Origin of the sequence: Comamonas sp. 17RB, from assembly GCF_030056555.1 — a bacterium.
GTDB classification, from domain to species: domain Bacteria; phylum Pseudomonadota; class Gammaproteobacteria; order Burkholderiales; family Burkholderiaceae_C; genus Comamonas; species Comamonas terrigena.
In genome coordinates this window covers 55,714-112,076 of the sequence record NZ_JASHHY010000008.1, presented here as the reverse complement: position 1 = coordinate 112,076, position 56,363 = coordinate 55,714, and the positions used below count along the sequence as shown (strand labels likewise).

Below are 56,363 nucleotides of genomic sequence, written 5' to 3'. Positions count from 1 at the left end.
CTGCGGGGCACAGGGACACAGCTGCCGGTGCCGCAGCAAGCACCGGCTGGGGCGATCCCGTGTCGCCCCGCCGGGGGGCTTGCCTACAATGTCGCCATGCGCCCTCTTGCCCCTCATGCACTGCACCGCTGGACCCGTTGGGTGCTGGCGGCATGGCTGTGTGTGGCCTTGGGCGCTGCGCTGTCGCCGCTGGCCCGGGCGCAGGCCGGGGCGGGCGCGCTGGAGCCGCTGTGCGGCCTGGACGGTGCACGGCACTGGGTGGCCAGCCCGGCAGCGCAGCTGCTGGGTGACGATGCCGCGGCCACCGGGCACGGCCTGGATTGCCCGCTGTGTCTGCCGCTGCTGGCGCCACCACCGCCCGTTACCGGCCAGCCCGCCGCGCTGGCGCCGGGCATGGCCCCGCCAGCGGGCCTGCGCTCCATTCCCTGGGTCTACCGCGTCGCAGCCGCGCTGCCGGCCAGAGGGCCGCCGCATTCTTGAGCCATTACCGCAACCCGCGCTGCCGCCATCCGCCAGGGTGGCGTGCACTGCCACTCACTCTGAAAGGCAGGCCGCGGCGCAGTGACTTTTGTCTGCAGGCGCGCGCGCACCACGCTGCCGCAGCGTACCCTGCATTCCCTGTTTGGAGCTTTTGAATGTTTGCAACCTCTTTGACCCGCCGCGTGGCCCTGGCCGCCGGCCTGCTGGCCACCACCTCCTTGGCCTGGAGCCACGCCGATGCCGCCCATGTGACGGCGGAAAATGCCTGGGCCCGCGCCAGCGTGCCGGGGCAGCAGGCCACGGGCGCTTTTGTGCGCCTGACCGCCAAGGAGCCGCTGCGCCTGGTCGGCGTGGAAACCCCGGCCGCCGCCGTGGCCGAAGTGCACGAGATGAAGATGGAGGGCGATGTGATGCGCATGCGCGCCATCGACAGCCTGGACCTGCCCCAGGGTGTGGCTGTGGAGCTCAAGCCCGGCGGCTACCACATCATGCTGCAGCAGCTCAAAGCCCCGCTGCTCAAGGACACGCAAGTGCCCATCACCCTGGTGTTCAAGGACGGCAAGGACGCCGTCTCGCGCCTGAGCCTGCAGGTGCCGGTGCAGGCCATGGCACCCAAGGGCGCCGCGGCAGCGCCGGCGGGCCATGCCGGCCACGGCGGGCACCAGCATTGAACGGGAGCCCCCTTGGCAGCGCGGATTGCTGCAGCCAGGGTGGGGGTACACAAAAAAAAAGGGGCTGAGGCCCCTTTTTCTTTGTGCGCAGTTTCAGTGGTCCTGCTGTTCGGCAGGATTGGCCAGCACCGGCTGGTTGGCCGTAGGGCGCTGCATGGCCAGCAGCTCGCGCTTGGTGGACTGGATGTGTTCTTCCAGGTACTGGACCACGGTCGCGGTGTCATGGCGGCGGCAGGCGGCCACGATCTTGTAGTGGTCTGACTGCGGGCCTTCCTTGCCCGTGGCCTGGGAGATCAGCACATGGGTGTAGCGGTCGGTGTTCAGGCAGAACTCTTCGATCAGCTGGTGCAGCCGACGGTTGTTGGAGGCTGCCGACAGGGCCAGGTGAAAGCGTCTGTTGTATTCACCCCACTCCTGCGCCGTGGTGGCCGCGTCATAGGCCGCCAGGATCTGCTCCATGGCCTGGAAGTCGCGTTCCACCATGTTCGGCACGCCCAGCTTGGCGGCGTGGCATTCCAGCGCAATGCGGATGTCCAGCATGTCGCAGATCTGCAGCAGGCTCATGCCGGCCACCACGGCCCCCCGGTTCAGCTGGTGAGTGACCAGTCCCTCCGCCTCCAGCTGGCGCAGGGCCTCGCGCACGGGAATGCGGCTGGCGTGGAAGCGGGTGGCAAGAGCATCCTGCTTCAAAGGCTGACCAACAGGCAATGCGCCGCTCAGGATTTCGTAGCGGAGCTGATCGCGGATGGTCTGGTGCAGGGCTTTGGCGTTGCGTGTCATGGGAATTTTTGGCTTTTTCGGGTTCAACCCTATCAGATGCGTATTGTGCCAATGGATACTTGTTTGCATAATTGGATCCAATCTTGTTTTGTTTGGATCACTTTTTCTATGTCTTGTATCAACTCCAGCCATATCGCCGTCAATGAACCGGTGTTGTCGTACCTGCCGGGATCGGCCGAGCGCACGCAGCTGCAGGCCGCGCTGGAACAGCAGCACGCCCAGTGCGTGGACCTTCCGCTGGTGATCGCCGGCCGCCACCAGCAGCGCAGCGACACCGTGGAGGTCGTCAGCCCCCATGCCCACCAGCACCGGCTGGCCCGCCTGAGCCAGGCCACCCCCGCCGATGTGGAGCAGGCGGTGCAGGCCGCGTGCGCGGCACAGCGGGACTGGTCGCAGTGGAGCCTGGATGCACGCTGCGAAGTGTTTCTGAAGGCTGCCGACCTGCTGGCCGGCCCCTGGCGCCAGAAGCTCAATGCCGCCACCATGCTGGGCCAGAGCAAGACGGTGCAGCAGGCCGAAATCGATGCCGCCTGCGAGCTGATCGACTTCCTGCGCTTCAACGTGCAGTTCGCCCAGGAACTGGCCGCGCAGCAGCCTCTGTCCAGCCCCGGCGTGCGCAACCGCATGGACTGCCGCCCGCTGGAAGGCTTTGTCTATGCCATCACCCCGTTCAACTTCACGGCCATCGGCGGCAATCTGGCGACGGCCCCGGTGCTGATGGGCAATACCGTGGTGTGGAAGCCGTCGGCCACGGCATCGCTGAGCAATTACCTGTTCATGGAGCTGCTGGAAGAAGCCGGTCTGCCGCCGGGCGTGATCAACTTCGTGCCCGGCGATCCCCAGGTGGTGAGCGGCGCCGTGCTGTCCAGCCCGCATCTGGCAGGCATCCACTTCACTGGCTCCACGGCGGTGTTCGACAGCCTGTGGCAGCAGACGGCGCAGCATCTGCCGCATTACCGTGCCTATCCGCGTCTGGTGGGCGAGACCGGCGGCAAGGACTTTGTGCTGGCCCACCCCTCGGCCGACGCCGCGGCACTGGCCGCCGCCCTGGTGCGCGGTGCGTTCGAGTTCCAGGGGCAGAAGTGCAGCGCCGCCTCGCGCGCCTACATCCCGTCCTCGCTGTGGCCCCAGGTCAAGGAGCGCATGCTGGCCATGCTGTCCGAGATCCGCATGGGCGATGTGCGCGACTTCAGCAACTTCATGGGCGCGGTGATCGACCGCAAGGCATTCCAGCGCATCAAGGGCTACATCGACGCCGCACGGACCGACAGCCGCTGCCAGCTGGTGGCCGGCGGCACGGCGGATGACAGCGAAGGCTTCTTTGTGGCACCCACGGTGATCCAGGTCAGCGATCCGCAGCATGCGCTGATGCGCGAGGAAATCTTCGGCCCGGTGCTGGCGGTCTATGTCTTCGACGACGGGCAGTGGGATGCCGTGGTGCAGCTGGTGGACCAGACCAGCCCCTACGCGCTGACGGGCGCCGTGTTTGCACGCGACCGCCAGGTGCTGGCGCAGCTGGGCCAGGTCTTGCGTTTTGCCGCCGGCAACTTCTACATCAACGACAAGCCCACGGGCGCCGTGGTGGGGCAGCAGCCCTTCGGCGGTGCGCGCCGCAGCGGCACGAACGACAAGGCTGGATCGGCCTGGAACCTGCTGCGCTGGGTGTCACCACGCACGGTCAAGGAGACGCATCTGCCCCCCACGGGCCATGCCTATCCGCACATGCAGCGCTGAGCGCAGATTGCTGAGGTGGCATGTGTCTTGCGGGGTACATGCCATGCGAACCAGGTCGGGCATATTCGCCTGCCATTTATCTGAAGGAGGAGTAAACATGACGTTCAAAATGCGCAGTTTTTACGCAGCCACGGCCCTGCTGGGCACGCTGTCGGTCACCCCTGTGGTGCAAGCCCAGGAAACAGTCAACATGGGGGCCGTGCTGTCGCTGACCGGCGCCAACGCCACCGTGGGCGAAGACGTGCGTCGTGCAGTGATGCTGGCGGTGGACAAGGTCAACGCCGACGGTGGTGTGCTGGGCAAGAAGTTCGGCGTGATCGTGGAAGACTCGGGCGGCAACCCGACCACGGCGTTGAACGCCGCACGCAAGCTGGCCAGCGTGGACAAGGTGCCGGTGGTGATCGGCGAATACTCTTCCGGCATCACGCTGCCCATGGCGCAGTACCTGGTCAAGGAAGGCGTGGGCCACATCAATGTGGCCAGCACCAGCACCAAGGTGCGCGAGCTGGGTGCTTCCTCCTTCAACCTGATCGGTCTGGAAAACCTGGGCAACCAGTTCTCGGCCGCCGACACCTGGGCGCTGGGCTACCGCAAGGTCGCGATGATCGCCCCCAACAATGCCTACGGCCAGGGCGTGGCCCACGGCTTCAAGCAGGAATTCGAAAAGCTGGGCGGCAAGGTGGTGACCGAGCTGCTGTACACCGCCGGCCAGTCCACCTACCGCCGCGAACTGCAGCAGGTGTCGCGCTCCGCGCCGGATGCCTATATCTACACGGCCTACGGCCAGGAATCGGCGGTGCTCAACCGCGAAGCCTACGAGCTGGGCCTGCGCAAGAGCCCCTGGTACGCCATCCTGCTGTCCATGAGCCTGTCCGACACGCCGGCCAACATCGCCAACGGCCAGCTGGGCATGGAAGTGGGCAATGTCTACGGCGATGCCGGCAAGGCCTACCAGGCCGCTTTCAACGCCAAGTACAAGGAAGGCACCAAGACCTCCTACACCGGCTACGCCTATGACGCGGTGCTGATGACGGCCGCCGCCATGAACAAGGCCAAGTCCACCGACACCGACAAGGTGCAGGCCGCGCTGAAGGACCTGGGCAAGGGCGGTTATGTGGGTGTGACCGGTCCCATCGCGTTCGATGCCGAGCGCCAGCGCATCGACCCTCCCTACGCCAAGCTCAAGTACGACGGCAAGGTAGTGCCGCGCTGATCCGCTGATGGTCTGAACCCTCTGCCGGCTCTGATGCGTCGGAGCCGGCGGACTGTTTCTCTCTGGATTCTCAAGATGCTTCAATTTCTGGTGGACACGCTGCTGCGTGCTTCGGACCTGGCGCTGATCGCCCTGGGCCTGAGCATGGTGTACGGGCTTGTCAAATTTCCCAACATCGCCCATGTGCAGTACGCCATGTTCGGTGCGTACGTAACCTATGCCATGCATGCCAGCGGCGTGCCCCTGGTGCTGGCGATTGCCATTTCCTGTGCCGTGACCGGGGCCCTGACCCTGGGTCTGCACCTGCTGGTGTTCCGCCGCCTGCTGCGCGCCGGACCCGCGATTGCCATGATCGGCTCGCTGGCCGTGGCCATGCTGGTGGTGGCGTTCATGCAAGGTTTTGCGGGCTCGTTTCCGCGCATGTTCAACCTGCCGCTGACGGAGCCCATCCTGATCGGTGAGGCCCGCGTGACCGCCACGCAGCTGTACTTTGTCGGCACCACCGTGGTGTTGCTGCTGCTGTTTGCGATGCTGCTGTTCTTCACCCGCACCGGACGCGCCATGCGGGCACTGGCCAGCAACCCGGCACTGGCCGCGGCCTCCGGCCTGAATGCCGAGGGCATCACCCGCGGCGTGGCGTTTGCCAGCGGGGCGATTGCCGGTCTGGGCGGCAGCATGCTGGCCCTGTCCACCGGTGCCCACATCAACCTGGGCTACGACCTGCTGCTGCCGGTGTTTGCCGCCGCCATCCTGGGCGGGCTGGGCAACCCCCTGGGGGCCGTGGCCGGCGCACTGCTGATTGCCGCAACGGAAACCGCGGTGACGAATATCGATTTTGGCGGCCTGGTGGGCGGGGATCCGCTGTTCATGCCGGTGGCCTACATCAGCGCAGCCTCGTTCCTGATTCTGCTGCTGGCGCTGCTGTTCAAGCCCTATGGCCTGTTCGACCGGGAGGTGCGTCGTGTTTGATTTTCTGATTTCTTCGGTCACGGTGGCCGGTATCTATGCGCTGATGGCGCTGGGCCTGAACCTGCAGGCCGGCTATTCGGGCCTGCTGAACTTCGGCCACATCGCCTTTGCCGGCATTGGCGCCTATGCCACGGGCATCGCCATCCAGTCGGGCTGGGGCGGCTTCTCGGGGGCCGCCATCGGGGTGTGCGTGGCCATGGCGCTGGGCTGGTGCATTGCCCGCCTGGGGCGCAACCTGGCATCGGACTACTGGGGCATCGCCACGCTGGCGATTGCGGAAATCCTGCGCACCGCTGCCACCAACGAGGTGTGGCTGACGGGGGGCGCGCAGGGCATCAGCGCCATTCCTTCGCTGTTCGATGGCCTGGGCCGTCCCTGGAACGCCATCGCCTTCCTGGCGCTGGTGCTGCTGGCGGTGCTGGTGTTTGCACTGGCCTGCCGCCGTGTCGGCAACGGCCGCTTCGGCCGCGCACTGCGTCTGATGCGGGAAGAGCCGCAGCTGGCGGCCTGCATGGGCTATGACCTGCGCTCGCTCAAGTCGCGCGCCATCATGTCCGGTGCGGCACTGACGGCCCTGGCCGGCTCGCTGTATGCGCACTACATGAGCTTTGTCGGTCCCGACTACATGCTGGCATCGGAAACGTTCTGGCTGTGGACCATGCTGATGATCGGCGGTCTGGGCAACACCGCCGGGGTGCTGGTGGGTGTGGTGGTGGTGCAAGGCGCCTATGCGCTGGTGCCGTTCGCCAAGGACTATTTCGGCTTCAGCTCCGACATCTCGGGCGCGCTGCGTCTGGGTCTGATTGGTTTTATCTTGCTGGCCAGCCTGATGTGGCGCAGCCAGGGCCTGGTGCCCGAGAAGGTGCGAAAGATCGCATGAGTTCCCTGCTACAAGTTCAATCGCTGGCCAAGGCCTTTGGCGGCAACAAGGTGCTGGAGGATGTCAGTTTCGACATCGCTGCCGGTGAAATCGTCGGCCTGCTGGGCCCCAATGGTTCGGGCAAGAGCACCTTGCTCAACACCGTGACGGGTTTCGAGCGCATCGACCGCGGCAGCATCACGCTGGAAGGCCGGCGCATCGATGCGCTGTCGGCCTACCGCATCGTCGAGTCGGGCCTGGGCCGCACCTTCCAGCTGCCTTCCATGCCCACCAAGATGTCGGTGATGGAGGTGGCCATGGCTGCGGCCACCCAGCACCATGGGTTCTGGGAGACGCTGCTGAACACCGTGGGTGCCCGGGCGGCCGAAAAGGCCGCACGCGACAAGGCGGCTGCGCTGCTCGACGAGCTGCTGCTCAGCCATGTCAAGGACCTGCCGGCGTCGGGCCTGTCCGGCGGGCAGAAAAAGCTGCTGGGCATTGTCTGCGCACTCATGGGCGACCCGCGCCTGCTGATGCTGGACGAGCCCACGGCAGGGGTGCACCCCAATCTGCGCAACGACATCGTGCAGGTGCTGCGTCGCCTGAACCACAAAGGCATGACGGTGGTGATCGTGGAGCACGACATGCACTTCATCCGCGAAGTCTGCACCCGCTGCATCGTGCTGGACCGTGGCCATATCGTGGCCAGCTGTCGCCCGGACGAGCTGTCGTCCAACGAGCGCGTGCTGCAGGCCTATCTGGGTGGCGGCCATGCGCCCAAGACCGAACCCCGTGCGGAAGTGGAGGGCGCATGATCGAGATCGACAATGTGGTGGCGGGCTACACCGCCGAAGTGGACATCCTCAAGGGCATGACGCTGCAGGTGCAGCGCGGCGAGATCGTCACGCTGCTGGGGCCCAACGGCTGCGGCAAGTCCACGCTGCTGAAATCCATCGCCGGCTTTCTGCGTCCGCGCTCGGGCTCCATCGTGCTGGAGAGCCAGGATGTGTCCCAGATGCCGGTGCACCAGAAGATCCAGAAGCTGGGTCTGGGCTTTGTGCCGCAGACGGAGAACGTGTTCAGTTCGCTGACCATCCGCGAAAACATGCAGGTGGGCGGGCATTTCATGTCGGACGCCGACTGCAAGCAGCGCATGCAGGAGCTGTGCACGTTGTACCCGGTGCTGGAGCGCAAGTTCAACGCACCGGCGTCCTCGATGTCGGGCGGTGAGCGGCAGATCCTGGCGCTGGCGCGTGCGCTGATGCCGCGGCCCCGCCTGCTGCTGCTGGACGAGCCCTCGGCCGGCCTCTCTCCGAAGATGCTGCAGGAGGTGTTCAAGGCCATCGTGCAGGTGCGCGACAAGGAAGGCGTGACCATTCTGATGGTGGAGCAGAACGCCATGGAGGCCTTGCGCATGTCCGACCGGGCCTATGTGCTGTCCATGGGCACGGTGGCACTGACCGGGGCCGCCAACTCGCTGATGAGCGACCCGCAGGTGCGCGAGCTGTACCTGGGAGGCCGCGCCGCCTGATCCGGCGGTGTGACCGTGGCCCGTCCGGAGGGCGGGGTGTCTATCTTTTCGATGGGTGACATGCATGTTCCAACACCTCTCTCTCCGGTCCCGCCTGGCCGCCGCCATGGGCTTTCTGGCGCTGCTGCTGGCCGTGCTCGGGGCCCTGGGCCTGTACAGCCTGCGTGACAGCAAACTGGCCCTGCAGTCGCTGGTGGAGCAGCAGCTGCAGCCCATGCAGCAGCTGGCCCAGGTGACCAAATCACTGGACATGGGCAAGTTCGGGGTGGTCTCGGCCATCGCCGATCCGATCCAGATCGACAGCGACATGGATGCGCTGGAGGCGCAGCTCAAGGACAGCGCCTCCACCTGGGAGGCGTTTGCCTCGGCCCTGCGCGATGGGCGGGAGCAGGAACTGGCCCAGCAGTTTGCCGCAGCGCAGCAGGAATTTCTGCAGCAGGGGGTGCGCCCGGCGGTGGCCGCGCTGCGCAGCATGAATCTGCCGGGAGCGACCGAGCTGTACACCCAGTCCCTGGCCCCGCGCTACCTGCCGGCACGGACGGCGCTCGATGCGCTGATGGCGCTGCAGCGCCAGCGGGGCGAAGCCCTCTACCGTGCCACGCAGCAGCGCTACCAGCAGGTGTTCTGGCTGTCGGTGGCTGCCATGTGCCTGGGCCTGCTGGTGGCCGGCGTGGCGGGCGTGACCCTGGTGCGTGCCATTGCGCGGCCCTTGGCCCAGGCCGTGCAGGCGGCTCAGCATGTGGCGGCCGGCGATCTGAGCCAGGACATCCCTACCAGCCCGGCGCGGCATGAGACCGGACAGCTGCTGCAGGCCCTGCAGCAAATGAACCTGCGGCTGCGCCACATCGTGGGCGAGGTGCGGCAGGGGACCGATGCCATGGCACTGGCGTCCCAGGAAATCAGCAGTGGCAACCGGGATCTGTCGCAGCGCACCGAATGCCAGGCGGCCGCCTTGCAGCAGACCACGGCCTCCATGCACGATCTGAACGAAGCCGTGCAGCGCAATGCCGAGCATGCCCAGCAGGCGAGTGCGCTGGCCGCATCGGCCACCCAGATCGCCCAGCAGGGGCGCAGCGAGGTGGACGCCGTGGCCCAGGCCATGGGCCATATCCAGGGGGCCTCGCAGCGCATCGTGGACATCACCGCGGTGATCGACGGCATCGCCTTCCAGACCAATCTGCTGGCGCTCAATGCGGCGGTGGAGGCTGCGCGCGCCGGCGCACAGGGCCGGGGCTTTGCCGTGGTGGCGGCGGAAGTGCGGGAGCTGGCCCAGCGCAGCGCCGTGGCCGCCAAGGAAATCAAGGGACTGATCCAGCACTCCGTCCACGAGGTGGAGCAGGGCCGGGCCCGGGTGGCGCAGGCGGGCGGCACCATGGCCACGATCGAGGGCCGCGTGCAGCACATGGCGGCCCTGGTCCAGGACATTGCCCAGTCCAGCCAGGCGCAGAGCGCTGGCCTGGGACAGCTGCACCAGGCGATCGCACAGATGGACGACACCACCCAGAAGAACGCCGCGCTGGTGGAGCAGGCGTCTGCCGCCGCCCTGGCGTTGCAGCAGCAGGCCAGCGCGCTGGTGGACACGGTGCGGGTCTTCCGGCTGGACGGTGTGGCCGTCCCCGCTACCCGGGTCCTGCCTGCCGCCGAGCGGACTTTGCTGCTGGCCTGAGCACCGTTGGGCGTGCAGCGGTGGGTCCTGTGCAACGCTGCGCGGCAGTTGCTATCCGAGTGCTGGGAGCTGGAGTAAGCTGTACCGGACAAGACGGTGTGCCGCGCGGCGGCGCTCCGTGCTCCACGACCAGCATTTCTGAGGACGGCCATGAGCGACCACACTCCCTTCGGTTTCGGCAAATTCATCCCCGGTTTCGACTTTCTGCAAAACCTGAGCAAGGCCGGGCAATCTTCGGCCGGCATGCCGCCGCTGTCGCACTGGGTGGCGCCCACGGTCAGCATCGAGGAAATCAGCAAGCGCATTGAAGAGCTCAAGGCCGTGCAGTTCTGGCTGGAGCAGAACAGCCGCGCGCTGGCGGCCACGGTGCAGGCGCTGGAAGTGCAGAAGATGACGCTCAGCACCCTGCAGGGCATGAATGTCAGCATGGCCGATCTGGCCAAGACCTTCACCGGCAAGGCGGCGGACAAGGCGGAAAAGGCAGCCACGGCACCGTCCAATGGCAATGCCGACTGGCCCATGTCGTCGGCGGCGGCCAAGGCCGCCAAAAGCGACGCCCCCGAGGCCGACACACCGAACCCGGCCGCCGCCTCCGAGGCCCAGGCTGCGGCGCAGCCCGGCGCGGCGCAGGCCGATGCCTCCGCGCCACCGCCCGGCGCCGGACCTGCCGGCCTGGGGGACCCCATGCTGTGGTGGGGTGCGCTGTCGCAGCAGTTCCAGCAGATCGCCGCCACGGCGCTGCAGGACCCGGCACAGCAGCAGGCCATGGCCCAGGCCACCCACATGGCCACCGATTTCACCAAGGCGGCCATGAACGCCGCCAGCAGCATGGTGCGCCAGGCCAGCGAAGGGGTGAAGGCCGCTTCCAGCGCCGCCGCCCAGGCCACGGCGAAGGCCGCCAAGCCGGCGGCCACCCCGCGCAACGCCGCTGCGCAGAAGGCGCCTGTGGCCAAGAAGGCCCCCGCAGCCAAGAAAGCGCCTGCGGCCAAAAAGGCCGCACCCAAAGCGGCACGTACCGCGGCGCCCCAACCCGCGGCCAAGCCCGCCGCACCCGCGCGCAAGCGCAGCCGCTAAGGACAGGGACGGACTCCATGGCGTTTTTTCCCTGTGCCCATGCCAGCCACGCCCAATGGCAGCAAGCGCTGTCCCAGGTGGTGGCACAACTGCGGGCGCAAATGGCCATGCAATCGGGCCAAGCCTGGCCCGCCCTGGGCCTGATGTATCTGACCACGCCCTATGCCGCACATGCGGCAGACATCCTGGCCGCCGTCGCCAAGGAGCTGCCCGAAGTCAGCCACTGGAGCGGCATGGCGGCCCCGGCCATTCTGGGCGGCGACATGCGCTACGCCGGCGAGCAGGGGGCCCTGGCCGTGATGCTGCCGCTGCTGGGCACGGCGGACTTCCGCCAGTTTTCCGGCCTGCAGCCGATTGCCCGGGTCGAGGTGGAAGGTTTCGAGGTGCACAGCGTGCTGGTGCACGGCGACGGGCGCATGCCCGAGCTGGAAGAGCTGCTGCTGGAGCTGGCATCGCACACCGCCAGTGGCGAGATGATGGGGGGCTTCGGCTCCGACCGGCGCTGCGGCATCCAGCTGGCCTGGAGCCGCAAGCTGCCGGTGGCCCATGACACCGGTCTGCTGTCCGGCGGGTTGTCGGGCGTGGCGTTTTCCGACCAGGTGCACACCCTTTCGCGCGTGGTGCAGGGCTGCAAGCCCATTGCCCCGCCGATGGAGATCACCGAGGCGCGCGACCATGTGATCCTGGGGCTGAACGGCCGCCCAGCGCTGGACGTGCTGATGCAGACCCTGGATGTGCAGCTGGAAGTGGATGCCCAGGCCGCCATCAGCCGCGTGCGCAACACGCTGCTGGCGCTGTCGCTGGACACCTACACGCCGCATGGCAGCAGCATCGATGTGCGTTCGCGCGTGCGCCCGATCGTGGGCCTGGACCCGCTGCGCCGCGGCATCGTGCTGGACGAGACGGTGGACAAGGGCATGCATGTGGCGTTCTGCGAACGCAGCAGTGCGGCGGCCTGGTCCGAGCTGCGCCGCGCCTGTGCCGAAATCCAGGAAGAGCTGGCGCCGGACATCCCCTGGCCCCAGGCCGGTGTGCCCGCGCCGGCGCGCATGGTGCGCGGCGCCATCTATGTGCGCAGCCACCTGCGCGGAGGCACGGCGGCCACCAACGAAGCCGATGCCGAGCTGCAGCTGATCCGCCATGCGCTGGGCCCGATCCCGCTGGTGGGCTTTGTGACCGCCGGGGAAATCTCCGGCCGGGAAGTCCATGGCATGAGCGGCCAGCTGACGGTGTTCACCCAGCCGCTGGTGTAAGCAGCTTCCCCCACGACACAACGCCCCTTCACGGGGCGTTGTGCTGTCAGGGTGGGATATCCGCGCGGGAATCAGCGCGGGATGTCAGCGGTGGCCGTAGTACGGGCGGTGGTGGCGCGGGGCCTTGACCCAGTGACCGGGAATCCAGACATAGCGGTGCCCCTGCCAGCGCCAGTGGCCGCCCACCCAGGCATGGCCGGCGCGGGGGCGATGGCGTTCATAACGGGGCGGCGGAGGGGGCGGACGGTGCATGTGGCGGCCGTCATGGCGCACTTCCACGACCAGTGGGGCGCCAGGGGCTGCGCGGTACACCGGCTGGGCCGAGGCGAGTGCCGCCGTCAGCGCCAGGGCGGCGCCCAGCAGCAGGCGGGTGGTCAGGGCAGGGGTGTGGGACATGAGCGACTCCTCTTGCGCGTGGTTTGCAGTGCCTCCAGCATCGGCGGGCTGCGTCAAGCGGGGATCGCTGCTGTGCAAAGCTGTGTGAAGCTGCGTAGGCAAATGCACGGACAGTGCGGTTACGTGTCCGCCTTGCAGAGGCCCCTTCAGCGGCGCAGGGCCGTGAAGGCCGTGAACTCCCAGCTGCGCATGCCCAGCACCAGGGTGTAGCCCTCGCGCTGTTCGGGCAGCAGGCGCTGGTCCTGCAGATGCTGCTGCGAAAAATCGTGCGCCAGGCGCTGGATGCGGTCCACAAAGCTGGGTGCCAGCGCGCGCGAGATGTTGCCATGCACCATGAGCATGGTCTCCCCCGGCTGGTCGAAGCTGCCGCCAAAGTAGTCCAGCACCGCATGCTCGCGGAAATACTCCATCACCGGCCCGCGTGCCCGCCAGCGGAAGGTCTTGGCCAGGCGCAGGCGGTAGCGGTTGCCGGGGCGCAGCTCGATGATGCCGATGCGGTCCAGCTGCGCCAGGTAGCGTATGCCTTCGGCCTCCGTCATGCGGTAGGTGGCGGTGATCTGCTCCAGCGTCCACTGGCTGAGCACGCAGATGGCCATCAGCAGCAACTTGCGGTCGGCCACCACGGCGGTTTCCTGCTCGGGCGTCATCTCCTGCAGCAGCGGCTGGCTGTCGGCCACGCGCCGTGCCAGGTCGGCAAAGTCGACCCCCAGCGCGCGGCAGATGGCATCGATGCGGGACAGGGGCATATCGCCCTTGGAGAGCATGCGCTTGACGCTGGATTCGGCCATGTCGAGGTGGCGCGCCAGGTCGGCATAGGTCATGTGCGCGGCCTTCAGCTCTTTCTTCAGCGCGTGGATCAGGTCGATGGTGGTGCTCATTGGTATCGATTATGGATACCGCCGGTGTGACGGTCCGGTGCCGCTGCCGAAATGCGGCGCCCTGCGGCGGCGTGGCGCTGACACTGGCGTGGCTGCAGCACCATGATTTTTATCGTAAATAATGCAGCGCAGAGGGGCCCGGAGGGGCCCCATGAACTTGAATCCATGTACCAACCGGACCTGTGAACAGGTGCCAAAGAGGGTGAGATGCAACAGCCGGACCATGACCACCACGCGCCATCGGAACCCCATCCCAACCAGTTTGCCTTGCTGGGCCAGCGGCGCTTTGCGCCCTTCTTCTGGACGCAGTTCTGTGGTGCGGCCAACGACAACCTGTTCAAGTTCGCCTTCACGGTGATGGTGACCTACCAGCTCAGCGTGGGCTGGCTGCCGCCCGCCATGGCGGGGCTGGTGATTGGGGCGCTGTTCATCCTGCCGTTCCTGCTGTTTTCGGCGACCTCGGGCCAGCTGACCGACAAGTGGGACAAGACGCGCATGTTCCGCCTGGTGAAGAACCTGGAGATCGCCATCATGGCCATCGCCGCCTGGGGCTTCATCACGGCCAATGTGCCGGTGCTGCTGGGCTGCGTGTTTCTGATGGGCCTGCACTCCACGCTGTTCGGTCCCGTCAAGTTTGCCTACCTGCCCCAGGTGCTGAACGACCGCGAGCTGACCGGCGGCAATGGCATGGTGGAAATGGGCACCTTTGTCGCCATCCTGCTGGGTAATGTGGCCGGCGGCTTGCTGGTGGCCGTGCCGGAGGTGGGCCATACCCAGGTGGCGGTGGTCTGCGTGGCCCTGGCGCTGGTCGGGCGGCTGTGCGCCCAGTTCATTCCGCATGCGCCGGCCACCGATCCGGGCCTGGTCATCAACTGGAACCCGTTCACCGAAACCTGGCGCAATCTGCAGCTGGCACGCCAGCAGCCGGTGGTGTTCCGTTCGCTGCTGGGCATCAGCTGGATGTGGTTCTTCGGCGCCGTGTTCCTGGCCCAGTTCCCCAGTTTTGCCAAGGAAGTGCTGCACGGTGACGAACATGTGGCTTCGCTGCTGCTGGTGATCTTCTCCATCGGCATCGGCGTCGGTGCGCTGCTGTGCGAGGTGTTCAGCCGCCGCCAGGTAGAAATCGGCCTGGTGCCGCTGGGCGCCATCGGCATGAGCGTGTTCGCCATCGATCTGTACTTTGCCGCACACGCACTGCCGCCGTCCGATCTGATGGGCGTGGGCACCTTCTTTGCGCAGAGCGTGCACTGGCGCGTGATGTGGGATCTGGGCATGCTGGCGCTGTCGGCCGGCATCTACAGCGTGCCCATGTACGCGCTGATCCAGATGCGCAGCCAGCCCACGCACCGCGCCCGCATCATCGCGGCCAACAACATCCTCAACGCGCTGTTCATGATTGCCTCCAGCGTGCTGGCCGGGGCCTTGCTGGCAGCCGGGGCCAGCATTCCCCAGGTGTTCCTGCTCACCGGCATTGCGAACGCGCTGGTGGCGTTCTACGTGTTCCTGCTGGTGCCGGAGTACCTGCTGCGCTTTGTGGCCTGGGTCATCACGCACTTTGTCTACCGCTTCCGGGTACGCGGCGCGGAACATATTCCGGCGCACGGCGCGGCGGTGCTGGTGTGCAACCACGTGAGCTTTGTCGACGCGATTTTGATGATGGCGGCCAGCCCCCGCCCCATCCACTTTGTGATGGACCACCGCATCTTCCAGACGCCGGTGCTGGGCTGGCTGTTCAAGCTGGCCAAGACCATTCCGATTGCGCCGCAAAAGGAGGATGCGGCCACCTACGAGGCCGCGTTCGCCCGCGCGGCCCAGGTGCTGCGCGAAGGCGATCTGCTGGCCATCTTCCCGGAAGGCTCCATCACTGCCGATGGCCAGCTGCAGCCCTTCAAGCCCGGCATCCTGAAAATCCTGGAACAGGCCCGGGCCGATGGCCTGGAGGTGTCCGTGGTGCCCATGGCGCTGACCAATCTGTGGGGCTCCTACTTCAGCCGCATCGAAGTACGTGGCGGCAGGAACGTGGCCATGGTGCAGCCGCTGCGCCGGGGGCTGTTCAATGCGGTGGGCCTGGAGGTGGGGGACGCCGTGCCGGCCGCGCAGGTCACGCCCGAAGGCCTGCGCACCCGGGTGGCAGCGCTGCTGGCGCGCTGAGGGCAGCGGCTGCGCGGCGGCGGCGCTTACGGCAGCAAATGGATGTCGCCCAGGTAGGCCAGTCCTTCGCCGTGGGTGTTGTCGGCGTCGGCGGAGACGGTGATCGCCGTCAGCGCCGGCATGCCCTGGGGCGATTCGTCCCCGAAGGCGCGGGCGTAATCGGCCGCCAGGTCCCGCTTTTCTTCCTGCCAGCGTCCCAGCGGGGCATTGCTGCCATGCAGCACCAGGTAGCGCAAACGGTGGGTGAAAGGGCTGTGCAGCACGCTGCCCGCGGGCGATGTCCCATCCCAGACGTAGCACAGGGTCTCGGTCGGAATGGCCTCGCCAGTGGCGATCTGGCCCAGGTGCAGCTTGGTGCGCTCGCTCCAGCTGAGCTGCCGCGCATCGAAATCAAAAGACACGCACAGCTTGAGTGCCGCATCGTCACCGGCGCGCTGGCGCAGGTCGGCGCCCTGCACCGGCTGGTCCACGCGCCAGCGCCAGTGCAACTGGCGGGCGGAGCTGCCCGGGCTGCCGATCGCCAGCACCAGATTGCCATAGGCATCCTGGGTGTGCACCCGCAGCACCTGCTGGCCGTCCAGCGGCGCCACGCTGAATTCCGTGGGCTTCTTGCGCGGCAGGCTGGCGAAATGCCAGGGTGCCGGCACCGCGCCGGCGGCCATGGCCGAGAACGCGGGCACCACCGGTGGTGCGGTTTGCGCCCGGCTGTGGGCGGCCATCCCCAGGCCCAGTGCCAGTACCATCGGCGCCCAGGACGGCATGCGCCGGCTGCCATGCAGCCAGCGCAGTCGCACAGACAAGGAAATGCAGGGGCCTGACGGAGACATGGCAGACAGCTTAAGCGATGCAAAAGCGGATTTTAGGTATTCCGAAGCGGCGCTGTGCCGCAGAATCGTTGCTGAAAGTATCGCCAAAAAGTACCCAAAGAAGCGTGCCGTGTGCTGGTGGCACAAATACGGCGTGCCGCAGGCGCGGCCTGGCGATGATTCGCCGCACTGCAGCAGCCTTTGCATGCAGACCACTTTCAAGGAGACTTTCGTGCACATCCCTACCGCTTTCACCCGCCGTATCACTGCCGCCTGGGGCCGCAGCCTGCGCCACAGCCTGTGTGCACTGGGCATGGCCGGCGCACTGTGGGGTGGCGCCGGTGCCGTCCATGCCCAAAGCGATACCTCGCTGGTGCTGTCGGCCCTGCCGCTGGCGTCGATGGTGGCCGTGGCGTCCCAAGGCGGCGCGTCCGAAGACGTGCTGGCTGCGCCGCTGCTGGTGTCCGGCGTCGGTGCTTCGCTGCTGGTGGAAGGGGTGGAGGCATCGGCCCATGGCGTGGTCTACGTGGTCAAGAACGTGGCCACCGGCGCCTCGGCGGTGCTGGAGGTGTCGGGCAATGCGGTGGGGGCTGCCTCGGTGGGCGTGGGCACGGTGATCCAGAGCAGCGCCATTGGCGCGGGTGTGGTGCTGTCGGCCGCCGGCAAGGTGCTGGCCTTCATCCCCAACGCGGTGGGCAAGGCGCTGCTGCACAACGAGCGTCTGTAAGCCAGCCACCGACCGAGCCGGAGTTTCTGCCATGCATTCATTGCACTTTTCCCTTCCCCGCCTGACCAGCCTGCTGTGCCTGGCGCTGGCCACCCTGGCGGGCAACGTCCATGCCGGGCGCAACTGCGACGCCAAGCCGCTGAACGTGGAGACCCTGACGCAGGGCCTGAATCTGGCGCAGCGCACGGCGCAGGTGCTGGAAGCGGAGTACCAGAAGAACGGCAGCAAGGTGCTGCTGCTGGCCCGGGCGGGCCAGGACCTGTCCAGCTACCAGCTGCAGTACTCCCACTTCGGCTGGGCCTACCGCACGCAGGAAGGGCCGTGGCGGGTGGCGCACAAGCTCAATATCTGCGGCACGGCCGATGGCTGGGTCTACCGCCAGGGTCTGGGCGAGTTCTTTCTGGACGATCTGTGGCGCTATGTGGCCGCCGTGCAGGTGCCCACGCCGGCCGTCCAGCAGGCGCTGTGGAGCTACCTGACCGCGCCGCAGACCGTGCTGCGCATGCAGCACCAGCCTTACAGCATGGTCAGCTACGCCTGGGGGCAGAAGTACCAGCAGTCCAACCAGTGGGCCATCGAAAGCCTGGCGGCCGCGATGGAGCCGGCCACCGTGCAGCAGCGCAGCCAGGCCCAGGCCTGGATGAAGTTCAAGGGCTACGAGCCCAGCACGCTGACCATCCGCTCCTGGACGCGCCTGGGAGGGCGCATGTCGGCGGCGAACATTGCCTTTGATGACCACCCGAACGACCAGCGCTTCACCAGCCGCATCCAGACCGTGACGGTGGATTCCGTCACCCAGTGGCTGCAGCGTGCCCAGCTGGCAGGTGCCCCGCGTGTGGTGCAGTAGATTGGTGATTAAACTGGTACTTCGCACCGCTGCAGCGCGCACAAGCAGCTATTGAATCAGGAGTTTCTATGAGCAAGTCTTTGCGGTTGCCCGAGAAATGGTTCCGCCGCGGCCTGTGGCTGGTGGCGGTGGTGTTTGCCTCTTTTCTGATCGGGCTGGGCGGGCTGGTGGTGGGCAACCTGCCGCAGGCGGAGCGTGTGCAGGAGGTGGAAGACTTCATTCCCCAGGCCGATGCCCAGCGGGTGCGGGCTGCATTGCGCCAGGCCCAGACGGTGGAGCGGCAGGCGGACAAGGCGCGCGACACGGCGCGGCTGAAGTACGAGGCCGAGAAGGCCCGCTACCAGTCGGCCCGCGAGTCCTTCGACAACTGGGTGGCCACGCGCCGGGCGACCGAACGCCCTGAGCAGGACAGCGAGCTGATTGCCCGCACCCAGGCGCTCGACAAGATCAAGCAGACGGAAAACCAGGCCCGCCAGCTGCTGGAACAGGTGGAGCAGACCAGCCTGGCGGCTTCGCAGAACGTGTCCGCCGCGGAAAGCGAGTGGCGGGATCTGCACGATGCCGCCTACCCGCTCTGGCAGGCCCGGCAGCGGGAGGTGGAGCTGCGCGTGTTCCTGTACCGCCTGGCCATCACCTTGCCCTTGCTGGTGGCGGCCGGCTGGTTGTTCGCCAGGCAGCGCAAGAGCACCTGGTGGCCCTTTGTCTGGGGCTTCATCTTCTTTGCGCTGTTTGCCTTCTTTGTGGAGCTGGTGCCCTACCTGCCCGACTACGGCGGCTATGTGCGCTACATCGTGGGCATTGTGGTCACGGTGCTGCTGGGGCGCTATGCCATCCTGGCGTTGAACCGCTACCTGGAAAAGCAGAAGCTGCAAGAGGCCCTGCCCGAAGTGCAGCGCCGCGTGGAGCTGGGCTATGACGTGGCGCTGGGCCGACTGGCCAAAAGCGTGTGCCCGGGCTGCGAGCGGCCGGTGGACCTGAAGAACACCGAGATCGACTTCTGCCCCCACTGCGGCATCGGCCTGTTTGACCACTGCGGTCACTGCAATACCCGCAAGAGTGCTTTCAGCCGCTACTGCCATGCCTGTGGCACGCCAGCGAAAGAAACGCCTGCGGCGCTGGGCGTACCACCCGGGGTGGCGGAGCCGGACCGCAGCGCACCGCCGTCCAGCCCCTGATCACCGACCGCCTGGTTGGCGGCCCGCCGGTCCGGTTGCCCGGATGCGGCTGTGGCATGGCGCGTGTGGCGCGCACCATGCTTTTTCCACTGGGACAGAGTCCCCTGGGTCAGACCCCGCGGCTGCGGTCCTGGGCGAACTTCTGGCGGAAGGCGGCGAAGGTGCCGGCGTCCAGCGCATCGCGCACTTCCTGCATCAGGTTCAGGTAGTAGTGCAGGTTGTGGATGGTGGTCAGCATCGGACCGAGCATTTCGCCGCAACGGTCCAGGTGGTGCAGATAGGCGCGGCTGAAGCCATCGCGGCCGCCGTCATCCCAGCTCACGCCGCTGGTGCCTGCACAGGCGTGGCAGGTGCAGGTGGTGTCGATGGGCTGGTGGTCCACCTTGTGGCGGGCGTTGCGCAGCTTCAGGTCGCCATAGCGCGTGAAGATGGTGCCGTTGCGCGCATTGCGCGTGGGCATCACGCAGTCGAACATGTCCACGCCATCGGCCACGCCCTGTACCAGGTCTTCCGGCGTGCCCACGCCCATCAGGTAGCGCGGCTTGTGGGCTGGCAGCAGATGGGGGGTGTGGGCCATGATCTCCAGCATCTCGTCCTTGGGCTCGCCCACGGAGACACCGCCCACGGCGTAACCGGGGAAATCCATCTCGACCAGCGCCTGCAGCGACTCCTCGCGCAGATTGGTGTACATGCCGCCCTGCACGATGCCGAACAGGGCGTTGGGGTTGCCCAGGCGCTCGAACTCCTGCTTGGAGCGCAGGGCCCAGCGGCGGCTCATCTCCATGGACTTGCGCGCTTCGGCCTCGGTGGTCTTCTTGCCGTTGGTCTCATACGGCGTGCATTCGTCCAGCTGCATGACGATGTCCGAATTCAGGATCGTCTGGATCTGCATGCTGACTTCGGGCGACATGAAGAGCTTGTCGCCGTTGACGGGGCTCTGGAAGTGCACGCCTTCCTCGGTGATCTTGCGCATGGAGCCCAGCGACCAGACCTGGAAACCGCCCGAGTCGGTCAGGATGGGCTTGTCCCACTTCTCGAAGCCGTGCAGACCACCGAAGGACTTCATGATGTCCAGGCCCGGGCGCATCCACAGGTGGAAGGTGTTGCCCAGGATGATCTGCGCGCCCATTTCTTCCAGGCTGCGCGGCATCACGCCCTTGACGGTGCCATAGGTGCCCACGGGCATGAAGATGGGGGTCTGGACCTTGCCGTGGTTCAGGGTCACGGTGCCACGGCGCGCGTGGCTGGTCGGATCGGTCTTGAGAAGGTCAAACTGCAGCATGATGGCGCGCATTGTCCCAGATGGATGACACCGGTGTTTGCTCTGGCATGGGTTGTGCCGGAATCTGCAGGGTGTCTATAGTGGGGACAAGTGGTCAATCGATCGACAAGGAGGTAGTGCAATGACAAGAATATTGGTGGCTGTGGATGGCTCCCCTTATGCGCTGGAAGCCGTGCGCCATACGGTCGCGCTGGTGCGCAGCGGTTTGCGCGCCACGGTGGTGCTGGCCCAGGTGCAGGAGGAGGCTTCGTTCCTGGAGCTGGCCACTCAGGACGGGGATGCGATTGCCAATGCGGCCATGGAAGCCGGTGCCCATCTGGCCGCGCCGGCGGTGGTGGAGCTGCAGCTGGCGGATGTGCCCCACGAAGTGGAAGTGGCGCTGGGCGAACCCGCTCCCACCCTGGTGGACATGGCCGAACGCCTGCAGTGCGACCAGATCGTGATCGGTGCGCGGGGCATGGGGGCTTTGCGCGGGGCGCTGATGGGCTCGGTGTCGCAGTATGTGCTCAAGCATAGCCCGATGCCGGTCACCGTGGTGAAGCCGCGCGTGGATGAGGCGCGGGACGTGCTGGGTGAAGAAGGTGCCCAGGTCATGGCCGACGGCGTGACGCCGCTGTCCATCCAGGCCGGCCTGTAGGCGGCCAAACCGGGCAGCCGCCCGGCCAGAAAAAACGGGACCACGGTCCCGTTTTGTTTTTCAGGGGTGTATCAGGCCGCCTGGCGCCGGAAGGGGTTGGCACCCTGGCAGCGGGATTGCAGCTTGCCATGGGGCAGGGTGGCCAGGCGCTGGAACATGCGGCGGCAGTAGCCGCGTATCCACAGGCATTTGTTGATCTCGTCCACCGGCAGGGGGCCGGAGATCACGATGATGTCGTCGGCTTCGTCCCAGAGACCTGCCGAGCGCAGGCGCCGCCGCATCGTCAGGGCCCAGGAATGGATGCGCAGCGGGTTGCCGTGCTGGTGCACCTCGCCGGTGTGCATGTCAAAGGCAATGGCCACATCTGCGGTTTTCAGCTTGAAGCGGCGCTCACCTGTGACTGCGCTGGGTTTTTCGCGCATGTCATACAGGTAGTAGTTGCCTGCCTTGAGCTGATATTGCAGATCCATGGTGGTCCTCTGGGAAGCGCATTGTCAGCGAAACACCGGCAGCAGAACCTGCGATGAAACAGGGATTGATGCCTTTAATCGAATATGCCCAGTGCATTGCACTTGTGCATGTGGCGCATTCTGAGGGGCAGATACGCTGCCGTGCAAGAACGTTCGCCCAGAGAAGTCGGAAACAGTCTGTGTCCCGGTGGGGATCAGGATCAGCGGCATCCGGTGCCCTGGTCCCGCAGGGTGCTCAGAAATCCAGCAGGCTCAGGCCCACGCTGAACATGGTGCGCTTGTAGTTGTAGTCGATCAGGCTGTCGCCATAGCCGCTGAACAGCTGCACATGCAGGCGCAGATTGCTCTTGCCGCCATTCCAGCCTTCGCCCAGGGTCCGCAGCCATTCGATGCGGCCGGATCCCTTGCCCTTGCCCAGCGAGCCGCGCGCGGTCACGCCCAGGTAGTTCTGGTCGTTGACATTCCAGCCCAGCTTGACTTCGCCACGGCCGATGTAATTCTGGATGCCAGGGTTGTCGTCGTCGCCCGAGCCTTCGGGGATGCGTTTCCACAGGCGGGCATGCACTTGCCAGCGTTTGCCCAGCTCGGCACCGGTCATCAGGTACCAGCGGTTCCAGCTGCGCGACAGCGGTTCGCTCTGGCCGTTGGACTGGTGTACCAGGCCCACGCCGCTGTAGCGCCAGCGCCAGCCGAACGGCAGCTGGGCGTCGGTGGGGTAGACGTAGAAGATTTCCGGCTCGTGGTCGGTGGTGCGGAACGGGCGGGAAATGTCGCCGTTGAACACCTGCCAGTAGGACTGCTGGGTGTAGCCCACCCACAGCGAGTCCTTGCGGCCCGTGCTGGAGTCGGTCAGCAGGCCCGAGGCGATCTTGGTGCGGGCCGACAGCTGGATGCGCATTTCCTGGGTCTTGTACGGCTGCTCGGTCGACGCGGCCTTGCCGGGCGAACTGGGCTGCTCGTTCACATGGTCGGCCGTGGTCAGCGACACCGACATGGGCCGGTAGCCGCGGAAGCTGAAGGTGCCGCAGTCCGAGCCGGGTTCCAGCTCGAAGAAACGCGACATTTCGCTGTAGCGGGGATCGCGGCAGCCGCCGTTGGTGGGCTGCAGCCCCTGGCCGGAGACATCGGCTACCACCATCGGTTCCTGGGCGGCCTGCTGCACGGTCTGCTGGACGCCCTGCTGTGGCGCAGCCGCCTGCTCCTGGGCACTGGCCGCCGGGGCATGGAACATGGTGGCGGGGGGCGGGGTCAGCGGTTGCTGCTGCTGCGCCCAGCCGTCAAAGCAGGCCAGACGGGCCTGGTTGTCGGTGGTGGCAGCGCATTGGCGCCAGGCATCGCCGGTCAACGGCTCTGCGGCCTGGGCCGGAGCGGGCAGGCCCCAGGCCCCGCAGATGGCCAGCGTGGCCAGGGCCGTGGCGCCTGGCAGCGCGCGGGAGAGAGTGTGTGGGGTTGCCTGCATGGTCAGAAAATTCCAGGGTTCAGGGCGAGCGCTTGCGCAGCACAAAAGGCTGGGTCGGGGCGTCATCGCCGGCTTGGTAATCACCGCGGATTTCGCGGGCACAGCTGTCGTCACTCACCTCGCCCAGCCAGGTGCCGCTGATGTTGATGCCGTTGGCCGATTCTTCCAGCGTCACGGCACCACGGTTCACATCACCCACCATGGCATGGCGGGTGCCGGCGCGCTCGACCGTGCCTTTGACCGTGCCTTTCCACTCGGGGTGGGGGCCCAGTTGCAGCAGGGCGGCATCGGGCTGGCCGGCCACGGTGGCCGTCCATTCGCCTTGCAGCTGCGCCGCACCCATGTCCCAGGCATCCGGGCAGCCGGCTGCATCGGGGGCACTGTTCTGGGCCTGTGCGACGGAGGCCAGCGCACCGGCAGCGATGAGGGCAAGGGCGCGCAGGCGCAGGGTCACAAGCGGAATCAGGGGCATGGGTCCACAGGGCGGCTTCATTCCGCCGGTTGCTGCACGGTGGAGCGTGCGGCAAATTCCGCACGCAGCTTGCGCAGTTTTTCGCGCGGGTCTTCCTTGGCGGTGGCCGCGTCCAGGTTCATTTCCTTGATGAAGCGGCTGGGCTGGCACTGCACCATGTCGCGGCCCTTCTTGCGGCGCTTGGTCCAGCTGACGGCCAGCGTGCGCTGGGCGCGGGTGATGCCCACGTACATCAGGCGGCGCTCTTCCTGCAGGCGGGCGGCAATGTCGTCGCTCACCTTTTCCTGCTTGCCGTTGTCGTCGTCCAGCTTGAAGGGCAGCATGCCTTCGGTCACGCCGACCAGCACCACATGCGGCCATTCCAGGCCCTTGGAGGCGTGCAGCGTCGACAGGACCACCATGTCCTGTTCCTTCTCGCGCTCGCTGATGGTGGAGAGCAGGGCAATGTTCTGGGCCACTTCCAGCAGGCTCTTGACTTCGGTCTGGGTGGTAGTGCCGGCCGCGTCTTCGATCTGGCCGCCGGCGCGCTGGCTCATCCAGTCACAGAACTCCAGCACATTGCTCCAGCGGGCAGCGGCCACGGATTCGCTGTCCTCGCTGTCGTACAGGTGCTGCTCGTAGCCGATCTCCTTGAGCCAGTCGAGCATGAAGGTCCGGCTGGCCTCGGCGCCCAGCGTGTGGCGGGCCCGGTATTCCAGGTCGTTGAGGTAGCGGCCGAACTCCAGCAGGCTTTCGTGTGCCTTCTTCGGCACCACGGCTTCGAGCATGTGGCTGAACAGTGCGCCGAACATCGACAGCTTGTGCTGGCCGGAGAATTCGCCCAGCTTGCCCAGCGTGGTGTGGCCGATGCCGCGGCGCGGGGTGGTGATGGCGCGCAGGAAGGCCGGATCGTCGTCGTTGTTGATCCACAGCCGGAACCAGGCGCACAGGTCCTTGATTTCGGCCCGGTCGAAGAAGCTGGTGCCGCCCGAGACCTTGTACGGGATGTTGGCCTTGCGCAGCGCCTTTTCAAACGGCTTGGCCTGGTGGTTGGCACGGTAGAGGATGGCGAAATCCTTCCACGCCGGCTGCGGGTTGGCACCCGCGCGCAGGCCCTGGATGCGGGCCACGGCGCGTTCGGCCTCATGTTCTTCGGTGTCGCAGTCGACCACGCGCACCGGCTCGCCCTCGCCCAGTTCCGAGAACAGGGTCTTGGGAAACAGCTTGGGGTTGGGGCCGATCACATTGTTGGCGGCACGCAGAATGGCCGAGGTGGAGCGGTAGTTCTGCTCCAGCTTGATGAGCTTGAGGTGGGGATAGTCGATGGGCAGCTTCTTCAAGTTGTCCAGCGTGGCGCCGCGCCAGCCGTAGATGGACTGGTCGTCGTCCCCCACAGCCGTGAAGTGCGCGCGCTCGCCCACCAGCATCTTCAGCAGCTCGTACTGCGTGGCATTGGTGTCCTGGTACTCGTCGACCAGCACATGGCCCAGGATGCGCTGCCATTTCTCGCGCACCTCGGGGTGGCCGCGCAGCAGGCGCATCGGCATGCCGATCAGGTCGTCAAAGTCCACGCTCTGGTAGGCGGTCAGGCGCTCTTCATAGCGCTGCATGATCAGCGCGATGCTGCGCTGGTGGTCGTCCTGGGCCAGGGCCAGGGCCTTGCGGCTGTCCCAGCCGGCGTTCTTCCAGTTGCTGATGGTCCATTGCCACTGGCGGGCGGTGGCCACATCGGTGGTGCCGCCGGCGCAGTCCTTGAGGATGCCGGTCACATCGTCGGCATCCAGGATGCTGAAGCTGGGCTTGAGCCCCAGTGCATGGCCGTCTTCGCGCACCATGCGCACGCCCAGGGCGTGGAAGGTGCAGACCAGCACATCCTTGGCCTGGCGGCCGATCAGTCCGGCCGCGCGCTCGCGCATTTCGGCCGCAGCCTTGTTGGTGAAGGTGATGGCAGCAATGCGCCGCGGGGCCATGCCGTTCTCGATCAGCTTGGCAATCTTGTGCGTGATCACCCGTGTTTTGCCCGAGCCGGCACCAGCCAGCACAAGGCAGGGCCCTTCGGTGTAATGGACGGCTTGGAGTTGGGCCAGGTTCAGACCAGCGGACATGAATGCAGAACGACGTCGCCCCGGCGGGCGCAATCATTAAAGGTGGTTGGACGCAAATGATACGGAGTTGGGTGCGAGAGCATGGCGCGGCTTTCCGGATTTCTTCTGCAGATCAGTGTTAATCAAGGTATTCGTCTGTAAATGCATGCTGTGCCGGGGAAGGCGCTAGCCGCGGGGCCGGCGTCCCTGGGGCCACGGCATGCAGGGCCTGCTGCGGACGCTGCGCCTGCTGTGCCAACAGATATCTTGTGCAAGGTTTTCACCATGGCGGGCGATCGGTGGACGATATGCGGGCAGGGCGCTTGCCGCCCGTCGGGTGGCTGGTGCGGACACCGCCGCAGCGCCTTCGGCACGCCGCCACGGCCTTGTGCTTTGCGGGACACCGGATTTTTCCGGGGCTGCATCGTGCTGCGCTGCAGCGACAATCCCCGTCTGTGCTGTCCGTTCTGATCGTTACCTTTCCCTTCTTCGCGCTGGTGCTGTGTGGCTATGTCGCCACGCGGGGCGGCGTGCTGCCGCTGTCGGCCATTTCGGGCCTGAACACCTTTGTGCTGTTCTTTGCGCTGCCGTGCATGCTCTACCGCTTCGGGGCGCAAACCCCGATTGCCCAGTTGCTGGATCCGGTGGTGGCCGGGGTGTACCTGCTGTGCGGGCTGGCGCTGGTGGCCGCCACGCTGGCGCTGACGCTGCGGCGCTGGGGCTGGAACGATGCCGCCTTTGGTGCGCTGGTGGCCGCTTTCCCCAATTCCGGCTTCATGGGCGTGCCGCTGCTGGTGGCGCTGCTGGGCGAGGGCAGCGCCGGTCCGGTGATCCTGACCATGGCGCTGGACATGGTGATCACCACCTCGCTGTGCATTGCCCTGTCGCGACTGGGCGAGGGGGAGGGCGGGGCCGTGCAGGCGCTGCGCAAGGCGCTCAGGGGCATGCTGTCCAACCCCATGCCCTGGTCGATTGCACTGGGGGCCGTGGCATCGGCCCTGGCGTTCGAGCTGCCTGGACCCATAGACAAAACCGTGGCCATGCTGGCGGGCGCCGCCTCGCCGGTGGCGCTGTTCACCATAGGGGCGGTCCTGGCGCGTTCGCAGATGAACCTGCACGAACAGCTGGCCCCGCGCGACTATGTGCCGATTGCGCTGGTCAAGCTGCTGGTGCACCCGCTGCTGGTGTGGTCCGCCTGCCAGGCGGCCGTGGCGCTGGGCCTGCCGCTGTCGAACGAGGCCATGGTGGCGCTGGTGCTGGTGTCGGCCCTGCCCAGTGCCAGCAATGTGTCGCTGCTGACCGAGCGTTTTGGTGCGCATGGCGGGCGCGTGGCGCGCATCATCCTGGTCAGCACCGCGCTGGCGTTTGTCACGTTCTCGGCGGCCGTGACCTGGCTGGCGCCGGCCGCGTAAGCGCGCAGCCCAGGCAGCCGCCGCATCGTCCTTCTCTCCGCGATTGGGGTGCAAGGGGCCTGTTTTGTAGGGCCCAGGACCCGGTGGAGCGCGGTGAAAAAACAGCGGCCGGAGCAGACACTGCCTGCACCGGCCGATGGGGGCGTCCCCGCTGGCAGGGCCGGAAGCCCGTACCTGCTCTGCGGCAGTGCCGAAGAGCAGTCCGGTCTGCGGGCCGTGGCGCCGCTCAATATTCCCAGAACATCCGTTGCAGCGTCTTGGTGTCGGCGCCGCGGGTCAGGGCCAGCATGGTCAGGATGCGGGCCTTTTCAGGGCGCATGTCGTGGGCGACCACCCAGTCGTACTTGTCGTCGGGCTGCTCGGCGTTGCGCAGCACAAAGCCGTAGGGCACGCGGGAGGAGCGCACGATGATGGTGCCCTTGGCGCGGGCATCCTGCAGCGGCTTGACCATGCGGTCGGCCACCGAGCCATTGCCGGTGCCGGCATGGATGATGGCCTTGGCGCCACCGGCCACCAGCGCATTCACGGCCGTGGGCTGGACGCTGCCGTAGGCATAGACGATGTCCACCTGGGGCAGCTGCGTGATGTTGTCGATGTTGAACTCGGACTGGTTGGTGTGGCGCTTCACGGGGGCGCGGAACCAGTAGTTCTTGCCTTCCACCACCATGCCCAGCGGGCCCCACTGGCTCTTGAAGGCGCCGGTCTGGATGTTGATGTCCTTGTTCACATCGCGGGCGGTGTTCAGCTCGTCATTCATGGTGACAAGCACGCCCTTGCCGCGCGCATCCTTGGACGCTGCCACGCTGACGGCATTGACCAGGTTCAACGCGCCATCGGCGGACAGGGCCGTGCCGGGGCGCATGCTGCCGACCACGGCGATGGGCTTGTCGGTGTGCACCACCAGGCTCAGGAAATAGGCGGTCTCGGCCAGGGTGTCGGTGCCGTGGGTGACCACGATGCCGTCCACATCGCCCTGCTTGGACAGGGCGGATACGCGCTTGGCCAGGGCCAGCAGGTTGTCGTTGGTGAAGCTTTCGGAGGCGATCTGGAAGACCTGCTCACCGCGCACATTGGCCACCTGAGCCAGTTCGGGCAGGCCGGCCAGCAGCTTGTCCACCGGCACCTTGGCCGCAGTGTAGGTGGCGCTGTTGACGGTGGAGGCGCCGGCGCCGGCGATGGTGCCGCCGGTGGCCAGCACCACGACATTGGCCTTGGGACCGGCCGCAACGGGCTGGGTCGCAGGTGCCGCCGGGGCGGCAGGGGCGGGTGCGGCAGCCGGGGCCGCGGCCATGGGGGCTGCGGTGGAGCTGGATTGGGTGGCGCATCCGGCCAGCAGCAGTGAAGCCGTGACCACAGAAGCTGCAGCCAGACGGTGCAGGGTGAAGCGGGCAGTACGGGGAGCAAGGCGCATGGACAATCCCTGGGTTGTGGTGAGTGGTTGCACACCTTGCGCGCGCGGCCGCCGGGCAGCAATGGGGCTAATCCGGGCTTGCCAGCGGCGCCGCACAGCCATGGTGCGGCGCGCGCACGGTGCACGGGCCTCTCTGCACGTTCTGTGCCGGAATGTGGGGCTGGGCGTGAAATCTGCCTTGGGGAATTGCCAGGTTTGCGTTGGCTGCTCTCAATATGGGAGTGACTGGCGCGCCGCCTCGCACGCTGCGCTGACGCAGTCCGGGGCCCCGGAGGCAGGGGGACGGTGCCTGAGAGGGGCGTTACAGGCTTTGCGGGTCCACATCCACCAGCCAGCGCACCAGGCTTTTGTGCTGGGGCTGGCCGCGCACCCAGTGCAGCCAGGGCTGCCATGCATGCAGGAAGCGCTGCAGCGCGCGGCGGTCGGTGGCTTCGATCAGCATCTGCGCCCGTTCGACATCGGCCACGCGCTGCATGGCCATGGGGATGGGCGGGTACAGAAACACATCGTCCAGATGGGGCAGCTCGCCCTGGCGTGCCGCATCGCTGGCGGCGCGCAGAAAGTCCTGGGCGGCCTCCTGGGTCCGGGCATCGGCGCGCACCAGGGCCTGGAAGGCGAAGGGCGGCATGCCGGCATCCTCGCGCTCGCGCAGCTGGCGCTGGGCAAAGCGCGGGTAGTCGTGCTGGCGCAGCGCCTGGAACACCATGTGCTCCGGATCCTGGGTCTGCACCCACATCTCGGGCCGGCTGTCCTGGGCGGCGACATACGAGCCGTCGCGCCCCGCGCGGCCGGCGGCCTGCATCAGCAGGCAGAACAGGCGCTCCGGCGCACGGAAGTCACTGCTGAACAAGGCCCCATCGGGCTGCACGGCGGCCACCAGCGTGATGCGGCGGAAGTCGTGGCCCTTGGCGACCATCTGCGTGCCCACCAGCACATCGATCTCGCCGCTGTGCACCTGGTCCAGCTGCTGCTCCAGCGCGCCCTTGAGCCGGGTGGTGTCGGCGTCGATGCGGCCCACGCGGGCCGGGTTGCCATCGGGGCGCTGCACATTGCGCAGCAGCCGCTCCAGCTCTTCTTCCAGCTGCTCCGTGCCCTTGCCCAGCGGCAGGATGTCGGGGTTTCCGCATTCCGGGCAGGCATGCGGCACGCGCTGGGTAGAGCCGCAGTGGTGGCAGCGCAGCGTGCGGTCGCCCTTGTGGAACACCTGGTGGGCGCTGCAATGGGGACAGTCGCTCTTCCAGTTGCAGTCGGCGCAGAACAGCACCGGTGCAAAGCCCCGGCGGTTGAGCAGCACCAGCGCCTGCTCGCCGCGCTGCACGCGTTCGGTGATGGCCGCGATCAGCGGCGGGGAGAACACCGCTTTGCGGGGCTGTTGGCGCATGTCCACCAGGCGCACGCGCGGCAGCTCGGCCGCGCCAATGCGGCTGGGCATGTGCAGCCGCAGGTAGCGGCCCGGTCCGCCGCTGTCGGCGGGCTCGCTGGCGTGCCAGCTCTCCAGCGATGGGGTGGCACTGCCCAGGATCACCTGGGCGCCCTGGGAACGGGCCCGCCACACGGCCAGGTCGCGGGCGGAATAGCGTGCCCCTTCCTGCTGCTTGTAGCTGGGGTCGTGCTCTTCGTCGACCACGATGACCTGCAGCCCCGGCAGGCTGGCGAACACCGCCATGCGCGTGCCCAGCAACACGCGGGCCTGGCCGGTGTGGGCCGCCAGCCAGCTCTTCAGGCGCTGCGGGTTGGTCATGCCGCTGTGCATGCTGACCACGGCCTGCGGGCCGAACTGCGGGGCAAAGCGGGCGGTGAAGCGTTCCAGCAGCTGGGGCGTGAGGTTGATTTCCGGCACCATCACCAGTGCCTGGGTCGGAAAGCCGGCGTCGGTGCCGGCCTGCAACGCCTGTTGCACGCGCTGCATATAGACCTCGGTCTTGCCACTGCCGGTGGCGCCGTACAGCAGAAAGGGGCCGGGGTGCTGGTCCATCTGGGCGCACACGCCCTGCTGCTCGGCGCTGAGTGCAATCGTGGGGAGCAAGGCGGGCGCCATGGCTGGTGCCGGCGCTGCGGCGTCGGCCACGGCCTGGGCATCCAGCGCCGCCTGGGCCTTCTTGCTGAGCTTCTTGGACTTGGGTGCCAGCCGGCGGGCCAACTGTTCGGCCGTCATGTCCTTGAGGGCCGGGGGCAGGCCGGTCAGCGCAATCTCGCCCAGGCTGCGCTGGTAGTACTGGGCGGCAAAAGCCACCAGACGGCGCCAGCGGGCGTCCAGCGGGGGCAGGCCATCGAGCACGCTGCGCACGGGCTTGAGCTGGGCCTGTGGCACCGGCTCGGCATCGGCCGGGCCGTCCCAGACCACGCCCAGCAGCTCCCGGTTGCCCAGCGGCACCCGCACCAGCGTGCCGGGGGGCAGGGCAGTGGTGTGCGTGTAGGTCAACAGCCCGCCCACACCGCTGTGTACCGGCGTGTGCACGGCCACCTGGACCCGGAACACGGGGGCGGAATCAGGGGATGGAGAGGCGGAATCGGGCGGAAGCGGCATGCAGCAAGGATTTCCACAGGGCACTCCCGGTGCGATGCGGGTTTCTGTGGATAACTTTGTGGGGATTATCTGCTGGAACGCAGTAGCCGCCCGCCGGTGTGGCGCAGGTTGCGGTTACCACGTAAGCATAGAAAAAATTTATATTTAAACAAAAACAATGGCTTATAACGACTTTGCGTCATGTGGCGCTCAGCAAAAGCAGAGCAGGCCAGCCCATGCCTGCCTGCCCGCTTCTGTGCATAAGTGGGATGTGCAAATCCGTCAAGGGCTTGCCAAAGAGCGAAAAACAACGCTGCCGTCAGGTGCCAGGAGGCGTCTTCGTGGCCATTGGCGGGTAATGCAAGTGGGTACTTGCAATTTGCCCGCTGTTGTAAACATTTTCTGACACTCGGCAACAAAAAAGCCGTGGCGTCACCACGGCCGGGTGGCAGCCCCACAGGGGCAGGGCTCAGCCTTGGCGCAAGGCGCGTGAGTGGCTGTGCACCGCTTCCACCAGCGCGGCCACATGTTCGGGCGGGGTGAACTGGCTGATGCCATGGCCCAGGTTGAAGATATGGGTGGGGCCGGTGGTGGTCTTGTCGGTATGGGGCTTGCCGAAGCTGTCCAGCACGGCACGCGCCTGGGCGGCCACCTGTTCGGGCGGGGCAAACAGCACGTTCGGGTCGATATTGCCTTGCAGCGCCTTGCCGGGGCCGCCGACTTCGCCGCCGACGATGGCACGGGCCTGGCCCAGGTTGGCGGTCCAGTCCAGACCCAGCACTTCGCAGTCCAGCGCGTTCATCTGGTCCAGCCAGATGCCGCCGCCCTTGGTGAAGACGATGCGTGGCACGTCCTGGCCGTCCACACCGGTGCGCTTGAGCTGGCTGAGCACGCGCTTGGTGTAGGCCAGGCTGAACTGCTGGAACATGCCGTCGGCCAGCACGCCGCCCCAGCTGTCAAAAATCATCACCGCCTGGGCGCCGGCGTCGATCTGGGCGTTCAGGTACACGGCCACGCTGTCCGCATTCACTTCCAGGATGCGGTGCATCAGGTCCGGGCGGGCGTACATCAGGCTCTTGACCAGACGGTAGTCGTCGCTGCCGCCGCCTTCCACCATGTAGCAGGCCAGCGTCCAGGGGCTGCCGGAGAAACCGATCAGCGGCACGCGGCCGTTCAGCGCCTTGCGGATGCTGGTGACGGCATCGAACACATAGCGCAGCTTGTCCATGTCGGGCACGGCCAGCTGGGCCACGGCCGCTTCATCGCGCACCACCTTGGCGAACTTGGGACCTTCGCCCTGGGCGAAGGTCAGGCCCAGGCCCATGGCGTCGGGCACGGTGAGGATGTCGCTGAACAGGATGGCAGCATCCAGCGGAAAGCGTTCCAGCGGCTGCAGCGTGACTTCGGTGGCGTAGTCCACATTGGTGGCCAGGCCCATGAAGCTGCCAGCCTGGGCGCGGGTGGCGCGGTATTCGGGCAGGTAGCGGCCAGCCTGGCGCATCAGCCACAGCGGCGTGTAATCGGTGGCCTGGCGGCGGCAGGCGCGCAGAAAGGTGTCGTTCTGAAGGGGGGCAAAAGACATGAAAAGGCTCACACGGGTGGGGTGGCATGCTGCAGCAAAGGCGCACACCAGCGTGCCGGGGCCGGGCGGTGCGCTGGCAGCGCCCGGCAGGGCAGGTATACGGGGGGAGCGGGCAGTGTACCGGATGCCCTTTGCGCGCACCGGCATGCCGCACTGTGGCGGCAGGGTTCCCGCGCCGAAGCTGACGCAGCGCAAACCGCAGGATGCGGCGCCTCTGCCGGGGTTTTGCAGCGTGCGGCGGCGGGCTTGGGTAGGATGCACTGCTTTGTGACGAAAGAGCCACTGCACCGTGACCCTGCCCGAGACCTTGCACATTCCTGCCTTCCAGAGCTTCACGCTGGCCATCCTGCTGTTCTTTGTGGGGCAGAAGCTGGCGGCCGCCTGGGAGCCGCTGCGCCGCTACAACATCCCCGAGCCGGTGGTGGGTGGCTTTCTGTGCGCCTGCGTGGTGGGGCTGGCCTACGGGGTGCTGGGGCTGCGCATCGAGTTCGATCTGCAGGTGCGCGACCAGCTGCTGCTGTACTTCTTTGCCGGCATCGGTCTGAAGTCGGATCTGAAGACGCTCAAGGAAGGCGGCAAGCCGCTCGCCATCCTGCTGGTGCTGGCGTCCGGCTTCATCGTGCTGCAGAACGTGCTGGGCATGGGGCTGGCCGGACTGTTCGGGCTGGACCCGCGCGCCGGGCTGATGACCGGCTCCATCGCCCTGACCGGTGGCGTGGCCACCACGCTGACCTGGGCTCCGCACTTCATTGACCGGCTGCAGATCGCCAATGCCATGGAACTGGGCATGGCCACCAATATGGTGGGACTGATTGCCGCCTGCAGCATTGGCGGCCCCATTGCCGGCTGGCTGATGCGCCGCCATGCCATCCAGGGCAGCGATGCCCGGCCGCTGGATGTGGGCGTGTCCAACAAGCAGGCGGCGGTCACGCTGGACTACTACGGCGTGCTGCGCGCCTGGCTGTGGCTGAACATGGCGCTGATGATCGGCGGCGTGCTGACCCCGCTGTTCCAGGAAATCGGCCTGCAGCTGCCCATGTTCGTGGGCTGCCTGATCGGCGGCATCGTGCTGCGCAACACGGCCGGGCGCTGGATGCTGGGCCGCAAGCAGCACAAGCTGGGCCAGTTCCATTGGCAGAGCATGCGCCAGGGCCTGGCCATGATCTCGGACATCTGTCTGGGCCTGTTCCTGACCATGGCGCTGATGGGCCTGCAGCTGTGGGTGCTGCAGGGCTCGCTGGGCTTTGTGCTGACGGTGCTGGTGCTGCAGGTGCTGATGGCCATTTTCTTCACCGCCTTCGTGGTGTTCCGCGCCATGGGGCGCGACTACGAGGCGGTGGTGATCTGTGCGGGCTTTGGCGGCATCACGCTGGGCTCCACCGCCACGGCGGTGGCAAACATGACGGCCGTGGCACGCAGCCATGGCGCGGCGCACCGGGCCTTCATCGTGGTGCCGCTGGTCTGCGGCTTCTTTGTGGACATCATCAACGCCCTGGTGGTGCAGTTCATGGCGCGCTGAGCGGGCGTGCACGGCGGCAGTGACATGCCGTTGTCACGCGACCATCACGGGGATGACATATGCGGCGCGCACACTGCGTGCTGTGAGACGGAGCGAGCCAACAGGGACGGCAGTGCGGACAACCACTGCCGTGACAGACCCGGCTTCGGACTCACACGAATTCCCCGCAGGGGGTGGAGGCCGCATGGACAGCATCAGCATTCCCGACGTGGGCGCACTGGGCAGCAGCCCGCTGTCGTCCACCCCTGTTCCCCAGAACCGCAGCGTCGCCAGCCCGGCACTGAGTGTGGGCTGGGCTCGCCATCTGGACGAGGTGCGTGCCGCCCAGCGCCTGCGCTACCAGATCTTTGCCGGCGAACTGGGTGCCAAGCTGCCCACCGACCAGCCCCACAGCCTGCCGGGCCACGATGTGGACCATTTCGACGATTTCTGTGAACACCTGCTGGTGCGCGACCAGGTCACGCAGAAGGTGGTGGGCACCTACCGCCTGCTGACCCCCAGCCAGGCCCGCCGCGCCGGGGGGCTGTACTCCGAAGGCGAGTTCGACTGCAGCGCGCTGGCGCCCTTGCGCAACGACATGGTGGAACTGGGCCGCAGCTGCGTGCACCAGGACTACCGCAGCGGTGCCGCCATCCTGGCGCTGTGGGGCGCGCTGGCCGACTTCATGCAGCGCAACCGGCTGCAGTCCATGGTGGGCTGTGCCAGCTTGCCGTTGCACCACCCCGGGCTGACCTATGGCGAAGGCGCCGCGCGCATCTGGGCGCAGCTGCCGGCCAAAAGCCATTGCCAGCCGCAGTGGCAGGTGCGCCCGCTGCTGGCGCTACCCCTGCGCGAGGCCGAGATTGCGGCCCAGCCCCAGCCGGTGGTGGAGCTGCCGCCGCTGGTGCACGGCTATCTGCGCATGGGGGCCCGGGTGCTGGGGGCTCCGGCGTGGGACCCCGATTTCCAGACCGCCGACCTGCCCATCATGCTGCAGATTGCCGATCTCCCTGCGCGCTACCGGCGCATGCTGGGCTGCTGAATCCCCTTGACCGGTGGCTGGGGCGCTCCCGCGGGGCGCCCCTTCTGCGTTGGGAATCCATCGGGCGCTCCGCACCCCTGGGGCTGTCGTGCCGGGTCAGGTGCCTCTGTCTCACGCCGCAGCGCCGAGCAGGCGGCGGTGTTCCAGCTTGATGCAGGCGTCCTGCACCACCATCAGCCCGGCCTGCGCGGCCAGGGCTGCGGCTTCGGCGTTGACCACGCCCTGCTGCAGCCACAGGCAGCGCGCGCCCACGGCCACGGCTTCCTGGGCAATGGGGCCGATGGCCTCGCTCTTGCGGAAGCAATCCACGATATCCACTTCCAGGCCTTCGGCGGCCAGGCCGGCAGCGGCCTCCGTGACGCTGGCGTAGACACGCTCGCCCAGAATCTGGCCGCCGGCGGCGGCGACCACGGGGTTGACGGGAATCGTGCGCAGGCCGTGCTGCTGCAGGTAGGCGGCCACCTCGTGGCTCGGGCGATCGGCCTGGGGCGACAGGCCCACGACGACGATGGTGGGGGCGGCCTGCAGCAGGTCCCGCAGGGCGGTGTCGGATGCGGTGGTGATCATGGGCACAGTGTGCGGCATGTGGCGCCGCCCGTCTGTCACCCACGGACGCAGCGCCTGGGGCGCTTGCCAAGCACTCCCCAGCGACCCCTGTCCGGCAGGCTCAGACCCCGTAGTGGTAACGGTCGCGGTTCAACGGGTCTTCATCGGCGGGCGCCAGACTCACCAGGCCCAGGCTGCTGAGCAGCAGCACCACCAGACCGAACAGGTAGACCGCCACCGCCAGACCCAGGCTCAGCGGGTAGACCGTCTGCAGCAAGCGGCAGGCATCGCCCATGCCGGACAGCAGGCTGCACTGCTGCAGCGCCGGCATGTGCATGTACCAGACCACGGCCAGCAGCAAGGCCGCTACCGTGAGCAGGGCGCCGCGCCAGTGCAGGCCGCCAAACAGCGTGGCCAGCAGGCACAGCGGCACCGCCGCACCCCAGGCCAGCATCAGCAGCCAGGCGGTCATCGGAGAGTGGGCCAGCATGCGTTCCAGCAGGTCCCAGTGCGGCAGCGTGTGCAGCAAGGTCAGCAGGTTCCACACCGTGGGCAGCACCGCCACACTGGCCAGCAGGCCGAACACGGCGGCGCCGCACAGCAGCACGCGCTGGCGCGGCGTGCGCCGGGGAGTGGGGATCAGGACGGAAAGCTGGATGCTGGCCATGGCAATCTCCTCGCGGCGGGACGTACGGCGGGGGATGCCGCCACTGCGCCTGCGCACTGTCTGGAGCCAGTCTAGGGGGCTTGCCCTGCTGCTGCGTGTAGGCCAAGTTGGTCCGTTGGGCGGATTGATTAGGGGTTAACCCTTGGTCTCCGAGAGCGCCGCCACCGGCCGTGGCGACGGGCGGCCTGATCCACGGCACACGTTGTTGTCCCCTGACCGCAAGGAGGCACTCACGTCGCGGCGCAGTGCATGTGGCATGGGCCCAGGCGACGGCGGGCTTTTCCGTCCGGACGGGAGCGGTGACGCGTTTACAGCGCTGCCAGGGCCTGTCGCACTTCGGTGGTGGACAGCAGCTCGGTCAGCACCTGCGGGGCCTTGCCCGGCGCGTAGAGCACATAGACCGGCACGCCGCTGCGGCCCAGGCGGGCCAGCTCGGCCGTGATGGCCGGGTCGCGCCGTGTCCAGTCGGCACGCAGCAGCTGCACCTGGCGCGCGGCAAAGTCGGCCAGCACCTCCGTGTCGGACAGCGTGGTTTTCTTGTTGAACTGGCAGGTCACGCACCAGGCCGCGGTGAAATCCACAAACACGGGTTGGCCGGCGGCCTGCAGGCTGGCGACCCGCTCGGCGCTCCAGGGCTGCCACAGCGCGGTGCTGTGGCCTGCGGAAGCCGATGTGGCGGCCTCCACCGGCTGCACCACCAGGCGGCCCGCCGTGGGCAGCAGCCACACGGTCAGGGCCAGCACCAGGGCGCCCAGCGCCCAGCGGCTGCGGCCCTGCAGCGTCAGCGCCCACACCAGGGCGGACAGCAGCAGCAGCAGGCCCAGCAGCGCGGCGCTGCCGTCGATACCGCTTTGCTGGCCCAGCACCCAGACCAGCCAGACCACGGTGGCGAACATGGGAAAAGCCATAGCGCGGCGGAAGGTGTCCATCCACGCGCCGGGGCGGGGCAGCCAGCGCAGCAGCGCAGGCACCCAGCCTACGATGACAAAAGGCAGGGCCATGCCCACGCCCAGGGCGGCAAACACCGTCAGCGCCTGCACGGCCGGCATGCCCACGGCAAAGCCCAGCGACGCCCCCATGAAGGGGGCGGTGCAGGGAGAGGCGATGGCCACGGCCAGCACGCCCGAGAGGAACGCATCCACCACCGGGTGGCGGGCCTGGGCGCTGGCCCAGCGGCTGGGCAGCAGCATACGCAGCTCGAACAGGCCCGCCAGGTTCAGGCCGATCAGCGTGAACAGCGCGGCCAGCAGGGCCACCACGGCCGGGGACTGCAGCTGGAAACCCCAGCCCAGTTGTTCCCCTGCGGCGCGCAGGCCCAGCAGCAGGCCGCCCAGGGCCAGAAAGCTCAGCACCACGCCCGCACCATAGGCCAGACCGGCGGTACGGCGTGCGGCCGGGGCGGTGCCCGGTTGGGCCAGGGCCAGCAGCTTGATGGCCAGCACGGGGAAGACGCAGGGCATCAGATTCAGGATCAGGCCGCCGATCAGGCCGCCCAGCACCGCCAGCCACAGGCTGGAAGCGCTGGCTGTGGGGGCCGGTGCCGCGGGCGTGGCCGCGTTGCGGTTGGCCTCCAGTGCCGCTGCCAGCGCCGGGGAGACGGTGGCCAGCTGCACGGCTTTCCACTGGCCTTCGACCGGTGCCTCCACGCGCCAGGCCTGGGCAGGAGGGGCATGGGCCACATCGCTGCCCGCTGTGGGCAGGCCGAGCACCACCGGCAGGCGGGCGGGCGTGTCGCCGCGCATTTCGGACAGCGGCAGCTCGGCCGTCCAGGTGGCGCCGTTCCAGGCCTGGGTCCAGTCCTTGCCCAGTTCGGCGGCATGGCGGAAGGTGTCGCTGGATTCCGGGTAGAAGGCCAGGGTCTGGCCCTGGGCGGCGGCGGGCAGGCCGTTCACCTGCAGTTGCAGGCGCTCGCCGCCGGGCAGCACGGTAAAGCGGGCCTCGCCTTGCAAGGCCTGGGGGGCCTGCCGGGCAGCGGCTGCAAAGTCGGCGGCCGCCATGGCCACGCTGCCCTGTGCGGGAAGGTCCAATGTGAAGCTGCCGTCCTCGGGAATGCATTCCACCCTGCACACCAGCCAGCTGGCCTGCAGCTGGATGCGGGCCATGCCCTGGGCATCCGGCGCAAAGCCGGCCGCGACGCTGGCGGGCACGGGCAGCAGCACCGTGCCTTCATAGCCATAGTTCAGCAGATCGCCGACGCGGATCTGCTGCGGCATGGGCCAGGCAATGTCGCCGGCGGTGATGCCGGCCGGCAGTTGCCAGGTCAGCTGGGTGGCCAGGCCGGAATCACCGGCGTTCTTCCAGTAGGTGTGCCAGCCCGGTTGGTGGTGGATGCGCAGCCCCAGGGTCAGGGGCTGACCGGGGGCAATACCCTCGGGCGCCAGCGCCACCAGTTCGGCCCGCACCCGCGGGGTTTCCACCGTCGCCGATGCGCCGGGCGCTGCCGTGGCGGCCTGGGCCGATCCCAGCTTGAGCTGGATCTGTGCCTGTGCGTTGCCCGAAAACAGGAGCAGACATGCCAATGCCAGTGCGCCGAGAAACGCAAAAAAAGCAGTGAGACGAAGGCGGAGGAGCAGGGCAGTGGAGGGCAAAACGGGCATGGCGGAAGTTGGAGGCGCAGACGCCATTTTGGTTCCTGCGCAGAAAACCGGTCGCCGGGTGGCCCTGCCGCACCGGTGTACGTGCTGATATTGCGCGTCAGCAGCCATCCGCGCCAGGGCGCTGGCGATGTTCAGCGGTTGGCCTCGGGCTCGTCCCCGCCCAGGCTGCACACCGGGGTGGGCGGCTGCCCGCCCACTTCGGCCGGTGTGGCCTGGGGCGTGGCCGGCCCGTCGGGCAGCATATGGGCCTGGCGCCAATGGCCCCAGCGGTAGTAGGCCAGGCTCAGCAGCATGGCGCACAGCGAACTGATGGGGAAGCTCCACCAGATGGCGTCCACCCCCAGCCAGGGCTGCATCCACTGCGCCACGGGGACGCGCACGCCCCACAGCGCCAGGCCCAGAATGACCAGGGGCGGAATCACCGCACCGGTGGAGCGCACCACGCCCGACAGCACAAAGGTCACGCCAAAGAACACAAAGGAGCCGATGGCGATGTGGTTCAGGTGGCGCGCCGGCTCCAGTGCCGCGCTGCCGGCCGGAAGAAACCAGCCCAGCACCAGCCGGTCGGCCAGCACGATCAGTGCGATCAGCAGGCCGGTCATGCCCACATTGGCCCAGACCCCGGCACGGGCCGTACCGTCCACCCGGTCCCAGCGGCGCGCGCCCACGTTCTGTGCCGCCATGGACGAACAGGCCGCCCCGATGGCCATGGCCGGCATCTGCACATAGGTCCACAGCTGCAGGGCGGCGCCGTAGGCGGACGACAGCTCGACCCCGTGCAGATTGACCAGGCGCATCACCATGATCATGGCCAGGGAGATCAGCACGATCTGCGCCCCCATCGGCAGCCCCTTGGTGATCAAGGTGTGCACGATGGTGGGCTGGGGGCGGAACAGGTGCAGCTCGCTGCGGCCTATCCACAGCGGGTGGCGGCGGCGGTACAGCCACAGCAGCATGGCCACAAAGCTGATGGCATTGGCCACCAGCGTGGCCGTGGCGGCGCCGGTGATGCCCATGCGTGGCACCGGACCCCAGCCAAAGATCAGCAGCGGGTTCAGCAGCACATCCAGCACCACCACCAGCAGCAGGAACAGGAAAGGCGTGCGCGTGTCGCCCGCGCCGCGCAGCACGGCGGAGACAAAGGCAAACAGATACAGCAGCGGCATCGCCAGGAAGATGATGCGCAGATAGCTCTCCGCCAGCGGCAGCGCGGCTTCGGGCGTGTCCATCCACTGCAGGATCAGCCGCGACAGCGGAAAGCCCACCACGGCGATCAGCACCGACACCGCGCCAAAGAAGCTGGCGCTGGTGCCCATCACCGCCCGGGCCTGGGCCAGGTTCTTGGCACCCATGGCCTGGGCCACCAGGATGGTGGCCGCCATGCCCACGCCAAACACCAGTCCGATCAGCAGGAACAGGATGTTGTTGGCGTTGGCCGTGGCCGTCAGCGCCGCTTCGCCCAGGTACTTGCCCACCCACACGGCATTGACCGAGCCGTTGAGCGACTGCAGCACATTGCCCGCCAGAATCGGCAGCGCAAACGCCACCAGGGTGCGGGCAATGGGGCCTTGGGTCAGGTCGCGGATGGGAGCGCGGTGCGGTGTGGATGCCATGCCGCATTGTGGCGGGCTGCGGCCGGCTGTCCAGCCGCCCTGTGACGCAGACCTGTCCGCTGCACGCCTGACATCGGCGAGGGACCGCTTCCCGCCGGGGGCGGTGCGGATTCCGCTGGCCTGCTGGACCTCTGCACGCCTCTCGCATGCCCTCGGCTTGCCCTGCGCAGGGCTGTCGCCAGACCTGGGCGCCAAGCCTCTAAGATGCGGTCATGGCCTCCCGCACTTCCACCCCCCAGACTGCCGCCCCCGATTCCTCCGCCATGCCGCGCTGGCCCTCCCGCCACTGGGCCCAGGTATCGGCGCGCGACTTTGCGCTGGCGCAGACCAACGGTCTGGCGGCCGCCACCGTGGCCGTGCTGCCCGTGGGCGCGGTGGAGCAGCATGGCCCGCACCTGCCGCTGTCGGTGGACAGCACCCTGGTGGACGGCATGGTGGCTGCGGCGTTGCCGCACCTGCCGGCCGACACCCCGGTGCTGGTGCTGCCCACGCAGCAGATCGGCCTGAGCCTGGAGCACGAAAGCTATGCTGGGACCCTGGGCCTGTCGCCTGCCACGCTGCTGGCGCTGTGGACCGAGATCGGTGCCTGCGTGGCCCGTGCCGGCGTCAAAAAGCTGCTGATCTTCAATGCCCACGGCGGCAATGTCAGCAGCATGGACATCGTCGCGCGCCAGCTGCGCATGCAGTGCGGCCTGCTGGTTTACCACAGCAGCTGGTTCAACCTGCCGCTGCAGGGCAGCGATCAGGCGTTCAACGCCCACGAACACCGCTTTGGCGTGCACGGCGGCGAAATGGAGACGTCCATGCTGCTGCACCTGGCGCCAGAGCGGGTGCGCATGGAGCATGCACAGAACTTCAGCTCCACCTCCGCGCAGCGCGCGCAGCACTACCCCATTCTGGGCAACGGCAAAAGCGCCAAGCTCGGCTGGGCCATGCAGGACTACAACCCTTGCGGGGCCGCCGGCAACGCGGCGGCGGCCGATGCCGCGCGCGGCAAGGCGCTGGTGGAGGCGGTGGGCGTCAGCCTGGCGGCGCTGCTGGAGGAGATACACCGGTTGCCGGCGAGCACCGTGGGGGCGGAGCCTACGCCGTTGGGGTGAGGTGGCTGTTCATGCTGTTTTGATAGCGGCGTGTACGCGTGTACGTGGCGCTGGAGCCTGCTTCTAGTCAGCTTCTGCTGTGGCGTTGTTTGCCGAGGCCGGGAATTCGCCCCGGCGGGCGACCTCCTTTCATTTGCGTCGCCAAATGAAAGGAGGCAAAGCAAAAGCGAGCCTGCCGGCGGCTGCGCCGTGTAACTCACTTTGCGCCTGCGGCGCTCCGTTCGAACATACGCGGCGAGTCAGTTGAAAAACCGAAGCGGGGGCATGCCAGTCCGCCGCTGCGCGGCGGCAGGCACGCGGGGCGGTGTTCAGGACGGGTTTCGACCCACAGCAGTCCTACGCATCGGTGCTACCGTCAATTCATCATTTCTAGAACGACTAGACCTCCGGCTGTAACTTGGTGACAGAATGCCTCACTAATCCAGCGCCAATTCCCATATGGAAAAGTCTTATTCACTCAATCGGCAACAGTTCCAAGCTATATCGGCACTTGCTAGTCATCAGCGTTATCGACATTTCATCGGTCGAGTATCCGACTGGGAATTTGTGTGGGGACTGAGAAATGAAGATGGATGGGTGACAGCCTCAGACAACAGTGGAAATCTTGTGTCCCCTTTTTGGCCACATCCAGATTATGCAACTGCTTGCGCAGGTAGCGAGTGGGCAGGAAATTCCCCAGCGAGCATTGAGATTCACCATTTCTTGAGTCGTTGGCTTCCCGGTATGGAAAAGGACGGCATGCTTGCGGCAGTATTCCCAACGCCAACAATGCAGGGGGTAATCGTTTCACCGCGCCAGTTGCAAAGGGATATTGAAGAGGAACTATCTAGCTTAGAGTGAAACAAGTAGTTCGAAATTCCGCTTCTGGCCGATTGCCGACAGCGTTGAATAAGCAAACCCAGAATCCGAGTCGCGACAGGTTCGACACAGCGCTTGTGTTCCCGTGTGCCAGCCGCAGCGCAGCTGCGCACTGGAACGCCTTGGTTCCACTGACTTGCCGCGTTTGTCCGAACGGAGCGCCGAAGGCGCGCAGTGAGTTATGCGGCGGGTATTCAAAGCGCGCTCTTTCCCCACTTTCTCGCGCGCCAGCGAGAAAGTGGGTCGCCTGCCGGGGCGAAATCCCGGCCTCGGAATCACACCGCACGACGAGGACTGAAGTCGACTCCAATCAGAGCGTCTGATAGCGGTCCGTGCGCTCCCGCGCAGCACAAACAGCCTATTGGGATCACCCCGCCACCGGCCCCGCTTTTCCGTTTTCCACCACAAACTGCGCCAGGGTGTAGACCGGGCTGTCGGCGTTCAGCGGGTCGGCCACGGCGCGCAATTGGGTGCGCAGGGTCTGGGGGGTGATGTCCACCAGGCTGTAGCCGCGTTCTTCGCAGCGGGCCAGCAGCACCTGGGGGTTGTGGGCGCGCAGGGCGTCCACCTTGTCCTGGGTGGTGCCGCTGCGCGAGCTGATGGAGGTGCCGCAGAACTCGCTGGCCAGCACGGGGTTGTCCTTGTCCAGCGGCCGGTCGGTCAGGGTGGGGACGGCGCAGACATAGTTCTGGTGGATGTCGCCGCCCAGCAGCACGCTGTTGTGCGGGGCGGCGTCGGCGATCTGCCGGGTCAGGCGCTGGCGTGCGGCCGGGTAGCCGTCCCAGCTGTCGGTGGACTGGGCGCCGCTGGGCCGGCGGCGGGCGGTGAACAAGGTGGTCTGGGCGACCACGCTCCAGCGTGCGGCATCCGCGCGGTGGCGGCTGTCGGCCTGCAGCTGGCGGCCCAGCCAGACTTCCTGCTCCCGGCCCAGGAAGCTGCGGGTGGGGTCGAACAGCTCCGGGCAGCGGTCCGCGTGCACGCTGCCGCTGTCGGCCTTGCCCGGTGTGCGGCAGGCCTGCGGGCTGCGGTACTGGCGGCCGTCCAGCAGGTGGAACCGGGCCAGCGATCCCCAGTGCAGGCTGCGGTACAGCTGCAGCCCCTGCATGCTGCGCTGCAGTGCCCCGGCGCGCAGCGGCATGTTTTCATAGAACGCCTGCCAGGCGGCCATGCGCCGGGCCAGAAAGGCGGTGGCATCGCCCAGGCCTTGGTCGGCCGCATAGTCGTTTTCCACCTCGTGGTCGTCCCAGATCACGCTCCAGTTGCACTGGGCGTGGGCGGCCTGCAGCAGCGGATCGCTTTTGTGCAGCGCATAGCGGTCGCGGTAGTCCTGCAGGGTGCGGGCGGTGCGCAGCGGCTGGGGACGGGCCAGGCCTTCGGTCTTGGCGGGCTGGGCGTACTCGTAGATGTAGTCGCCCAGAAACAGCACCAGGTCCGGCTGGTCCTGCACCACGGAACGCCAGGCGGCGTAGTGGCCGTGCTCCCAGCGCTGGCAGGAGGCAAAGGCCAGGCGCAGCCGTTGCACGGCCGCGCCGGGCGCTGGCGCGGTGCAGCAGTGCCCGGTGGTGCTGGTGGCATCGCCCTGCATGAAGCGGTAGAAGTAGCGGCGCCCTGCTGCCAGACCGTTGACCTGCACATGCACGGCATGGCCCCATTCCGGCAGGGCCCGGGTCTGGCCGCTGGCGGCGATGCGGCGAAAGCCCGGGTCGTGGGCCAGCTCCCAGCGCACGGCCAGCGCCGGCAGCTGCGGCGCATCCGCCTGGCCCAGCCAGCGGGCGGGCGGCGTCAGCCGGGTCCAGAGCAGCACGCTGCCGGGCTGGGGGTCGCCACTGGCCACGCCCAGGGTGAACGGGTTGTGGTCGGGGTGGGCGATTCCGCTGGCAGGGGCGCTGCGGGCCCAGGCGGGCAGCAGCCCCAGTGCGCCGCCCAGGCCGGCGGCCTGCAGCAGTTGGCGGCGGGTGGGTGGCGGGCAGGTAAAAAGAGGGTCGGTCATGGCAGGCCGGTCACGCGTTCTGGTGCCGTGCGGGTGGCGTTTTCGATGGCGATGGCCGTGCACCTGGTTGGGCCGGGGCGGCCATGCTCCGGCGGGCCCGTGCTGCCATGGATCGGGGGGAATGGTCTCAGCCGACAGTATCCATGCCGCGCGGCAGCAGGCGCAGGTGGGTGAACTGCCAATGGTGCAGTGCCTCGCGCAGGATCAGCAGGGCTGCAGCCCCGTGCGGATCACCGGGCAGGTCCCGGTCCGTGCCGCCGTAGTGGCGGCTGGACTGGGCCACCAGGCGTTCGAACAGCGCCTCGATGGCCTCGCGCGTGACGGCGGGTGGCGCGCAATCGGGGGCGGGCGGCCACATGCCCAGCTCCGGATCGCCGGCGGCCTGGCGGGCGATCTGCAGCAGCAGTGGATCGCGCGTTGCCAGCACGGTGTGGGGCGGCACCAGGCGGGCCAGCGGCATCACGGCGTCTTCCACCACCATGATGCCGGCCTCCAGCTGGGCGGGCGTGGGCATGTCGCGCTTGAAGGTGCGCTGCGTCAGCAGGTGCAGGCCCAGGTGCATGTAGTGCACCACCGGCGTGGGGTGGCCCTGGTTGCCTTCGCTGACCAGCAGGTAGCAGGCGGAATCGCCCACATCGAACAGGGCCACCGCTTCGTGGGCCTGCACCGCCGGCCCCAGCAGCGCGCGCAGCTGCTGCATGGTGGCAACGGTGGGAGTGGGGTCGAGGGAGGGGTCTTGCTCGGGGGGGAGAACGGTTCCGGACATGGCGCGCTGGCTCCGTGGCGGTGCAAAACCCCGGTTGTAAGCCAATCGGCAAAGCCCTACGCCGAGGGTAGGGCGCAGGCCAGGGGATACGGCCGGGGACATGCCCGGGCCTGCGTCAGGCGAAAGTGGCCCAGTCGCGGGTCTGCGGCGTATCCAGGTGGTTCAGCGTGTTGAAGGTCTGCAGCATCATGCGCTTGGGGCTGATGCTGAACTCCGTCACCGCGCTGTTGCGGATGCGCATGTTCAGCGCAATGCTGGCTTCGGGCGTGGTGCCCAGGACCTGGGCCACGGCGGCGGAAATGGGGCCGCCGCTGCTGACCACCAGCACATTGCCGCCCGCATGCTGCTGGCGGATGCGCTCCAGCGTGCTGCGGATGCCGCCGGAGAAGTCGTCCCAGCTGGGCATGCCGGCGGGGGTGATGACGCCGCTCATCCACTGGGCCAGTGCATCGCACAGCAGGCGGAAATGGTGGCGGTAGCGCTCGGGGGTGTCGGCCTTGCCCAGCGGTTCGGGGTGGATGCAGCGGATCAGCGCGTGGCTGTCGTATTCGTTGAGGGCCGGCAGTGCCTCGGCGGCAGGAAGGCCCGGCAGCTGGCGGGCAATGCCTTCCAGCGTCTGGGCGTGGCGGCGCAGCGTGCCGGTGAACACGGCGTCGAACGGCTGACCGCGTTCCTGCCAGTACTGGCCCAGGCACTCGGCCTGCTCCATGCCCCGGGGGCTGAGCTGGTCATAGTCGTCGGCCCCGAAAGATGCCTGGCCGTGGCGTACAAGGTAGAGGGTTCCCATGCCGCGCATTGTGGGCAGGCGGCTGGCGCGCACATGTCGTGCGGGCGACGCGAAAGCCGTGCGCTGTCGCCTGCGCGTCCGGTGCGTCCGGGGAGCTGGGCCGCCCGTCGGGAGGCCGGGCCGGTGTTTACAGCAGCACCTGGCCTTGCACGCAGGTGACCGTGTGCCCGCCCACCCACAGAGCGCCGGTGGCATCGGGGGCGATGGCGATCTCGCCCGCACGGCCCACGCACACGCCCTGGTTGGCGGTGTAGGGCGCCTGCAGCCAGCCCTCGGCGGTTAGCCACTGGGCCAGGGCTGCGTTCAGGCTGCCGGTGACCGGGTCTTCCATGGCCTGGGAGGGGACCAGGCCGCGTACTTCCAGCTGCACACTGGCGGCGGCTGGCGCAGTTTCGCCCACGCGGCTGCCGGCAAAGGCACGCGCTTCGCGGCTGGAGCGGCCGATCAGGGCGCCGGCATCTTCCTGCGGGTAGCGGGCCGCCAGGCCCAGCTTCTGGCCGGTGGCCGCCAGGCGCGGCCAGTCCGGCTCCAGGGCCAGCAAGGTGTCGGGATCGTCCAGCAGCACGCCCATCCAGGGGCTGCCGTTGTACAGCTGCTGGGCGGCCAGCACCTGGGCAGGCTCCAGGCCCAGTGCCGCCGTGACCTGGGCCAGCAGGGCCGGGTCCACCGGCTGGCGCTGGAGTGCCGGGGCGCAGAAGGCCAGGCGCTGGTCACGCCGGGCAATCTGCACCAGGCCCTGTTCGCATTCCTGCAGCACATGGCTGCTGCTATGTGGCTGGCCGCCATGGGCCAGCCAGGCATGGCAACTGCCCAGCGTGGGGTGGCCGGCAAAGGCCAGCTCGCCCCGGGGCGTGAAGATGCGCAGGCGGTAGTCGGCCCCTTGCGCCGCTGCTTCGGCGCTGGGAGGCAGCACGAAGGTGGTTTCGGACAGATTGGTCCAGCGGGCGAACTGCTGCATCTGTGCGTCCGACAGGCCGGCGGCATCCAGCACCACGGCCACCGGGTTGCCCTGGTAGGGAACGGCGGTGAAGACATCGACGGTCATCAAGGGGCGGGAGCGCAGGGCAGAGGCTGGCATAGCGGCAGGCAAGGGCAGAAAAGAACAACGCGGTGCGGGCTGTGGCTGAACGGGTTCAGGCAGCCCGGCACCGCGCCGGAGGTGCCACGCACGGGGCGTGGCGGCACACAGGCGCTCAGGCCTGGGATTGTGCGCGGATGGCGTCCGCCAGGGCGGCGATGCCCTGGTTGATCTGCTCGGCCGACACGGTCACATAGGACAGGCGCAGGGTGTTGGTCTGGGCGTCGCCGGCGTAGAAAGGCGCGCCGGGCACAAAAGCCATCTGGCGCTCCACAGCCTTGGCCAGCAGGGCCTGGGCGTCCATGCCCTGGGGCAGCTGGACCCACAGGAACATGCCGCCGACCGGGCGGGTCCACTGCACGTCCAGGCCGGCCATTTCGCGTTCCAGCGCGGTCAGCATCACATCGCGCTGGGCCTTGTACATGGCACGGATGGTGGGCACATGGCGGTCCAGGAAACCGTCCTTGATGACTTCGGCCACCACGCGCTGGTTGAAGCTGGGGGTGTGCAGGTCGGCGGCCTGCTTGGCCTGGGTCAGCTTGCCGTAGACCGACTTGGGCGCCACGATGAAGCCAATGCGCAGGCCGGGGGCCAGCACCTTGGAGAACGAGCCCATGTAGATCACGCCTTCGGGGTTGCGCGCAGCCAGGGGCAGGGGCGGCTCGCCTTCGTACCAGAGGTCGCCGTAGGGGTTGTCTTCGATCAGCGGAATGTCCAGTTCCTTGGCCTTTTCCACCAGCGCCTGGCGGCGCGCTTCGCTCATGGTGCGGCCGGTGGGGTTCTGGAAGTTGGGCAGCACATAGGCGACGCGGGCCTTGTCGGCACCGCTGCCCACCTTGGCGGCAAAGTCGTCCACCAGCATGCCTTCGTCATCGCTGTCCACGCCCTCGGCCACCGGCTCCATGGGGGTGAAAGCCTGCAGGGCGCCCAGGTAGGTGGGCTTTTCGACCAGGATGCGGCTGCCGGCGTCCAGGAACACCTTGCCGATCAGGTCCAGCGCCTGCTGGCTGCCGGTGGTGATCAGGATCTGCTCGGGGTCGACATTCCAGGGCAGGAAATCGGCAATCGCCTGGCGCAGGGCTGGCAGGCCTTCGGTGGTGGAGTACTGCAGGGCGGCGGCGCCGTCACGCTGCATCACGGTCTGGCAGGCGGCGGTGAACGCGTCCAGAGGGAAGGCCTTGGGGGAAGGCAGGCCACCGGCCATGCTGATGATGCCGGGGCGGTCGGTCAGCTTCAGAATTTCGCGGATCGCGGAGGAATTCATCTTGGCGGCACGTGCAGCCAGGGTCCAGTTCGTCATAACTCAATCTCAAAAATCGGCGCACGCCCTGTGCGGGCGCGTTGCGGCGGAAGGAGCATGCCGTTGTGCAGCATGTGCCGGCGAGCAGTGCGAGCGCTGGCATCGGCAGGCGCAGGCAGGGACGGTCGGCAGGAAACAGGGGCACAGCCTTTGGGGATAACGCAGGCTGCGGATGAGAGCTATTGTGGGGGGGCGGATGGCATGGCTGGGAAAGTTGGGGAAAAAAACTGTGTGCAGTCTGGGGGTGTCAGGCACCAAATTGGGGACAGGATAGGAGTCCGGCTCAGGCCCGCAGCATCCACGCCGCGGTCAGCACCAGCAGCGCGGCCATGCCACGGTTGAACCACAGCAGCCGCCGGCCCTGGGCCAGCCAGCCGCGCAGCAGCGCACCGATGCAGGCATAGAGCAGGTTGCTGGCAAAGGCGTAGCAGACCATGACCGGCAGCACCACGGCCAGGCGCTGCAGGCCATCGGGCTGGCCGGCGACCCAGCCGGCGACGATGGTGAGCGCCAGCAGCCAGGCCTTGATGTTGACGAACTGCAGGGCAACGCCCTGCCAGAAGCCGACCTGCAGCTGTTCGCTGCGGGCCTGGGCCAGCTGGCCGCTGCTCCACAGCCGGAATGCCAGCCATAGCAAATAGGCAATGCCCACGCCCTGGATCAGCCAGCGCAGCGCCGGGGCTGCCGTGACCATGGCGCCGATGCCGGCAGCGCACAACAGCAGCAACAGGCTCCAGCCGCAGGGCACGGCCAGCACAAAGCGCATGCTGCGGCGCAGGCCGAGGTTGGCCGCCAGGGCGGTGGACAAGGTGGTGTTGGGGCCGGGGCTGAAGCTCATGGCCGAGGCCAGAACCAGCAGGGCGGTGAATTCGTGCAAAGGCATGGGAGACGGGAACAATCCGGGTCACTGTAGGCGTGCGCGCCCCACTTGCCTACGGCGCTATCCCTAGGGTGTGGCCTTGGGCGTGCGGGGGCATGCGCTGCAGCAAAGCCAAAAGGGGTGCTGATGGAGCGGTTGTCCGAGCCGGTTGGAACCAACTTGCCCCCCCCCCGTTCGCCGCACTGGGCGTGTGCCCGTCGGAGCCACGGCGCAAGGGGTGCGCTGCTGCGCTGGCCGTGCCGTACTTTTCGGCGCAGTGCAGCAGAGGGGCTTGTTTTTACAGCGCCAGGCGCTCGGCCGGCCATTCGCTGATGGTGCGCAGCAGCGTGCGGTTCACATGCTCCAGGTCGATGTCGTAGCGCGCACACAGCTCGCGCACCACGGGGCCATCTTCCTTTTCCAGCGCCTTGGCCAGCAGCAGGCTGGGGGCGTAGGGGCCGTCTTCCTCCACCGCGGCTTCGTGGATGCGTTCGGACAGCGGCAGGCGCTGCAGCGTCTGGCTCAGCGGCTCGTCCAGCAGCTCGTCCAGGCGCGAGAACAGGCCGCACAGATAGACCTCGCTGCGCAGTTCCTGGCTGACGCCGGGGTCCAGCAGGCGCTCGGTCAGCTGGGCGCGCATCACGGTGGCGGCGCGGATGGGCTGCAGGTCCTTGTCGGCGCTGGCCTGGGTCAGCTGGTTGGCCAGCCACTGCTTGAGCTGGCTGTAGCCCAGCATCACAAAGCCCATGCGCAGCGAGTCCACGCCCGAGCGCAGGGCCAGTGAGGCCGAATTGGTGAACACCATGAAGCGGTAAGCCAGCATGGGGTCTTCGCTCAGGATCTGCTCGAAGGTTTCAAAGGATTCGTCGGCGTCCACGGCCTTGAGCAGGCGCATCACATGGTCGTGGCTGGGCGCCAGTGCCCGTTCGCCGCGCAGCTTGTGCTGCACGTCTTCCGACGGCCAGCCCACGATGGCGGCAGCGCGGTGCTGGTCCAGGCAGCGGTGCATGATGGCGCGGCTGTGCAGCTCTTCGTACATCTGGCCGTCCAGCAGTGCCAGGTGCTCGGGGGCCGGAGCGCCGGGCGACAGCTGCATCAGCTGGATGGCGTCCTGCGGTGCCAGGCGCAGCATGCTGCTGGCGAACCAGCGGGCGCTGTCGGCATCGGGCAGGTCGTTGAGCGCGCCGCGCCACACCAGGCGCACACCGCGCGCCTGGGCACGCTGCACCAGGTCGTAGAGTGCGGAATCGGCCAGCCATTCGCCGCGCACTTCGATCAGCTGCTGCGCATCGCGTACGGTGTGCTGCAGCAGCAGACCCAGCAGGTGGCGCGACTGGGGCGACAGAATGAGCCGGGGCGCCGTGGGCGCCGCCATTTCCTGCAGCATGCGCAGGAAATGCGGGACATCGGGCTGGTCGTCGCCGCCCTCGTGCATGAACAGCTGCACACCCACCAGTTTGCGGGCGGCATTCCACAGTGGGCGGTAGCCCAGGGCCAAAGAGGTGAGCGCAGTCTGAACCATGCAGCGATATTAGGCCGAAGCCCGCTCCATCAGTTGATGAAATTGAACAGCGACAGCTTCTGGATGGAAGCGTAGGACTGCATGGCAGCCGATACCGTCAGCTGCTGGTTTTGCAGCAGGGACAGCGCTGCAATGTATTCCGAGTCGTTCATGTCTTCGGCGGCGGCGCGCTGGCCTTCCATCTGCTCGTTGCGTGCCAGCAGGGTCTTGCCGATGCGGTCGGACTGTTGCATCAGATCGCCGGCATAGCTGCGCACCGTCGAGACACGGTTCATGGCGGTGTCGATTTCGGCCTGCACCTTGGCCAGGCCGTGGGCCAGTTCGCCGAAGGCGGTGGTGCCATCCATCTTGCCGCTGTTGCGGGAGGCGGCAATGGCGCTGTCCAGCACCGAGAACAGGTCGGTGCGTTCGCTTTGCTTGACGGTGAAACCGTCGCCGTTGGCCGGTACGCCGGTGATGGTCAGGTCCATGCCGCCCACGCGGATGGCGTCACCCGACTTGTAGGCCAGGTTGGTCATGGGGTTGCCTGCCGTGTCGTTGACCGGGTTGCCGGCGCTGTCGACCACGCTGTAGGTGGTGGTGCCGCTGGCATCGACCGTGAACTGGATGGTCTGCGGGCCCACAAAGGCGGCGGCGGCCGATGGGTCCTTGATGGTGCCGACATTGCTCCAGGCCTTGCCGGTGTTGGGGGTGTAGGTGGGCGGGGTGGTGGCCGGGGTCACTTCGACGCCCAGTTCCACGGCCAGCACGCCGTTGCCGGTGGAGCCGCTCATGAAGGCCAGGGCGCCGTCCAGGGTGCTGGCGATGCCGTAGTCGCTGCTCGACTGCTGGCCGGCCTGGCCGTCATACTGGTACTTGCCGGAGATGACCTGTTCCTGGCTGTCCAGACCGCGGAACAGGGGCAGGCCGTTGCTGTCCTTGCGGTTGGCGTAGCCCAGGATCTGGTTGCGCAGGCTTTCCATTTGCTGCACCAGGGCATCGCGTTCGGTCTGGGTGAAGCTGCCGTTGCCGGCCTGCACGGTCAGGTCGCGGAAGGACTGCAGCGCGTCCACCATTTCGCCCAGGGTCGATTCGCCGTAGGTGATGGTGGCGGTCTGCGCGTCCAGCGCGCGCTGGTCGGTGTCCAGGCGCGACAGGCGGGTGCGGGCACGTTCGGCCTGGGCGGCGCCGACGGGGTCGTCGCTGGCGCGCAGGACTTTTTTCTTGGCCGAGACATGCTCGATCTGGTCGGCCAGCTCTTTTTGCTGCTTGCTCAACATGTTCACGGTGTTCGCGTACATGGTGGCCGTGCTGTAACGGTTGACGTTCGCCATGGAAAGCTCCTACAGAATCAGTTGTTGACGGCGTTGAGCACGCTGTCAAAAAGGCTTTGGGCGATCTGGATCACCTTGGCCGACGCCTGGTAGGCCTGCTGGAACTGCAGCAGGCGGGCCGCTTCCTCGTCCTGGTTCACGCCGGAGACCGCGGTGCGTTCGTTTTCCAGGCTGGCCGCCACATTGGCCGACAGCTCGGCGGCGTACTGGGCGCTTTGGGTGCGGGTGCCGACCACGGCCATGGCCGAGGAGAAGCCGTCGGTCAGCGTGGTGCCGTTGTCGAAGATCTTGGCATCGCGCAGGTCCAGGAAGGCCGTGGCGTTGCCGGAGTTGCGCTTCCAGGCGTCGCCCAGCGCGGGTTCCAGGGCATTGCTCACCTGCACGGTGTCGCCGGTCTTGGGCGTGCCGTTCAGCGTGATTTGCCAGCCGTCGATGTTGATGGGCTTGCCCGATTGGTAGGGCTGGGGGCCCGACAGGTTGCCGGGGTAGTCGTAGGTGATGGCGCCCGTGCCGGGATCGACGGTGAAGGTGATGGCCACCGGGGTGCCGATGGGCGGCACACCCGTGCCCGTGGACTTGAGCTGCAGCAGCTGCAAGGTGCCCTGGTTGTCCTGGCTGATGGCCGCCGACACCGGGTTGGACACGGCCAGATCGTCGGGCGTGTAGACCAGGGCCTTGATGTCGCTGGCGGCGGAGCTGAAGGGCTTGAACAGAATGCTCTGGCCTTGTGCTCCCGAGTTGGCATCGGCATCCAGCGAGAAGGTCAGGCCGTCGACCGTGAAGGTGGACGAGCCGGCGGTGGGGCCGGCGGCATAGCCGAGTGCAGGGTCGGTCAGGGCGCGGGTCTTGCCGTCCGACAGGCGCACGATCTTGGTGTCGGTCGGGTGGCTGGCACCGAACACGATTTTGTAGTCCGAGGCCACCAGGGCATGGGTGTCGGTGAACGCGACCGAGGCCGAGGGCGTTCCCAGGTCGTAGCCGGGGATGTTGCTGTAGCCCGGCATGCTGGTGGGCAGGGCAAACAATTCGGTGCCGGGCACGCCGCTGAGCGTCAGGCCCAGCTGGTTCTGCTTGTTCAGCTCGGTCCCGATGGACAGCGCCAGGCGGCCCATCAGGTTGCGCCCTTCGACCAGGTCTTCGTTGTTGAACTTGAGCAGGCCCGCAATCTCGCCGCCCGCCACCATGCCCGCCGTCAGTTCCACCTTCTCGCCATTGGGCTGGCTGAAGTACAGCGACAGCTTGCCGCTGCCGGGGTAGTTGGTGGATTCGCTGACGCTCAGCTGCGCGGCGCTGGCGCCCAGCACCAGGGCCTGGCTGCCGCCCACGAACAGGTTGATGCTGCCGTCATCGGCCGCCACCTGGGTGGTCTTGACGTACTGGTTGATCTCGCGGACCACCTGGTCGCGTTGGTCCAGCAGGTCGTTGGGGCTGTGGCCGGCGGCCAGGGCGCGGCTGATCTGGGTGTTGAGCGTGGCCACCTGGGTGGCCAGGCTGTTGACCACGGTCACATCGTTACCGATCTGCTGCTTGGTGACGTAGTCCTGCTCTTCCAGCGCCGTGGACGAGGCGCGAAAGCGCGATGCCAGCTCGGACATGCGGGTGAGCACCACATTGCGCGCTGTGGAGTCGGTCGGCGAGGTTTCCAGGTCGGCAAACGCATTCATCATGTTGGTGATGGCGGCACCCAGGCCTGCGTCACCACCGGCGTAGACGTCCTGCATCTGCGTCAGCGACTGGGAGCGTGCGGCATCGGCGGCGCTGGCGGCGTTGGCCGCGTTGGATTGCTTGTTCAGCAGCTCGCTGTAGTTGCGCATCACCGTAGCGACGGACACCCCGTTGCCGATGTAGCCGTTGCCCCGGTTCTGGCCGGCGACGGTCTGCAGCGCCACGGTCTGGCGCGAATACCCCGGCGTGTTGACGTTGGCAATATTGTGGCCGATGGTCTGCAGGGCAGCCTGGTTGGCCGTCAGGGCCGAGACTCCGACATTCAGTAAGCTCATGTTGGCGCTTCCTTAAGCTTGGTTGCTGCGCTGCACGGCCACGGCACTTTCGATGGCGCGGGTCAGCTTGTTGGCGTATTGGGGATCGGTGGCGTAGCCCGCTTGCTGCAGGGCCTTGGCGTAGGCATTGGCCGAGCCGGCGCTGGCCACGTTCTGGGCCTGTTCGTAGCGCGGGTTCTCGGTGATCAGGCGGGCGTAGTCACGGAACGACTCTTCATACGAGTCGTAGGCGCGGAACTTGGCCTTGACCTTGCGGGGCACGCCGTCGATGTATTCGGTGGTGGTGACTTCGGCCACCTTGCCGTTCCAGCCCTTGCCGGCCTTGATGCCGAACAGGTTGAAGGAGTTGCTGCCGTCGGCATTGCGGATGGCGCTCTTGCCCCAGCCGGTTTCATGGCCGGCCTGGCCCACCATGAAGCTGGCGGGAATGCCGCTTTCCTGGGCCACGCGCTGCGCGGAGGGCAGGTGCGCCTGGACAAAGCTGTCGCGTCCCTTGGGGGGCGGTGCATAGGCGTCCACCGCCGGGGTGCTGCCCTTGCTCCAGCTGCTGCTGCTCAGGCTGGTGGCGGCCCGGCTCTGGCTGGCAAAGCTGAGGGTGGACGTCATGCTGAAGTTGCGCTGCGCCAGGGCGTTGTCATCACCCAGCAGGCTGGACAGCTCGCCGGTCACATTGGCGGCGGCGAGGTTGTCCTTGCCGATGGAGCGCGAAATCTGGGCCGTGATGGCATCGCTCAGGCCGCGCGGCATGCCGGACATGGCGACCGACATCTGCTGGTCGTACATGTCGTTGGCCAGGCTGGTGGCCGAGTTGTCCAGCAGGCCCGACTTCATGGTCGCGTCGCGCATGCTCTTGATCATCTCGCGCATGAACAGCGATTCGAGCTGCTTGGCCGCTTCGCGTGCGGCCTTGGGATCGTTCGACTGGGTCTTGAGCGAGTTGAGCGACTGGACGTCACTGACCAGCGCGTTCTGGGCGTTGAAGGAGAGGGAGCTCATATCACCTCCAGTTCGGCGTTCAGTGCGCCGGCGGACTTGATGGCCTGCAGGATGGCCAGCAGATCCTGGGGAGTGGCCCCCAGGGCGTTGAGGGAGCGCACCACGTCGGACAGCTGGGGCGAGGCGGGCATGTTGATGACCTTGCCCGGCTCTTGCGAGACCTGGATGGAGGCTTTTTCCGCCACCACTGTCTGGCCTTGCGAGAACGGGCCTGGCTGGCTGATGACGGGGGTGGAATTGATGGTGATGGCCAGGTTGCCGTGGGCAATGGCGCAGGGACCCAGGGTCACGGCCTGGTTCATCACGATGGAGCCGGTGCGGGCGTTGATGACCACCTTGGCCGCCGGCTTGCTGTTTTGCAGCGTCAGCTCTTCGATGTCGGCAATGAAGCTGACCCGGGCGCCCGACAGCTCGGGGGCGCGCACTTCCACGGTACGGCCGTCCAGCGCTGTCGCGGTGCCTGCGCCGTGGCGGTTGTTGATGGCCTTCACGACCTGGCTGGCCATCTGGAAATCCGAGGCGTTCAGGCCCAGACGGATGGTGCTGCCTTCGTTGAGCGGCGTGGGGATGGCGCGTTCCACCTGGCCGCCCAGCGGAATGCGGCCGGCGCTCAGGTGGTTGATCTGGACCTTGGAGCCGGCCTGGGAGGCCCCGGCACCGCCCACCACCATATTGCCCTGGGCCAGTGCGTAGATTTCGCCGTCGGCACCGCGCAGCGGGGTGACGATCAGCGTGCCGCCCTTGAGCGACTTGGCGTTGCCCATGGAGGACACCACCACGTCAATCTGCTGACCGGGCTGGGAGAAGGGGGGGAGCTCGGCGGTGACGATCACGGCCGCCACGTTCTTGAGCTGCAGACTGTTCATGTTGGCAGTCGCCGGCAGCGTGATGCCCATTTGCTGCAGATAGTTCGCCAGCGTCTGCGTGGTGTAGGGCATCTGCGTGGTCTGGTCGCCCGTGCCATCGAGGCCGACCACCAGGCCATAACCGGTCAACTGGTTGCTGCGTACGCCTTGCACGGCAGCCACTTCCTTGATGCGCACGGCCTGTGCGGGCGGTGCCAGCATGCTGCCGCACAAGGCAGCGAGCAGGAAAATGCCGTGAGCTGTGCGGAACTTGGGAAGTGTGGACAGTACTTTCATACTGCCCAATTCTGGAGAGGATCAGAACGGCATAAAGTTCAAAAAGAACGAGGACAACCAGCCAATTGACTGGGCTGATCCCTGCTGGCCGCGGCTGCGCGACTCCACGCGCACATTGGCCACCTGGGTGGAGGCAATCACGCTGTTGGGCTGCAGCATATAGGGGTCCACGGTGCCGGTGAAAC

The 56,363-nt window shown here is 67.3% G+C and carries 49 protein-coding genes (1 of these 49 running past the window's edge); 21 read left to right on the top strand and 28 right to left on the bottom strand.

What is annotated here, in order from left to right; genetic code table 11:
• Window positions 1–96 precede the first annotated feature (96 nt).
• The gene (locus QM470_RS15145) at window positions 97–480 is read left to right on the top strand and encodes a hypothetical protein (RefSeq protein WP_283339843.1); all 384 of its coding nucleotides are present in this window, start codon (window positions 97–99) and stop codon (window positions 478–480) included.
• A gap of 155 nt (window positions 481–635) precedes the next feature.
• Window positions 636–1,151 (top strand): copper chaperone PCu(A)C, encoded by a 516-nt coding sequence (locus tag QM470_RS15140; RefSeq protein WP_066541639.1) that lies wholly within the window; start codon window positions 636–638, stop codon window positions 1,149–1,151.
• A 93-nt stretch (window positions 1,152–1,244) separates the two neighbouring features.
• Here the strand turns inward: QM470_RS15140 and QM470_RS15135 are convergent, their stop codons facing one another.
• Window positions 1,245–1,931, bottom strand: a complete 687-nt coding sequence (locus QM470_RS15135; protein WP_283339842.1) for a GntR family transcriptional regulator — start codon at window positions 1,929–1,931, stop codon at window positions 1,245–1,247.
• A 108-nt stretch (window positions 1,932–2,039) separates the two neighbouring features.
• Between QM470_RS15135 and pruA the strand changes: the two genes are divergently transcribed.
• The 9 genes from pruA to QM470_RS15090 all read left to right on the top strand — a co-directional run bounded on the left by pruA (window position 2,040) and on the right by QM470_RS15090 (window position 12,230).
• On the top strand, window positions 2,040–3,665 hold the full coding sequence (gene pruA / locus QM470_RS15130; RefSeq protein WP_283339841.1) for an L-glutamate gamma-semialdehyde dehydrogenase: 1,626 nt from the start codon (window positions 2,040–2,042) through the stop codon (window positions 3,663–3,665).
• Window positions 3,666–3,762: 97 nt separating this feature from the next.
• The gene (locus QM470_RS15125) at window positions 3,763–4,878 is read left to right on the top strand and encodes an ABC transporter substrate-binding protein (protein ID WP_283339840.1); all 1,116 of its coding nucleotides are present in this window, start codon (window positions 3,763–3,765) and stop codon (window positions 4,876–4,878) included.
• 75 nt (window positions 4,879–4,953) lie between these two features.
• Window positions 4,954–5,847, top strand: coding sequence for a branched-chain amino acid ABC transporter permease (locus tag QM470_RS15120; protein ID WP_066541643.1), 894 nt, complete (start codon window positions 4,954–4,956; stop codon window positions 5,845–5,847).
• The gene (locus tag QM470_RS15115; RefSeq protein ID WP_066541645.1) at window positions 5,840–6,727 is read left to right on the top strand and encodes a branched-chain amino acid ABC transporter permease; all 888 of its coding nucleotides are present in this window, start codon (window positions 5,840–5,842) and stop codon (window positions 6,725–6,727) included. The genes QM470_RS15120 and QM470_RS15115 overlap by 8 nt, the downstream gene beginning before the upstream one ends.
• Window positions 6,724–7,521: an ABC transporter ATP-binding protein gene (locus QM470_RS15110; protein WP_280014290.1), complete on the top strand. Its 798-nt coding sequence runs from the start codon at window positions 6,724–6,726 to the stop codon at window positions 7,519–7,521. The genes QM470_RS15115 and QM470_RS15110 overlap by 4 nt, the downstream gene beginning before the upstream one ends.
• Complete coding sequence (locus QM470_RS15105; RefSeq protein WP_283339838.1) at window positions 7,518–8,237, top strand: ABC transporter ATP-binding protein; 720 nt, start codon at window positions 7,518–7,520, stop codon at window positions 8,235–8,237. Before QM470_RS15110 ends, QM470_RS15105 begins: the two co-directional genes overlap by 4 nt.
• Before the next feature lie 64 nt (window positions 8,238–8,301).
• Window positions 8,302–9,903, top strand: coding sequence for a methyl-accepting chemotaxis protein (locus QM470_RS15100; protein ID WP_283339837.1), 1,602 nt, complete (start codon window positions 8,302–8,304; stop codon window positions 9,901–9,903).
• A 150-nt stretch (window positions 9,904–10,053) separates the two neighbouring features.
• The gene (locus tag QM470_RS15095; protein ID WP_283339836.1) at window positions 10,054–10,977 is read left to right on the top strand and encodes a PhaM family polyhydroxyalkanoate granule multifunctional regulatory protein; all 924 of its coding nucleotides are present in this window, start codon (window positions 10,054–10,056) and stop codon (window positions 10,975–10,977) included.
• A 17-nt stretch (window positions 10,978–10,994) separates the two neighbouring features.
• On the top strand, window positions 10,995–12,230 hold the full coding sequence (locus QM470_RS15090; RefSeq protein ID WP_283339835.1) for an FIST signal transduction protein: 1,236 nt from the start codon (window positions 10,995–10,997) through the stop codon (window positions 12,228–12,230).
• 84 nt (window positions 12,231–12,314) lie between these two features.
• On the opposite strand, the gene QM470_RS15085 is transcribed toward QM470_RS15090, so the two are convergent.
• On the bottom strand, window positions 12,315–12,626 hold the full coding sequence (locus QM470_RS15085; protein ID WP_279999410.1) for a hypothetical protein: 312 nt from the start codon (window positions 12,624–12,626) through the stop codon (window positions 12,315–12,317).
• A gap of 146 nt (window positions 12,627–12,772) precedes the next feature.
• Entirely contained in the window at window positions 12,773–13,504 is a 732-nt protein-coding gene (locus QM470_RS15080) for a helix-turn-helix domain-containing protein (protein ID WP_066541659.1), read from the bottom strand.
• Window positions 13,505–13,711: 207 nt separating this feature from the next.
• Between QM470_RS15080 and QM470_RS15075 the strand changes: the two genes are divergently transcribed.
• On the top strand, window positions 13,712–15,655 hold the full coding sequence (locus QM470_RS15075) for an MFS transporter (protein WP_283339834.1): 1,944 nt from the start codon (window positions 13,712–13,714) through the stop codon (window positions 15,653–15,655).
• A 26-nt stretch (window positions 15,656–15,681) separates the two neighbouring features.
• Here the strand turns inward: QM470_RS15075 and QM470_RS15070 are convergent, their stop codons facing one another.
• Entirely contained in the window at window positions 15,682–16,449 is a 768-nt protein-coding gene (locus QM470_RS15070) for a DUF3047 domain-containing protein (protein WP_283339972.1), read from the bottom strand.
• A 325-nt stretch (window positions 16,450–16,774) separates the two neighbouring features.
• On the opposite strand from QM470_RS15070, the gene QM470_RS15065 reads away from it, so the two are divergent.
• From QM470_RS15065 to QM470_RS15055, 3 genes are all read left to right on the top strand, one after another.
• A complete protein-coding gene (locus QM470_RS15065) occupies window positions 16,775–17,188 on the top strand; it encodes a hypothetical protein (protein WP_502846848.1) in 414 nt (137 codons plus the stop codon).
• Between the two features lie 31 nt (window positions 17,189–17,219).
• Window positions 17,220–18,035, top strand: coding sequence for a DUF2145 domain-containing protein (locus QM470_RS15060; protein ID WP_283339832.1), 816 nt, complete (start codon window positions 17,220–17,222; stop codon window positions 18,033–18,035).
• A 68-nt stretch (window positions 18,036–18,103) separates the two neighbouring features.
• Window positions 18,104–19,210 carry a serine endopeptidase gene (locus QM470_RS15055; RefSeq protein ID WP_283339831.1) on the top strand — a complete coding sequence of 369 codons (1,107 nt, stop codon included), beginning with the start codon at window positions 18,104–18,106 and terminating at the stop codon, window positions 19,208–19,210.
• A 109-nt stretch (window positions 19,211–19,319) separates the two neighbouring features.
• Here QM470_RS15055 and tgt read toward each other — a convergent pair whose 3' ends face one another.
• Window positions 19,320–20,492: a tRNA guanosine(34) transglycosylase Tgt gene (gene tgt / locus QM470_RS15050; RefSeq protein WP_066541800.1), complete on the bottom strand. Its 1,173-nt coding sequence runs from the start codon at window positions 20,490–20,492 to the stop codon at window positions 19,320–19,322.
• Window positions 20,493–20,613: 121 nt separating this feature from the next.
• Here tgt and QM470_RS15045 point away from each other — a divergent pair, with 121 nt between their 5' ends.
• Window positions 20,614–21,129, top strand: coding sequence for a universal stress protein (locus QM470_RS15045; protein ID WP_283339830.1), 516 nt, complete (start codon window positions 20,614–20,616; stop codon window positions 21,127–21,129).
• Between the two features lie 71 nt (window positions 21,130–21,200).
• Here QM470_RS15045 and QM470_RS15040 read toward each other — a convergent pair whose 3' ends face one another.
• From QM470_RS15040 to QM470_RS15025, 4 genes are all read right to left on the bottom strand, one after another.
• Window positions 21,201–21,599, bottom strand: a complete 399-nt coding sequence (locus QM470_RS15040) for a hypothetical protein (RefSeq protein WP_283339829.1) — start codon at window positions 21,597–21,599, stop codon at window positions 21,201–21,203.
• Between the two features lie 235 nt (window positions 21,600–21,834).
• Window positions 21,835–23,058, bottom strand: coding sequence for a phospholipase A (locus QM470_RS15035; protein ID WP_283339828.1), 1,224 nt, complete (start codon window positions 23,056–23,058; stop codon window positions 21,835–21,837).
• 19 nt (window positions 23,059–23,077) lie between these two features.
• Window positions 23,078–23,530: a hypothetical protein gene (locus tag QM470_RS15030; RefSeq protein ID WP_283339827.1), complete on the bottom strand. Its 453-nt coding sequence runs from the start codon at window positions 23,528–23,530 to the stop codon at window positions 23,078–23,080.
• 17 nt (window positions 23,531–23,547) lie between these two features.
• Window positions 23,548–25,614: an ATP-dependent helicase gene (locus tag QM470_RS15025; protein ID WP_283339826.1), complete on the bottom strand. Its 2,067-nt coding sequence runs from the start codon at window positions 25,612–25,614 to the stop codon at window positions 23,548–23,550.
• A 434-nt stretch (window positions 25,615–26,048) separates the two neighbouring features.
• Here QM470_RS15025 and QM470_RS15020 point away from each other — a divergent pair, with 434 nt between their 5' ends.
• Complete coding sequence (locus tag QM470_RS15020; protein WP_283339825.1) at window positions 26,049–27,005, top strand: AEC family transporter; 957 nt, start codon at window positions 26,049–26,051, stop codon at window positions 27,003–27,005.
• A gap of 226 nt (window positions 27,006–27,231) precedes the next feature.
• Here QM470_RS15020 and QM470_RS15015 read toward each other — a convergent pair whose 3' ends face one another.
• The 3 genes from QM470_RS15015 to hemE form a co-directional block, all read right to left on the bottom strand.
• The gene (locus QM470_RS15015; protein WP_283339971.1) at window positions 27,232–28,296 is read right to left on the bottom strand and encodes a type II asparaginase; all 1,065 of its coding nucleotides are present in this window, start codon (window positions 28,294–28,296) and stop codon (window positions 27,232–27,234) included.
• Window positions 28,297–28,717: 421 nt separating this feature from the next.
• Window positions 28,718–30,943: a replication restart helicase PriA gene (priA, locus tag QM470_RS15010; protein WP_283339824.1), complete on the bottom strand. Its 2,226-nt coding sequence runs from the start codon at window positions 30,941–30,943 to the stop codon at window positions 28,718–28,720.
• A 448-nt stretch (window positions 30,944–31,391) separates the two neighbouring features.
• Window positions 31,392–32,504 (bottom strand): uroporphyrinogen decarboxylase, encoded by a 1,113-nt coding sequence (gene hemE / locus QM470_RS15005; RefSeq protein WP_283339823.1) that lies wholly within the window; start codon window positions 32,502–32,504, stop codon window positions 31,392–31,394.
• A gap of 289 nt (window positions 32,505–32,793) precedes the next feature.
• Here hemE and gltS point away from each other — a divergent pair, with 289 nt between their 5' ends.
• Both gltS and QM470_RS14995 read left to right on the top strand, forming a co-directional pair.
• Window positions 32,794–34,023 (top strand): sodium/glutamate symporter, encoded by a 1,230-nt coding sequence (gene gltS, locus QM470_RS15000; RefSeq protein WP_283339822.1) that lies wholly within the window; start codon window positions 32,794–32,796, stop codon window positions 34,021–34,023.
• Between the two features lie 184 nt (window positions 34,024–34,207).
• Entirely contained in the window at window positions 34,208–35,044 is an 837-nt protein-coding gene (locus QM470_RS14995; RefSeq protein ID WP_283339821.1) for a GNAT family N-acetyltransferase, read from the top strand.
• Window positions 35,045–35,155: 111 nt separating this feature from the next.
• Here QM470_RS14995 and QM470_RS14990 read toward each other — a convergent pair whose 3' ends face one another.
• The 4 genes from QM470_RS14990 to QM470_RS14975 form a co-directional block, all read right to left on the bottom strand.
• Window positions 35,156–35,611: a CoA-binding protein gene (locus QM470_RS14990; protein ID WP_218333430.1), complete on the bottom strand. Its 456-nt coding sequence runs from the start codon at window positions 35,609–35,611 to the stop codon at window positions 35,156–35,158.
• A 100-nt stretch (window positions 35,612–35,711) separates the two neighbouring features.
• Window positions 35,712–36,257, bottom strand: coding sequence for a hypothetical protein (locus QM470_RS14985; protein WP_283339819.1), 546 nt, complete (start codon window positions 36,255–36,257; stop codon window positions 35,712–35,714).
• Window positions 36,258–36,565: 308 nt separating this feature from the next.
• Entirely contained in the window at window positions 36,566–38,854 is a 2,289-nt protein-coding gene (locus tag QM470_RS14980; protein ID WP_283339818.1) for a protein-disulfide reductase DsbD family protein, read from the bottom strand.
• Between the two features lie 131 nt (window positions 38,855–38,985).
• On the bottom strand, window positions 38,986–40,467 hold the full coding sequence (locus QM470_RS14975) for an MATE family efflux transporter (RefSeq protein ID WP_283339817.1): 1,482 nt from the start codon (window positions 40,465–40,467) through the stop codon (window positions 38,986–38,988).
• A gap of 212 nt (window positions 40,468–40,679) precedes the next feature.
• Between QM470_RS14975 and QM470_RS14970 the strand changes: the two genes are divergently transcribed.
• Window positions 40,680–41,567 (top strand): creatininase family protein, encoded by an 888-nt coding sequence (locus tag QM470_RS14970; protein WP_283339816.1) that lies wholly within the window; start codon window positions 40,680–40,682, stop codon window positions 41,565–41,567.
• 438 nt (window positions 41,568–42,005) lie between these two features.
• Entirely contained in the window at window positions 42,006–42,407 is a 402-nt protein-coding gene (locus QM470_RS14965; RefSeq protein WP_283339815.1) for a DUF2750 domain-containing protein, read from the top strand.
• Between the two features lie 385 nt (window positions 42,408–42,792).
• On the opposite strand, the gene QM470_RS14960 is transcribed toward QM470_RS14965, so the two are convergent.
• The 12 genes from QM470_RS14960 to QM470_RS14905 form a co-directional block, all read right to left on the bottom strand.
• A complete protein-coding gene (locus QM470_RS14960) occupies window positions 42,793–44,415 on the bottom strand; it encodes an alkaline phosphatase D family protein (protein WP_283339814.1) in 1,623 nt (540 codons plus the stop codon).
• A gap of 127 nt (window positions 44,416–44,542) precedes the next feature.
• On the bottom strand, window positions 44,543–45,181 hold the full coding sequence (locus tag QM470_RS14955; RefSeq protein WP_283339813.1) for a hypothetical protein: 639 nt from the start codon (window positions 45,179–45,181) through the stop codon (window positions 44,543–44,545).
• A 115-nt stretch (window positions 45,182–45,296) separates the two neighbouring features.
• Window positions 45,297–45,968: a histidine phosphatase family protein gene (locus tag QM470_RS14950; protein WP_280012813.1), complete on the bottom strand. Its 672-nt coding sequence runs from the start codon at window positions 45,966–45,968 to the stop codon at window positions 45,297–45,299.
• Between the two features lie 127 nt (window positions 45,969–46,095).
• Entirely contained in the window at window positions 46,096–47,046 is a 951-nt protein-coding gene (locus QM470_RS14945; RefSeq protein WP_283339812.1) for a PhzF family phenazine biosynthesis protein, read from the bottom strand.
• Between the two features lie 115 nt (window positions 47,047–47,161).
• Window positions 47,162–48,346, bottom strand: coding sequence for an aminotransferase-like domain-containing protein (locus QM470_RS14940; protein ID WP_066541694.1), 1,185 nt, complete (start codon window positions 48,344–48,346; stop codon window positions 47,162–47,164).
• A gap of 283 nt (window positions 48,347–48,629) precedes the next feature.
• Window positions 48,630–49,229, bottom strand: coding sequence for a LysE family translocator (locus QM470_RS14935; protein ID WP_283339811.1), 600 nt, complete (start codon window positions 49,227–49,229; stop codon window positions 48,630–48,632).
• A gap of 274 nt (window positions 49,230–49,503) precedes the next feature.
• Window positions 49,504–50,727, bottom strand: a complete 1,224-nt coding sequence (locus QM470_RS14930) for an HDOD domain-containing protein (protein WP_283339810.1) — start codon at window positions 50,725–50,727, stop codon at window positions 49,504–49,506.
• Between the two features lie 29 nt (window positions 50,728–50,756).
• Entirely contained in the window at window positions 50,757–52,040 is a 1,284-nt protein-coding gene (gene flgL, locus QM470_RS14925) for a flagellar hook-associated protein FlgL (protein WP_283339808.1), read from the bottom strand.
• A 17-nt stretch (window positions 52,041–52,057) separates the two neighbouring features.
• Window positions 52,058–54,040 (bottom strand): flagellar hook-associated protein FlgK, encoded by a 1,983-nt coding sequence (flgK, locus tag QM470_RS14920; protein WP_283339807.1) that lies wholly within the window; start codon window positions 54,038–54,040, stop codon window positions 52,058–52,060.
• A gap of 12 nt (window positions 54,041–54,052) precedes the next feature.
• Window positions 54,053–55,036 (bottom strand): flagellar assembly peptidoglycan hydrolase FlgJ, encoded by a 984-nt coding sequence (gene flgJ, locus QM470_RS14915; RefSeq protein WP_280012804.1) that lies wholly within the window; start codon window positions 55,034–55,036, stop codon window positions 54,053–54,055.
• Complete coding sequence (locus QM470_RS14910; protein ID WP_066541706.1) at window positions 55,033–56,178, bottom strand: flagellar basal body P-ring protein FlgI; 1,146 nt, start codon at window positions 56,176–56,178, stop codon at window positions 55,033–55,035. The genes flgJ and QM470_RS14910 overlap by 4 nt, the downstream gene beginning before the upstream one ends.
• Before the next feature lie 21 nt (window positions 56,179–56,199).
• Window positions 56,200–56,363 carry the 3' end of a flagellar basal body L-ring protein FlgH gene (locus QM470_RS14905; protein ID WP_283339805.1) on the bottom strand. 580 nt of this gene lie beyond the right edge of the window, so 164 of the gene's 744 nt are visible here — the last part of the coding sequence; the start codon falls outside the window, past its right edge; its stop codon occupies window positions 56,200–56,202.

Bases quoted from the DNA above. Each gene is read 5' to 3' on its own strand.
- QM470_RS15145 (WP_283339843.1), top strand. From the start codon at position 97: ATGCGCCCTCTTGCCCCTCATGCACTGCACCGCTGGACCCGTTGGGTG.
- QM470_RS15140 (WP_066541639.1), top strand. From the start codon at position 636: ATGTTTGCAACCTCTTTGACCCGCCGCGTGGCCCTGGCCGCCGGCCTG.
- QM470_RS15135 (WP_283339842.1), bottom strand. From the start codon at position 1,931: ATGACACGCAACGCCAAAGCCCTGCACCAGACCATCCGCGATCAGCTC.
- pruA (WP_283339841.1), top strand. From the start codon at position 2,040: ATGTCTTGTATCAACTCCAGCCATATCGCCGTCAATGAACCGGTGTTG.
- QM470_RS15125 (WP_283339840.1), top strand. From the start codon at position 3,763: ATGACGTTCAAAATGCGCAGTTTTTACGCAGCCACGGCCCTGCTGGGC.
- QM470_RS15120 (WP_066541643.1), top strand. From the start codon at position 4,954: ATGCTTCAATTTCTGGTGGACACGCTGCTGCGTGCTTCGGACCTGGCG.
- QM470_RS15110 (WP_280014290.1), top strand. From the start codon at position 6,724: ATGAGTTCCCTGCTACAAGTTCAATCGCTGGCCAAGGCCTTTGGCGGC.
- QM470_RS15105 (WP_283339838.1), top strand. From the start codon at position 7,518: ATGATCGAGATCGACAATGTGGTGGCGGGCTACACCGCCGAAGTGGAC.
- QM470_RS15100 (WP_283339837.1), top strand. From the start codon at position 8,302: ATGTTCCAACACCTCTCTCTCCGGTCCCGCCTGGCCGCCGCCATGGGC.
- QM470_RS15095 (WP_283339836.1), top strand. From the start codon at position 10,054: ATGAGCGACCACACTCCCTTCGGTTTCGGCAAATTCATCCCCGGTTTC.
- QM470_RS15090 (WP_283339835.1), top strand. From the start codon at position 10,995: ATGGCGTTTTTTCCCTGTGCCCATGCCAGCCACGCCCAATGGCAGCAA.
- QM470_RS15085 (WP_279999410.1), bottom strand. From the start codon at position 12,626: ATGTCCCACACCCCTGCCCTGACCACCCGCCTGCTGCTGGGCGCCGCC.
- QM470_RS15080 (WP_066541659.1), bottom strand. From the start codon at position 13,504: ATGAGCACCACCATCGACCTGATCCACGCGCTGAAGAAAGAGCTGAAG.
- QM470_RS15075 (WP_283339834.1), top strand. From the start codon at position 13,712: ATGCAACAGCCGGACCATGACCACCACGCGCCATCGGAACCCCATCCC.
- QM470_RS15065 (WP_502846848.1), top strand. From the start codon at position 16,775: ATGGCCGGCGCACTGTGGGGTGGCGCCGGTGCCGTCCATGCCCAAAGC.
- QM470_RS15060 (WP_283339832.1), top strand. From the start codon at position 17,220: ATGCATTCATTGCACTTTTCCCTTCCCCGCCTGACCAGCCTGCTGTGC.
- QM470_RS15055 (WP_283339831.1), top strand. From the start codon at position 18,104: ATGAGCAAGTCTTTGCGGTTGCCCGAGAAATGGTTCCGCCGCGGCCTG.
- tgt (WP_066541800.1), bottom strand. From the start codon at position 20,492: ATGCTGCAGTTTGACCTTCTCAAGACCGATCCGACCAGCCACGCGCGC.
- QM470_RS15045 (WP_283339830.1), top strand. From the start codon at position 20,614: ATGACAAGAATATTGGTGGCTGTGGATGGCTCCCCTTATGCGCTGGAA.
- QM470_RS15040 (WP_283339829.1), bottom strand. From the start codon at position 21,599: ATGGATCTGCAATATCAGCTCAAGGCAGGCAACTACTACCTGTATGAC.
- QM470_RS15035 (WP_283339828.1), bottom strand. From the start codon at position 23,058: ATGCAGGCAACCCCACACACTCTCTCCCGCGCGCTGCCAGGCGCCACG.
- QM470_RS15030 (WP_283339827.1), bottom strand. From the start codon at position 23,530: ATGCCCCTGATTCCGCTTGTGACCCTGCGCCTGCGCGCCCTTGCCCTC.
- QM470_RS15025 (WP_283339826.1), bottom strand. From the start codon at position 25,614: ATGTCCGCTGGTCTGAACCTGGCCCAACTCCAAGCCGTCCATTACACC.
- QM470_RS15015 (WP_283339971.1), bottom strand. From the start codon at position 28,296: ATGGCCGCGGCCCCGGCTGCCGCACCCGCCCCTGCCGCCCCGGCGGCA.
- priA (WP_283339824.1), bottom strand. From the start codon at position 30,943: ATGCCGCTTCCGCCCGATTCCGCCTCTCCATCCCCTGATTCCGCCCCC.
- hemE (WP_283339823.1), bottom strand. From the start codon at position 32,504: ATGTCTTTTGCCCCCCTTCAGAACGACACCTTTCTGCGCGCCTGCCGC.
- QM470_RS14995 (WP_283339821.1), top strand. From the start codon at position 34,208: ATGGACAGCATCAGCATTCCCGACGTGGGCGCACTGGGCAGCAGCCCG.
- QM470_RS14990 (WP_218333430.1), bottom strand. From the start codon at position 35,611: ATGATCACCACCGCATCCGACACCGCCCTGCGGGACCTGCTGCAGGCC.
- QM470_RS14985 (WP_283339819.1), bottom strand. From the start codon at position 36,257: ATGGCCAGCATCCAGCTTTCCGTCCTGATCCCCACTCCCCGGCGCACG.
- QM470_RS14980 (WP_283339818.1), bottom strand. From the start codon at position 38,854: ATGCCCGTTTTGCCCTCCACTGCCCTGCTCCTCCGCCTTCGTCTCACT.
- QM470_RS14975 (WP_283339817.1), bottom strand. From the start codon at position 40,467: ATGGCATCCACACCGCACCGCGCTCCCATCCGCGACCTGACCCAAGGC.
- QM470_RS14970 (WP_283339816.1), top strand. From the start codon at position 40,680: ATGGCCTCCCGCACTTCCACCCCCCAGACTGCCGCCCCCGATTCCTCC.
- QM470_RS14965 (WP_283339815.1), top strand. From the start codon at position 42,006: ATGGAAAAGTCTTATTCACTCAATCGGCAACAGTTCCAAGCTATATCG.
- QM470_RS14960 (WP_283339814.1), bottom strand. From the start codon at position 44,415: ATGACCGACCCTCTTTTTACCTGCCCGCCACCCACCCGCCGCCAACTG.
- QM470_RS14955 (WP_283339813.1), bottom strand. From the start codon at position 45,181: ATGTCCGGAACCGTTCTCCCCCCCGAGCAAGACCCCTCCCTCGACCCC.
- QM470_RS14950 (WP_280012813.1), bottom strand. From the start codon at position 45,968: ATGGGAACCCTCTACCTTGTACGCCACGGCCAGGCATCTTTCGGGGCC.
- QM470_RS14945 (WP_283339812.1), bottom strand. From the start codon at position 47,046: ATGCCAGCCTCTGCCCTGCGCTCCCGCCCCTTGATGACCGTCGATGTC.
- QM470_RS14940 (WP_066541694.1), bottom strand. From the start codon at position 48,346: ATGACGAACTGGACCCTGGCTGCACGTGCCGCCAAGATGAATTCCTCC.
- QM470_RS14935 (WP_283339811.1), bottom strand. From the start codon at position 49,229: ATGCCTTTGCACGAATTCACCGCCCTGCTGGTTCTGGCCTCGGCCATG.
- QM470_RS14930 (WP_283339810.1), bottom strand. From the start codon at position 50,727: ATGGTTCAGACTGCGCTCACCTCTTTGGCCCTGGGCTACCGCCCACTG.
- flgL (WP_283339808.1), bottom strand. From the start codon at position 52,040: ATGGCGAACGTCAACCGTTACAGCACGGCCACCATGTACGCGAACACC.
- flgK (WP_283339807.1), bottom strand. From the start codon at position 54,040: ATGAGCTTACTGAATGTCGGAGTCTCGGCCCTGACGGCCAACCAGGCT.
- flgJ (WP_280012804.1), bottom strand. From the start codon at position 55,036: ATGAGCTCCCTCTCCTTCAACGCCCAGAACGCGCTGGTCAGTGACGTC.
- QM470_RS14910 (WP_066541706.1), bottom strand. From the start codon at position 56,178: ATGAAAGTACTGTCCACACTTCCCAAGTTCCGCACAGCTCACGGCATT.